This window comes from Ureibacillus chungkukjangi (assembly GCF_003217295.1).
GTDB classification, from domain to species: Bacteria; Bacillota; Bacilli; order Bacillales_A; family Planococcaceae; genus Ureibacillus; species Ureibacillus chungkukjangi.
Genome location: NZ_QJTJ01000006.1, coordinates 93,537 through 151,108 on the forward strand (window position 1 = coordinate 93,537; position 57,572 = coordinate 151,108).

A 57,572-nucleotide genomic window follows, 5' to 3' on the forward strand; every position below is an offset into this window, starting at 1 on the left:
ATTTCGGGCACTAAGGAAGGAGTTGAAAAAGCATCTGTAGCAGCTAAAGAAGCAGGGGCAAAACGCGCCATTCCTTTAGTAGTAAGTGGCCCATTCCATTCTGAGCTAATGCGTGAGGCAGCAGAAAAACTGCAAGAGGTAATTGATGCGATTGAGATTCAAGCTCCACATACACCGATTATCAGTAATGTTGGTGCAGAGCTTTTAGAGGATCCAGCAGCAATTCGAAACGAAATGATTGAACAAGTATATAGCCCAGTTTTATGGGAAGACGATGTTCGTAAATTGTTAGAGCTTGGTGTAACTACCTTTATCGAATGTGGGCCAGGAAAAGTACTTTCAGGGCTTGTAAAAAAAGTCGACCGTTCTGTCAAAACATATTGTGTGCATGATGAAGCGACACTTGAGGAAGTCATCGAAGCGATTGGAGTGAGCCAAATTGGGTAAATTAGACGGAAAAACAGCGATCGTTACAGGAGCATCTCGCGGAATTGGACGAGCAATTGCACTACAGATTGCTAGTGAGGGTGCTAATGTTGTCGTGAATTTTAGTGGAAGTGAGCAAAAAGCTAGTGAAGTAGTTAAAGAGATTCAAAATCTTGGCTCACAAGCAATTGCTGTACAAGCTAATATATCAGATAATAATTCTGTTCAAGAGCTAATGAATGCAACGATGGAACAATTTGGAGCAATTGATATTTTGGTTAATAATGCTGGAATCACTCGCGACAATCTTTTAATGCGTATGAAGGAAGATGAGTGGGATGATGTCATCAACACCAATTTAAAAGGTGTGTTCCTATGTACAAAAGCAGTTACTCGTCAAATGATGAAGCAGCGTGCAGGGCGTATTATTAATATTTCTTCTATTGTTGGAGTAATGGGCAATGCAGGCCAGGCGAATTATGTAGCAGCAAAGGCTGGAGTGATTGGTTTAACAAAAACAACGGCTCGTGAGCTTGCTTCTCGTAATATTTTAGTTAATGCTATTGCACCAGGTTTTATCACGACTGAAATGACAGATACTTTACCAGAGGATGTAAAGAGCTCGATGCTAAACCAAATTCCTCTTGCAAAACTTGGTAATCCAGAGGATGTCGCTAAGGCTGTAGTATTCCTAGCTTCAGATGACGCAAGCTATATGACAGGTCAGACCCTTCATATAGACGGCGGAATGTATATGTAATATTGATGGTATTTGACAATGAATCTATTATTAAACTATGTTTGTAAATATTAATGGAATAATATTATTGTTCTTAGTTTGGCAAATATAGTTTTCTATAATACTTTTTTGAGGGGAGGTGAACGATTTGGCTACAGTATTAGAACGTGTTACAAAAGTTGTCGTTGACCGATTAGGTGTTGACGAAAGCGAAGTAAAAGTAGAAGCTTCTTTCCGTGAGGATTTAGGCGCAGACTCATTAGACGTTGTTGAGTTAGTAATGGAACTTGAAGATGAGTTTGATATGGAAATTTCAGACGAGGATGCTGAAAAAATCGCAACTGTTGGCGACGCTATCAGTTACATTGAAACTAAAGTAAGCTAATCGATATATATCGATAAAAGAGGTGCAGTTTAAGCGAAAAGCGAAAACTTTGTGCCTCTTTTTATATTAGTTTGCAGTATAATTAAAGAAAAGTTGAATTTCTAACGGTTTACAAGGTAAACTATACGTTAGAATCTATTAGGAAGGCCGATTGTTCATGACAATAAGAAAAAAAGGTAATAATCAAAAAGCTGGTGTATTACCTGAAAAAGTAAGACATCAATTTGAATTTCTGCAAGAGGAGTTAAATATTTATTTTCGAAATAAAAGTTTACTTTACCAAGCTTTTACGCATTCATCTTATGTGAATGAGCATCGTAGAAAATTATTTACCGACAATGAAAGACTAGAGTTTTTGGGAGACGCTGTACTAGAGCTTTCTGTATCTAAATACCTTTTTGAAAAGTATCCGCATATGAGTGAAGGAGAGCTAACAAAGCTTCGTGCTTCAATTGTTTGTGAGCCATCTCTTGTTATTTTTGCCAATGAATTAAACTTTGGTAAATATGTATTATTAGGAAAAGGTGAGGAACTAACAGGTGGTCGTGAGCGTCCCGCACTATTAGCAGACGTATTTGAATCATTTATAGGTTCACTTTATTTAGACCAAGATTTAGAAAATGTTGTTGAATTTTTAGAACGAATTGTATTCCCAAAAGTAGAAGTCGGTGCTTTTTCGCATGTGATGGATTTCAAAAGTCAGCTACAAGAAATGGTTCAACAATCAAACAATGGTACATTGCATTATGAAATTGTCGATGAAAAAGGACCGGCACATAATCGTACATTCGTTTCCCGCGTTTTATTAAATGACAAGGAACTAGGAATTGGACGAGGAAAATCAAAGAAAGAGGCTGAGCAACAAGCCGCGCAAAATGCGATGGTGACATTGAATCAGTCTAGCATTAAGGAGGATTAGTATGTTCCTTAAACGACTTGAAGTAATTGGCTTTAAATCGTTTGCTGATCGTATTGGTATTGATTTCGTTCCTGGTGTAACAGCAGTAGTTGGCCCAAATGGTAGTGGGAAGAGTAATGTAACGGATTCGATACGATGGGTTTTAGGGGAACAATCCGCGAAATCACTACGTGGGTCCAAGATGGAAGATGTAATTTTTGCTGGAAGTGATTCAAGAAAACCGCTAAATTTTGCTGAGGTAACACTTGTACTCGATAACGAGGATCAGCAAGCACCAATACCTTTTACTGAAATTAGCGTAACGAGACGTGTGTATCGTTCAGGTGATAGCGAATATTTGCTGAATAACCAGCAATGTCGCCTGAAGGATATTACGGACTTGTTTATGGATTCTGGGTTAGGAAAAGAAGCATTCTCGATTATCTCACAAGGACGCGTAGACGAAATTTTAAATAGCCGACCAGATGATCGAAGAACGATTTTTGAAGAAGCAGCCGGTGTTTTGAAGTATAAAAACCGCAAGAAAAAAGCTGAGCATAAACTAGTTGAAACAGATGAGAACCTACATCGAGTTTTAGATATTCTACATGAACTAGATAGTCGCCTTGAGCCACTGCAAATCCAAGCATCCAGTGCAAAGGATTATGTACGTATGACAGATGAGCTTAAGGAATCTGACATTGCCCTAACGGTGAACGATTTAATGTTCCATGCAGAGACTCTAGAAAGCATCAATGTAGAATATCAGCAATTAAAATCTACAGAGCAAGAGCATGCAGCAGAAATTTCAAAGGATGAGGCAAAGCTAGACGCAATCCGTTTGAAATTAAAAGAAATCGATGCTGTATTGGATACTGCTCAGGAGCAACTAGTGGAAGCAAGCTCTGAAGTTGAGCGTTGGGAAGGTCGTAAAGCCCTTATGAAGGAAAAGCGCTCCAACGCAGAAAAGCAGTTACATCAATTACAGCAATCACTACTATTTGCACAAGAGGAAGAACATTCTCTTACAATTAGTGAGGAAGAGAAAAAAGCACAATTTACTGTCAAACAAAAGGAAGTTCAAAAGTTAAAGCTAGAAATTAAGCAACTAGAACTCACTTTAAACTCTTCTGCCTCTGAAATTGAAAAAGAAATTGACCAATCAAAAGATTTATATATCGATTTGTTAAATGAAGAAGCAACTATCAAAAATGAACTAAAGCATATTGAGCAGCAGCTGACGCAACAGCTAGAATCAGCAGAACGTATGAATGACCGTTCTACTGAAATGGTGAAAAAGCTGGAGGAAATCACTTCAGTGAAAATGGAGCTAGAAGCCGAGCTTGCAAAGGTCGATGCGCAGCTGACGCAAAAGCTTGAACAGCATGAGCTTGTTCAAATGAAGCTCAACAAAACTGCAACATCCTTTGAAGAGAAGCAGAAAATGCTTTATCAAGCTTACCAGCACCAGCAACAACTTAAGAGCCGTAAAGAAACATTGGCTGAGCTGGAAGCTGATTTTTCTGGTTTCTTCCAGGGGGTAAAAGAAATTCTTTTAGCTCGTGAACGTGGCGAGCTCTCAGGGATTGAAGGAGCCGTTGCAGAGTTAATTCAAGTGGAGGGGCAGTACTCAAAAGCGATTGAAACAGCTTTAGGTGCCGCATCCCAGCATATTGTAACGAACACAGAAACAGACGCTCAAAAAGCGATTGGCTGGCTTAAAGCAAAACGAGCAGGACGAGCTACTTTCTTACCGAAAACGGTAATGAAGTCTCGAAAGCTTTCCATTTCTCAATTTGGATCAGCAGCCGACCATCCGGCTTTTATAAGTCTTGCAGTTGATTTAGTTGATTTCGATGAGTCAAATCGAACAATCGCTGAAAACTTACTAGGAAATGTTCTTGTTGCTTCAAATCTTGAAGGAGCAAGCCAAATTGCAAGAAGCAGTGGGTTTAGATATCGCGTTGTAACAATCGATGGCGATATTGTAAATGCCGGTGGTTCTTTAACTGGTGGTGCATCCAAGCAGCAATCCTCTTTATTTTCTCGTAAGGCTGAGCTTGATCAGCTAACAGGTAATCTTGAAAAAATGGAGAATTCCATTGTCCAGGCTGAAAAATCGGTTGCTGCTGAGAAGGAAGAAGTGGCTACTTTACGTGAAAAGCTTGAAGTACTAAAGCTAGAAGGGGAAGTGCTTCGTAAAGAGGAAATGACCCTGCGTGCACAGTTACTTGAAATTGGTATGGAAGAGAAAAACTTAAAAGCAACGGTCAATGTTACATCGAGCGAGCAAACTTCCATGACATCAAGAAAAACTACATTACTTGAGCAAAAAGAAGAAGCTACAAAACGTTTAGTGCAGCTAAAGCAGGAGCTTGAAGAGATTAATGAAAAAGTAGCTCAGCTAAGCGAATTAAAAACGAAAAGCGAAAGTGAAAAGGATTCTTTAAGAGAGTCCTCAGCTCAAAAGCGATCAGAGCTTGCAGTAGTGCAAGAACAGGTTAGCCAGCTGCAAATTGCAACGGCTGAGCTTGCTTTACAGCGTTCTAAAGCCCAGCAGCAGGTTACTTCTCTTTCACAGGAGATTAACTGGCTTCAAAGTGAGGATAATAACGGTCCTACCGATGAAGAAATTGAAATGACTGTTATAGAGTGGACAGCGAAAAAAGAAGCTCTAACTGCTAAAATACAGACCAACCGTAATTTGCGCTCTTCTCAGCAGCAAGCTTTAACGCAATTAGAAGTGCAGCTAAAGGAATTGCAGCGAATCCATAAAGGCTTTTTAGAAAGCTTACGAACTGTGGAGGTTAAGGCGAGCCGAATTGAATTCGAAATGAATCGTCTACATACAGTTCTTGAGGAGCAATACGAGCTTGAATTTGAAGAGGCGCGTGAACAAGCGATCGAAATCGAGGATGTTGACCAAGTTCGCCGTAAGGTAAAGCTGTTAAAACAATCGATTGAAGAGCTTGGACCTGTTAATCTAACAGCAATTGAAGAGTATGATAGAGTTTTAGAACGCCATACTTTCTTAACAGAGCAGCGTAATGACCTTCTAGAGGCTCAAGAGACCTTGCATGAAGCAATCCGTGAAATGGATGAAGAAATGTCGATACGTTTCAGAGAATCCTTCATGATGATTCAAACTCAGTTTAGACACGTATTCCGTGAATTATTTGGTGGTGGACAAGCTGATTTAGTCTTGTTGAACCCTGAGAATATTTTGGATACGGGAATTGAAATTGTCGCCCAGCCACCAGGTAAAAAACTTCAAAATTTAAGTCTTTTATCAGGTGGAGAAAGAGCTTTAACGGCAATTGCATTACTGTTTGCTATTTTAAATACTCGTCCAGTACCATTTGTTATTCTGGATGAGGTAGAAGCTGCATTGGATGAAGCAAATGTCCAACGCTATAGTGATTATTTAAAGAAATTAAGCAGTGAAACTCAATTCATCGTCATTACCCATCGTAAAGGTACGATGGAAGGTGCAGACGTACTATACGGTATCACGATGCAGGAATCTGGAGTATCTAAGCTGGTTTCAGTAAAACTTGAAGAAGAACCAGCACTTGTTAGATAGAATGTGATTATTATGGCTTATCGCTAATTAAGCATTGGCGATAAGCCCATTTTCTAATAGACATAAGGAGCGATAAGTGAATGAGCTTTTTTAAACGACTAAAAGAAAAGTTAACTGGCAGTACAGAAGAAGAAAAAGTCCAACAAGAACAGGCTGAAAACCTTGAGTCTGAGTCGGTGGAAATCGATGAAGTCGACGGTTTAGAAGTTGAACAAGAAGAGCCTGTTGTTATTACTAACGAGGTAATTGAACAGGTAATCGAAGAAATTGTAGAAGTTGAAGAGGCTGAAGCAGAAACAGCTGAAGAATCGGTTGTTGAGGATGAGAATCTACCTGCTGCTGTTGAAGAGGCAGTGGAAGATGAGAAAAAGCCATCAGCATGGTCAATTACTCAAAAATTCAAAAATGGTTTAGCGAAAACGCGTGATTCCTTCACATCAAAAGTGAATGATCTTGTAGCACGTTATCGTAAAGTGGATGAAGACTTCTTTGAAGAATTAGAAGAGCTTTTACTTCAAGCCGATGTTGGCTTCGAAACAGTAATGGAGCTTATGGACAAATTACGCTTCGAAGTACAACGCCAAAACATCAAGGATACAGAAGGCATTCAATCCATTATCTCTGAAAAGCTTGTTGAGATTTACGAAGCAGGCGAGGATAATATTACCGAGTTAAATATCCAGCCAGCAGGCGAGCTAACAGTCATCTTATTCGTTGGTGTAAACGGCGTTGGTAAAACAACAACAATCGGTAAACTAGCTCACCGTTTATCACAAGAAGGAAAATCAGTTGTACTTGCGGCAGGGGATACATTCCGCGCAGGAGCAATTGACCAGCTACAAGTTTGGGGAGACCGTGTTGGTTGTGAGGTTATCAAGCAATCAGAAGGCTCAGATCCAGCAGCTGTTATCTATGACGCCATTGCTGCAGCGAAAAAACGCGGCGCAGACGTATTGATCTGTGATACAGCTGGTCGTCTACAAAACAAAGTAAACCTAATGAAAGAGCTAGAAAAAGTGCACCGCGTAATCTCACGTGAAATTCCAGATGCACCACATGAAGTATTACTAGCCCTTGACGCAACAACGGGCCAAAACGCTCTTATTCAAGCCCAAACATTCAAAGAAGCAACAAATGTAACAGGTATCGTGTTAACAAAACTAGACGGAACGGCAAAAGGCGGTATCGTCCTAGCCATCCGCAACAAACTGCACATCCCAGTAAAATTCGTTGGACTTGGCGAAAAAATGGATGACCTACAACCATTCGACGCAGAACGCTACGTCTACGGCCTATTCGCAGAAGGCTTAGAAAAAGAATTAGAAAAAATCGAAGACTAACCAAGCCAGAAAACTATTTCAGTATCCTGCCACACGCGGGTGCTGGAGTAGTTTTTTGTTTTGGGGTGGTTTTAAAAGTGCCGTGTGTGAAAAGCGTACGGATTTTGTTCGTGAAACGTATTGGGAGCACAGGTGATTTTGGAAGCGAGTTTCACAGGGGGGGATGAAACGCGTTGCGAGCAAGGTAGGTGTTTGAAACGAGTTTCATGGAGTGAATGAAACGTATTGTGAGCAAGGAAAATGATTGGAATGAGTTTCATAGGGGGAATGAAACGTATTGCGAAGAAGGAAAACGATTGAAACGAGCTTCAAAGGGGGAATGAAACGCATTACGAGTAAGCTAAACGATTGGAATGAGTTTCATAGGGGGAATGAAACGCGTTGCGAGCAAGGTAGGTGTTTGAAACGAGTTTCATGGAGTGAATGAAACGTATTGTGAGCAAGGAAAATGATTGGAATGAGTTTCATAGGGGGAATGAAACGTATTGCGAAGAAGGAAAACGATTGAAACGAGCTTCATAGTGGGAATGAAACATATTGAGAGCAAGGTAAATGTTTGAAACGAGTTTCATGGAGTGAATGAAACGTATTGAGAGCAAGGAAAACGATTGGAATGAGTTTCATAGGGTGGATAAAATGCATTGAGAGCAAGGTAAGTGTTTGAAACGAGTTTTCATGGAGTGAATGAAACGTATTGCGAGTAAGGTAAGTGTTTGAAACGAGTTTCATGGAGTGAATGAAACGTATTGAGAGCAAGGAAAACGATTGAAATGAGTTTCATAAGGTGGATGAAACGCATTACGAGCAAGGAAAACGAATGAAACGAGCTTCATAGTGGGAATGAACCGTATTGCGAAGAAGGAAAACGAATGAAACGAGCTTCATAAGGTGGATGAAACGCATTACGAGCAAGGTAAACAATCCAAATGCGGTTCATCGAACAAATGAATCGCATCGTGAACAAGGAGACCGTTTGAAACGAGTTTCATAGGGAAGATGAACTGCATCCCGAAGCAAAAAGGTAAACGCGATGCAGTTCATAAGAGGAATGAACGGCATGCCGAAGCAAAAAGGTAAACGCGATGCAGTTCATAAGAGGAATGAACTGCATCCCGAAGCAAAAAGGTAAACGCGATGCAGTTCATAAGAGAAATGACCAGCATCCCGAACCAAAATTATAAACAAGCTGCCGAATAAACCAATCCCCAATCTCCATCCCCCAACCATCCCCAACCACAAAATCCCCCTACTTAACCTACCAATTGTTTAGTATAATTTAATTGTATACAAATGGAATGTTTTGAAAGAAGGGTTACAAATGGATCGTCCAAAATTGTGGACTAAGAATTTCCTTATGATATGTGGCGTTAATTTTTTCACGCATCTTGTATTTTATAGTTTGCTTGCGACTGTTACGCAGTATGTCATTGGACACTTTGGAAAAAGTCAGAGTGATGCTGGGCTCGCTGTTGGGATTTATGTAATTATGGCGGTTGTAGCGCGGCTTTTTGCTGGGAAAATCGTTGATATGATGGGGCGTAAGAAAATACTTATTATCTCTACAGTGCTTTTCTTCTTGGCTGTTTTAGCCTATCAGCTTGCAACGACCTTTACTTTATTTATGATTGTTCGGGCAATTCACGGGCTTACCTTTGGATTTTTAATGACTGCTACTAATGCGATTATGGCAGATGTTGTACCCGATGAACGTAGGGGAGAAGGAACAGGCTATTATGCTACCGCAATGAATATCGCGATGGCGACAGGACCGTTTATTGGCCTATTTATGCTAAGTATCACAACTTTCGATATGTTTATATGGGTATTGGTTTTCGCGGCTTTCTGTAATCTGCTTGGAATCTTCTTAAAAGTTCCAGCGCCAAAAAGGGAAACACAGCATACTCAAAAGCTTACCTTTTCAATCAGTGATATGTTTGAAAAACAGGCATTACCGATTGCCATCTGTATGTTTTCGTTAGCTTTAGGCTATTCGAGCTTATTATCATTTTTAGCGTCTTATACGGACGAAATCGGGCATGGGGAAGTAGCTACATACTTTTTTGTTGTTTACGCTGTTGCGTTAGTACTCACGCGACCTATTACAGGTAGGCTATTTGATCGCTTAGGGGAAAATAAATTAACCTATCCGATGCTTGTTTTATTAGTTATTGGCTATTTTGTCTTAAGTCAAGCGAGCAGTGGGTGGATGATTTTGTTAGCTAGTGCTTTAATCGGAATCGGCTATGGGACAGTGCAATCCAATTATTTAGCGATCGCCATTAAAGAAGCGTTAAAAAATAGGAAGGCTACTGCCACATCAACATTTTTCATCCTGATGGACTTAGCAATTGGAATTGGCCCGTATCTATATGGGGTTTTATTGGCTTATATGAGCTATCAATCGATGTATAGCTGGACGGTCGTGTGGTTTGTTGTTGCTATAGCAATATATTATTTCTTGCATGGTAAAAAAGCGAGAACAAGACAAGCAAATGCAGAGAAAATAGGTTGATTTTAGGCATATTAAAACTTGAAAATGTGGACAAGGAAATTTCCTTGACACACCTTTTGAAAACGTATATGATACAGTAGACAAAATATGATTGGAGAGATATTTAATGCTACTTGAAAAAACAACACGCATGAACTTTCTCTTCGACTTTTATCAAGCATTATTAACTGATAAACAAAGAAGTTATATGGAACTTTACTACCTAGATGACCATTCACTGGGGGAAATTGCAGAGAGCTATAAAGTTTCACGCCAAGCTGTATATGACAACATTCGTCGTACAGAGGCAATGCTTGAAGAATATGAAGATAAATTACGTTTATTTGAAAAATTTGGTCTACGTCAAGAAATTCTTGAACTGTTAACTAAGTCAATCAAGGACGAAGCTTCTACTATAGAATACCGTCTTGAATTGGTGAAACGATTAAAAGAAACGGATTAGGAGGCTAATACATGGCATTTGAAGGGTTAGCGGAACGACTCCAAGGAACAATCCAAAAGATAAAAGGTAAAGGGTTAGTTACCGAACAAGACGTTAAAGCGATGATGCGAGAGGTTCGTCTTGCATTAATCGAAGCAGACGTTAACTTAAAGGTTGTTAAAGAGTTTGTCAAAAAAGTTAGCGAACGAGCTGTTGGTTCAGAAGTGATGAAAAGCTTAACTCCTGGTCAACAAGTTATTAAAATCGTTCAGGATGAGCTGACATTATTAATGGGTGGGGAACAAAGCCCTATTAAATTTAATACGAAGCCGCCAACTGTCATTATGATGGTCGGGCTGCAGGGTGCTGGTAAAACAACTACTACTGGTAAATTAGCGAATGTATTACGTAAAAAATATAATCGTAAGCCTTTATTAGTTGCTGCCGATATTTATCGTCCAGCCGCTATTCAACAGCTTGAAACATTAGGAAAGCAGCTGTCTATTCCTGTCTTTGCTCTAGGAACAGAAGTATCTCCAGTTGAGATTGCTCGTCAAGCATTAGAGCATGCAAAAGAAGAGCATCATGATGTGGTTATTATCGATACTGCAGGTCGACTGCATATTGATGAAACACTAATGGATGAGCTAAAAAATATTAAAGCACTTAAAGAACCAGACGAAGTATTTTTAGTTGTCGATGCTATGACTGGTCAGGATGCTGTTAATGTTGCTCAAAGCTTTAACGAAACAATCGGTATTACGGGCGTTGTCTTAACAAAATTAGATGGCGATACTCGTGGTGGTGCTGCACTATCTATCCGTGCTGTTACAGAAAAACCGATTAAATTCGTCGGTATGGGTGAAAAAATGGATGCTCTTGAGACATTCCACCCTGAACGTATGGCGTCTCGTATTTTAGGGATGGGTGACGTTCTTTCGTTAATCGAAAAAGCGCAAGCAAATGTAGATATGGAGAAGGCAAAAGAGCTTGAAGAAAAATTTATGTCTCAAAGCTTTACTCTTGATGACTTTGTGGAGCAGCTTCAAGCTGTTAAGAAAATGGGGCCGCTTGAGGATATGCTTAAGATGCTGCCAGGTGCCAACAAAATCAAAGGCCTTGATAATGTGAAGGTCGATGAAAAGCATATGGGGCGTGTGGAAGCGATTATATATTCCATGACTAAGGCAGAAAAAAACCATCCAGAAATCATGAATGCAAGCCGTAAAAAGCGTATTGCACAAGGATCTGGTACATCTGTGCAGGAAGTCAACAGATTGCTTAAGCAATTTGAGGATATGAAGAAAATGATGAAGCAAATGACAGGTATGACTCAAGGTAAAGGAAAGAAAAAAATGAAGCTACCTGGCCTGGATTCATTGTTTAAATAAAAAAAGTTTGCTAAAATATTAGGTGTTAAGAAAAAACACTTTACAAACCAAAATAAACTTGATAATATACTATCTTGTGTGAAACTTATTCGGAGGTGCAATAAATAATGGCAGTTAAAATTCGCTTAAAACGTATGGGAGCTAACAAATCTCCTTTCTATCGTATCGTAGTTGCTGATTCTCGTTCTCCACGTGACGGACGTCAAATCGAAACAGTTGGTACTTATAACCCACTTACTTCACCAGCAACAGTTAACATCGATGAAGAGAAAGCTCTTAAATGGTTAGCTGATGGTGCAAAACCATCTGATACTGTACGTAACCTGTTCTCAGAACAAGGTATCATGGAGAAATTCCACAACCAAAAATTCAGTAAATAATTCTAGAGGTGACACGCGATGCAGAAGCTGATTGAAACAATCGTAAAACCGTTAGTCGATTATCCAGAAGAAGTTCGTGTCGAAACGGACGAGAATTCAAGTCGAGTTGTTTATAAACTTTTTGTTCATCCAGAAGATCGAGGAAAAGTAATAGGCAAGCAAGGTCGCGTTGCAAAGGCAATTCGTACAATTGTTTATTCAGCTGCTGGCAGTCATCACAAGAAAAAGACTTACGTCGACATATTAGACTGAAAAGTGGAGCGCGTTTGTTCAACCGCGACAAGCACTGGAGACTGCTGAAGGGCATGCTTGCATGCACAGAAGAAGTCGAAGTGACCTCGAGCGGTTAACGTGCGAAACTAGACAATAAAGCGGAAAACGGTAGTAAATGCCGTTCAAAGCTTACATAAAAGAAGGGAGCTAAATGCTATCCCTTCTTTTTTATTAACTTTTTTAGTATGATAATGTCGATATAAGCAATTGATATTTAACTTAAGGTGGGCTTAATTAATGGAATGGTATAATGTAGGTAGAATCGTTAATACACACGGAATTCGCGGAGAGGTACGCGTCCTTTCCACAACAGACTTTGAAGACGTACGATTTGCGATTGGAAACAAATTAGCGGTTTTCAAAAAAGATGATAAAAAACCAATTTGGGTAACGATAGAAAGTGCCCGTCGACATAAAAACTTTATTTTATTAACCTTTGAAGGCTACAATAACATCAATTTTGTGGAGCCTTTTAAAGAAGGTCTATTAAAAGTGTCAAAGGACCAATTAGATGAGGATGTACTTGAAGAGAACGAATACTACTACTTCGAAATAATTGGCTGTGAGGTCTTTTCTGAAGAAGGCGAGCAAATTGGAACGATTACGGAGATTCTTGAAACTGGTGCTAATGATGTATGGGAAGTGAAGAATGCTAACGGTAAAAAACACTATATCCCTTATATTGAGGATGTAGTAAAAGAAATCGACATAGAAGAAAAGAAAATCGTTATTCACGTGCTGGAAGGTTTATTGTAATGAATATTCATGTCCTAAGTTTATTTCCAGATATGTTTACCGGTGTATTCGGTTCATCGATTTTGAAAAAGGCACAGGAAAAAAATGCTGTTTCATTGGCGGTGTCTGATATCCGGGATTTTAGTACAAATAAGCATAAACAAGTAGATGATTATCCTTATGGTGGTGGTGCAGGTATGGTGTTAAAGCCAGAGCCGATGTTCCAGGCCGTAGAATCTATTACAGAGGGACGAAAACCTCGAATTATTCTTATGTGTCCTCAGGGTGAGCGCTTTACTCAAAAAAAAGCAGAGGAGCTTGCTAAGGAAGATGAGCTTGTGTTCTTATGTGGGCATTATGAAGGCTACGATGAACGGATTCGTACAAATCTTGTGACCGATGAAATCTCTATCGGGGACTTTGTATTAACTGGTGGGGAATTGCCTGCTATGACTGTAATCGATGCTGTTGTACGTCTTTTGCCTGGTGTGTTAGGACAAGAAGACTCTCATATTCAGGATTCGTTTTCAACAGGGCTATTAGAGCATCCACACTATACTCGTCCTGCTGAATTTAGAGGAATGAAAGTGCCTGATGTATTGTTATCAGGGAACCATGCTAATATCGATAAATGGCGTGAACAGGAGTCCTTAAAACGCACATTTGAAAGACGTCCGGACCTTCTGGATGAAATGGAGCTAACACCACAGCAAAAAGCCTTTGTCGAAAGCTTGAAGTCCAAGTAGCAGCATAGGTTTATTGTGGAAGCTATTAATTCTTTTTTAAAACTAATTGGTGTATCAAAATAAGTCGAATTAGAATCTATATAATACTTGCAAACAATAAAAAGAATATGGTATTATTCAAGTTGTGCTTCTATATGAAGTGCTGAATTACGGTGTTCCGCTGAGTCCATTTAGAGGACTGTAAGAGCATCTGTCTAAGGAGAGAAAATAAATGTCAAACATTATTACAGAAATTACAAAAGAACAGCTTCGTTCTGATCTACCATCTTTCCGTCCTGGTGACACTGTTCGCCTACACGTTAAAGTTGTAGAGGGTACTCGTGAGCGTATCCAATTATTCGAAGGTGTAGTTATTAAACGTCGTGGTGGCGGAATTAGCGAAACTTTCACAGTTCGTAAAATTTCTTACGGTGTTGGTGTTGAACGTGCATTCCCTGTTCACACTCCAAAAATCACTAAATTAGAAGTTATCCGTCGTGGTAAAGTACGTCGTGCTAAACTTTACTACCTACGTAACCTACGTGGTAAAGCTGCTCGTATTAAAGAAATCCGATAATAACTTTTTGAGAGGGGGCTTGTTTTCAAGCTCTCTTTCTTTTTGGTAAAAAAGAAATGGAAACAATAGGCTTCTTATCTAATAAATGCAACAAAAGATATAGCTCCATATTGGAGAAGATATTCATGAGTTTTCAAACTTGTATACATAATTCATTTACAATAAAATGATGTTAGATAGGGAGGAATCTTCCGTGGAGAATACAAAAAAAGAAAAAAACGAACTTTGGGAATGGATTAAAGCGCTTGTAATTGCATTTGTTATTGCTGTGCTCATTCGCTACATATTATTTACACCAATCGTGGTGGATGGAGATTCGATGATGCCAACCTTAAAAGATGGCGACCGAATGATAGTAAACAAAATTGGCTATACAATCGGCAAACCGGATCGCTTTGATATCGTAGTATTCCATGCTCCAGAGGGCAAAGATTACATTAAACGTGTGATAGGTCTTCCTGGTGATACAATCGAATATAAGGACGACCAGCTCTATATAAATGGCAAGGCTTATGATGAGCCATATTTAGATGAGTATAAATCACAAATAACAGAGGGCACTCTAACACAAGACTTCACTTTACAAGAAATTGACCCAACGCTTGACGTCATTCCAGAAGGGTATGTCTTTGTAATGGGAGATAACCGACGCTATAGTAAAGATAGTCGTCATATTGGCATCGTTAGTCAGGATGAGCTTATTGGAAATACAAGCATTATCTTCTGGCCAATCGGTGATATTACAATTGTAAAATAATATTGAATGAGTGAAGGGGGTTCTTTTGCAATCTCCTTTTCTTTTTGGAATCAAGACATAGCACATAAAAATTTTTGGACATAATAATTTTAGGAATACATATAAGGAGGAATACAACATGACTATACAATGGTTTCCGGGACATATGGCGAAAGCGCGACGTGAAGTTTCAGAAAAACTCAAACTAGTAGATATCATTTTTGAGCTTATCGATGCGCGTTTGCCCCTTTCTTCAAGAAATCCAATGATTGACCAGGTGATCAATCAAAAACCGCGTCTATTAATTTTAAATAAAGCAGATATGGCCGATGAGACTGAAACAAATAGATGGGTGCAATATTTTGCAAAGCAAGGACACACAGCAGTAGCCATAAACTCTTTAGAAGGAAAAGGACTGCAAAAGGTAACAAAAGCGGCACAAGAAATTTTAGCTGAAAAATGGGATCGAATGAGAGCGAAAGGTATGAAGCCGCGTGCGATTCGTGCCATGATTGTAGGAATTCCAAACGTAGGGAAATCCACTTTGATCAACCGATTAGCGAAGAAAAATATCGCAAAAACAGGGAATATGCCTGGGGTAACAAAGTCTCAGCAATGGATTAAAGTAGGAAAAGATATCGAGCTACTAGATACACCAGGAATTCTTTGGCCAAAGTTCGAGGACCAAGAAGTCGGTTTGAAATTAGCTTTAACAGGTGCCATTAAGGACACAATCATTAACATGGAGGACCTTGCAGTTTACGGACTGAAGTTCCTTTCTATCCACTACCCATATCGTATGGAAGAACGCTACGGATTAACAGCAATTCACGATGAACTAATAGATACTTTTGACCATATCGGTAAACACAGAAAAGTTTTCGGACCTGGTGGAGAAATCGACTACGATCAAGTGGCTCTAATCATCGTTCGTGATATCCGTAACCAGCACTTCGGCAAAATTACATTCGATATTGTCGCTGAACAATTAGAAAAAGAAGCTTTGGCGGAGGAGTAGTCGCTGGAGTAACTCAATAGTAGTCTTTGAACGCACTTCGTACTTTGTATGAAGTGCGTTTTAATTATTAAAGTGAGAGGTGAAAAAATAGCTCGTGCTTTTAGTAAAATTTGCGCGGTTAGATTGGTTTGGACGTAATGAGTGGGGGAGTCGCACGTTATCGGGTGAAAGTCGCACGTAACGAGATGGAAGTCGCACGAAACGAGATGAAAGTCGCACGTAAAACGATGAAACTCGCACGTAAAGAGAGAAGTCGCACGAAACGGGGTGGAAGTCGCACGTAACGAGATGAAAGTCGCACGTAAAACGATGAAACTCGCACGTAAAGAGAGAAGTCGCACGTAATCGGGTGAAACTCGCACGTAATCAGGGAAAAGTCGCACGTAAATCAACCAAACTCGCACGTAACCAGACCAAACCCGCACGTAACCCCACATCTCCATCCCCACCCCAAAAACCCCAGCAAAAAAAGCAAAGAAAAAACGGTATCGTTTCTCCTTCGCCCTTCACGTTACTTAAACTTATGCTGGCATATCCGTTGGAGTTGGTGCAGCATAGCCTTCTTTATATTTGGAATCAATGGCATCTCTAATTTCCTTTAATGATTTCCCTTGTTGAGCCATTTGCACGGATTCTACAGCAATTTCTAGGCAAACAAGGCAGCGTGTTCCGTGATCATCCCAAACTACGGAACCATCCTCGCGCGTCTCTGCTATGAAGCAATTTAAGTTACTGCGATGTCCTACTGAATCCCCGCACCCACAATAGCAAGGCATCCATTCTAAAATATCTGTAGCTTTACCGGCAACCTGATAGACTAGACGAATATCCTCATGCTGACCGTCTAAAAAGCTTGGTAAAATATCAGCTGATGCAGTCATTTCTTGAATGTCGCCAGAAGCATGATCGTGGGAATCGTGGCTATCACTCGCTTGGCTTGTACCCGTATCATCACCATGATCTCCACTAGCCTCATGCTCTTCTTTTGTATGTTCATCTTTTGCAGCATTCCCGCATGCGGACAATATAAGGAGTATGCTAGCAAAAAGAGGGAAAAGTTTTTTCATAAGTTCTCCTCCAATCAGTTCAAGTTAATTATAGACTGAAATTTACCAGATGGACAAGGAACTGTGTTAATTTGATAGTAGAGAAAATCTAATTGGAAGTTTCGAATAGTTTCTTCTAAATTGAGGAAAAATGCCGATATATATAAAGAGATAAAATAGGGAAGTGTCATACATATGGTAAAAACAATAAAAGAAATTACAATCGCTTTAAACGAAGCGCAAAAATACGAAGCCTGGATGAAGGAAATCGAAGCCGATGAACGTGCAGGAGTTATAAAGGCTTGGAAGCAATGGAATAATCGTATGGAAAAAGAAAAGAAAATGCTAGAAGAGCATGAAAGTAAGGTTAATTTCGACAAAAGCTTTTTAGCCTCACCAGAACATCATGTAGCCGGTATTGATGAAGCAGGGCGTGGTCCTTTAGCTGGTCCTGTTGTTACAGCTGCCGTGATTCTGCCAAAAAACTGTGAAAAATTTATAGGCATCAATGATTCGAAGCAGTTAACAAAAAAAGCAAGAGAAGAATTTGCAGCCATCATTAAAGAGCACGCCTTGGCCTATGCCATTCATTTTCAGAGTGCAGCAGTAATTGATGAGCTTAATATCTATGAAGCGACAAAGCAATCCATGAAAAAAAGCGTTGAAGGATTAGAGATTTGCCCAGACTTTTGTATTGTGGATGCTATGACATTGCCGATTGATATCTCTCAAAGCTCGATTATCAAAGGTGATGCTAAAAGCTTAAGCATTGCTGCAGCATCCATTCTAGCGAAAAATGCGCGAGATGAATATATGGAACAGCTTCACGAAAAATACCCAGTCTATGGCTTTGACCAAAACGCTGGATATGGCACTAAGCAGCATTTGGAAGCGCTCGAAGCATATGGCTTTATGGAAGAACACCGAAAAAGCTTTGAACCGATTAAATCAATGGTTGAAGTAAAGGAGCGGGTATTAATATGACATCCACATCTTTTAATCCAATACAAATACAGCAAACAACAATTGAACAAAATCAACCCCTATCCCTAAAACAGGGACAAGTATTCCATGGGACCATCAAAAAACTATACCCAGATCAAATGGCTGAAATACAGGTTGGACAAAACAAATTGTATGCAAAGCTTGAAACCCCTTTAAAAGCAGGAGATTCGCATTTTTTTCAAGTAACGAACATGAATCCTCAAGCAGAGTTAAAAGTGGTTACAGGGCCAATGCAGCAATCTCAAACAACAGCTCAGCAGTTAAATCAGCTATTAGACACCATGAATCTGCCAAAAACACAAGAAATGCAGCAAGTGCTTTCCCATTTTGTGAAAAATCAGCTACCTCTTTCGAAGGAAACGCTCTTACAGGCTGAAAATTGGCTGAAGAATTTGCCAGAATCCATTACAAAGCAGGAAGCATTGCAGGCTATTCAAAAAATGGCGGAGCTAAAGCTTCCATTCACAAACGAAATATTTAAAGGTTTAATATTTGGTTCCAAAAGTAATGGGATGACTTCTGCTCTTGCCAATTTGTCGACATTATTAGCTCAGGATACAAGTATTGAACCTGCCATAAAATCAACTATTCAGCAGCAACTTCAACTGATTTCTAAGCCCCTTGCAGAAGAAACAGGTGGCAACCTACTTTCAAAGGCTGTGCAAAATTTGTTTAACACAGAAACAAGTGCTTCCCAAAAATCACAGGTGCTCAACCTCTTAAAAAATGCAGATATAGTCCCAAAGAATGCAACGGCAGAGAATTGGCTATCTCAAGGCTTAAAGCAGCATCAAAACCTGGCAAATGAATCGATTAAACCATCTGCGAGTCAGCTGATTCAAACGGTGATGACTTCAAAACCGGCAGATTCGCAACAAATCATCCAGCAGGTACAAACATGGATTAATGATCAGACAAACTTATCAGAGCAGCAAAAAACACAATTACAGCAGCTCGTAAATCGCTATGAAGCATTACCAAAAAACGCTTCAACACTACTCGAGATGTTCACAAAGCAACTCCATGAGCAGCTCGTCAAAGCGTTTGCAGCCCAATCGAGTGAGACTTCTACTACAACACCTAGGGACCAATTACTTTCCCTGCTGAAGCCTGAAGCTACTTATCCCCAAGCTACTCAGTCTACTTTGTTAAATTTAGTGAGAACAGCAGGAGAATCAACTGTAGCAACCGTCCAAAATATGCAGCTGCAAGCAGATGCAGAAGTATTGTCAGCAATGGATGGGAAAATGATGGAACAAGCGATTAAAACAGTCCTAAAGGGCTTGGGCATGAGCTACGAGGCGTCCTTAAATAGTAAAATGTCCGATATGCAAGAACTGGCCCAATCGTTAAAGCCGCAGCTCTTATCTCTTATACATGATTCTCAAATTTCCTCAAATGTCAGAGAAGCAACGGACAATATTCTATCAAGGTTAAATGGGATGCAGTTAACTTCAGGAGAAAACGGTCATCAGCATCAATTAGTCATGCAAATTCCGTTGCAGTTTTTAGGTAAAAAAACAGAGGCAACTCTTCAATGGAATGGCCGAATGAAGGAAAATGGCAAAATTGATGCCAACTACGCGCGGGTTTTATTTTACTTAAATATGGAGGCTCTAGAAGAAACAATGGTGGATATGCAGGTTCAAAATCGCATCATTACCATTCATTTATATAATAATCAGCCACAGCTTGAGAATTTAGCCGAGCCCTTGAAAGCTGTATTAAAAAAGGGATTATCAGATAAAGACTATCAGCTATCCGGATTATTTGTGAAGCCTTTTGAAAAAACTACTGCTCCTCAAACTGTCACGATGAAAAAAGGTGATGAATCGAAATTGAATAGTGGAGTGGATATTCGAATATGAACGATAAAAAGTATGTCAGAAAAGAAGCAATCGCACTAACCTACAATCCAGAGAATAATAATAGCCCGACTGTAATCGCAAAGGGAAAAGGGAAAATCGCTGATAATATCCTAGAAAAAGCAGCGCAAAATGATATACCAGTATATGAGGACAAAAACCTTGTTGAACTGTTAGGGAACCTTGATTTAAACGAATCTATTCCTGAAGAATTGTATGAGGCAGTAGCAGAAGTATTTGCTTTTATTTATCGATTGGATCGCAATTATCAAACAAAAACAAAATAAATCTTCAAGAAACTATAGACGAAAATACAAAAGATAGATAATATTGTAATAAAATATTCTATTTTTATACAAATGATACAAGGATAGACATTGTCAGAATGTTTGTATAGAATGGATTATGTTAAGAAAATAATTTCCACAAAGGTTGATTGGAGGATGTATCATGAATATCCATGAGTATCAAGGGAAAGAAATCCTAAGAAAATATGGAGTAAGTGTTCCAAATGGGAAGGTTGCGTTTTCACCGGAGGAAGCTGTAAAGGTTGCAAAGGAACTTGGTTCAAATGTAATCGTTGTCAAAGCTCAAATCCATGCGGGTGGACGTGGTAAAGCTGGGGGTGTAAAAATCGCGAAGAATTTGGAGGAAGTCCGAACTTACGCGAAGGAGTTATTAGGAAAAATCTTAGTAACTCATCAAACTGGTCCTGAAGGTAAAGAGGTTAAACGTCTTTACATTGAAGAGGGGTCAGACATTAAAAAAGAATATTATTTGAGCTTTGTTTTAGATAGAGCAACTTCTCGAGTTACTTTAATGGGCTCTGAGGAAGGCGGCATGGATATTGAGGAAGTAGCAGAGCACTCTCCAGAGAAAATCTTTAAAGAAGTAATCGATCCTGTTTCAGGACTGCTTCCATTCCAGGCACGTCGCATGGCTTTTAGTATGAATATTCCGGCAAAGCTTGTAAACAAAGCAGCAAAACTAATGCTAGGTTTATATGAAGCCTTTGTTACTAAGGATGCTTCTATTTTAGAGATCAACCCACTTGTAGTAACAGGTAGTGAAGAGGTTGTCGCTCTAGATGCGAAATTTAATTTCGATGGAAATGGCTTATATCGTCATAAAGATATCGTTGAACTAAGAGATTATGATGAAGAGGATCCAAAAGAAATCGAAGCTTCTAAATACGATCTTAGCTATATCTCATTAGATGGCAACATTGGCTGTATGGTTAATGGGGCAGGTCTTGCTATGGCCACAATGGATACAATCAGCTATTACGGCGGAAAACCGGCTAACTTCCTGGATGTTGGGGGCGGCGCTACAGCAGAGAAAGTAACAGAAGCATTTAAAATTATCCTATCAGATCCAAATGTTAAAGGAATCTTCGTTAATATCTTCGGAGGCATCATGAAATGTGATGTCATTGCAGAGGGAGTAATTACTGCTGCGAAGGAAGTAGGGTTAAAAGTTCCTTTAGTTGTACGTTTAGAGGGGACAAACGTAGGACTTGGTAAAGAACTATTGAATGCATCTGGTTTAAATATTGTAGCGGCCGACTCAATGGCAGATGGCGCTGAAAAAATTGTAGAGCTTGTAGGTTAAGGAGGCTAATGACAATTCATGAGTGTATATATTAATGCGGATACAAAGGTAATTGTTCAAGGAATCACAGGGGAAACTGCACTTTTCCATACAAAGCAAATGCTGGAATACGGCACGAAAATTGTAGCAGGTGTTACACCAGGAAAAGGTGGACAAGTTATTGAAGGCGTGCCTGTATTTAATACTGTAGAGGATGCAGTAAAGGTAACAGGTGCTAATGTTTCAGTTATTTACGTACCAGCACCATTTGCAGCTGATGCAATTATGGAGGCAGTGGACGCTGACTTAGATTTAACAATTTGTATTACAGAGCATATCCCGGTATTAGATATGGTAAAAGTAAAGCGTTATATGGAAGGCAAGAAAACGCGTTTAGTTGGACCAAACTGCCCGGGTGTGATTAGTGCAGATGAATGTAAAATTGGAATTATGCCAGGATACATTCATACAAAAGGTCATGTAGGCGTTGTATCTCGTTCTGGTACGTTAACATATGAAGCAGTTCACCAGTTAACACAAGCAGGAATTGGTCAAACAACTGCTGTTGGTATTGGTGGAGACCCTGTAAATGGAACAAACTTCATCGATGTACTACAAGAATTCAACAATGATCCAGAAACTTATGCAGTTGTGATGATTGGTGAAATCGGTGGTACAGCAGAAGAAGAAGCTGCTGAATGGATTAAAGCGAATATGACAAAGCCTGTTGTTGGATTTATCGGTGGACAAACAGCACCTCCAGGTAAGCGTATGGGGCATGCTGGTGCAATTATTTCCGGCGGTAAAGGAACAGCAAAAGACAAAATTAAAGCTATGAATGATGCTGGAATTGAGGTTGCGCCTACTCCATCTGTAATAGGTGAGACATTAATTAAGGTTATCAAAGAAAAAGGTCTATACGAACAATGTAAAACTCATTAAAATAGAGGGTGGGGCGTGTTATAACGCTCCACCCTTCCCTAATTTGCGGTCACTTTTTATAAAAAACGAAGAAATTTCTTCTATTATAATAAGGAGTGATATATTGAACAATTTACATGAAATCCTCTCTTTTCATTACGTTTATCCACTTCCCTTAAACAAATTTCAAATTCTGATGAAATCTATCGAATCTACGCGCAATATAATAGAAACTTCTCCCTTGGTATTAGCTAAAATTCTTTCGATTTCGACAAATCACGCACGAACTATTTTAAAGAATTATCAGCAGGTATTAGATATAAATTTAGTAGATGTATATCATTCTTCCTCTATCAAGGCCATTACGTTTAATAGTGAATTTTATCCTGAAAGCTTACACGATTTGTTAGACCCTCCAACAGTTCTTTATGCCAAAGGGGATATTTCTTTACTCACTCAGCCTAAAAAAATTGCCATTATTGGATCAAGAAAAGCAACAAATTACTCTAGTCTAGCGTTGGAATATATTATACCGCCACTTGTTGAACAAAATATTGTTATAGTAAGCGGTCTTGCAATGGGAGCAGATAGCTTGGCGCATCGGGCTACGATTCAGTATGGAGGCAAAACCATTGCAGTTTTAGGACATGGCTTTTCCCATCTTTACCCGCCAGAAAATAAGGCCCTTGCTTGCGAAATAGGGGAGAATCATTTACTTTTAACAGAATATCCTCCATATGTTGGGGTCCAGAAATGGCATTTTCCAATGAGAAATCGTATTATTAGCGGTATCAGCAATGCCCTCGTTGTAACAGAGGCTTCTCTAAAAAGTGGGACACTCATCACAACCGAGCATGCTTTAGAACACGGAAAAGATATTTTTGTAGTTCCTGGACCTATTTTAAAAGAACAGTCAAAAGGAACAAATAGTCTACTGCGAGAAGGGGCTATTCCAATTTGGGACGGGTATCAAATCATAGAGGAATTAAAATTGTTTTGAAGGTAAATATTGAAAAAAAGTTGCATTCTTATAAAAACTGTTATACATTTTGCAACAGATACATTTTTTAGGGATACTTACCAAAGTATGTCTATACAAAAATAAACAATTAACCTCTACAAGGGGGAAGAATATAGATGGCAGATTATTTAGTGATAGTAGAATCACCAGCAAAAGCGAAAACAATTGAAAGATACCTAGGGAAGAAATATAAAGTCAAAGCTTCCATTGGTCATGTTCGAGACCTACCAAAAAGTCAAACAGGTATTGATACTGAAAATAACTATGAACCAAAATACATTACCATTCGTGGGAAGGGTCCTGTATTGCAGGATCTAAAATCAGCTGCTAAAAAAGCAAAAAAAATCTATCTCGCAGCCGATCCCGATCGCGAAGGAGAAGCAATAGCCTGGCATTTAGCCCAAGCATTAAATATTGAAATAACTTCCGATTGTCGTGTGGTATTTAATGAAATTACAAAGGATGCTATTTTAGAATCCTTCAAAAGTCCACGTCCCATCAATATGGATTTAGTGGATGCACAACAAGCAAGACGTATTTTGGACAGGCTTGTAGGGTATAACATTAGCCCAATCCTTTGGAAAAAAGTAAAAAAAGGATTATCCGCAGGACGAGTTCAATCCATTGCACTAAGATTTATCATTGATCGTGAAGAAGAGATTAAAAACTTTGTTCCTGAAGAGTACTGGTCGATTGAAGCCATTTTTGAAAAAGGGAAAAAGCAATTTGACTCTTATTACTATGGCAATGGTGAAGAAAAAGTAAAGCTTACAAACGAAGAGCAAGTGAAGACGGTTTTAAGTGGCCTAAAAGGTGATGCGTTCCGTGTTGCCAATGTGGTGAAAAAGGAACGTAAACGTAATGCGGCACCATCATTTACAACCTCCTCTCTTCAGCAAGAGGCTGCACGAAAATTAAATTTCCGTGCTAAGAAAACAATGATGCTGGCTCAACAGCTTTATGAAGGTATTGATATCGGGAAAAAAGAAGGTACTGTCGGGTTAATTACATATATGCGTACTGACTCTACTCGAATTTCGGACACTGCTAAAGCTGAAGCGGTAAATTATATCAATGAAAAATATGGTAAAGAATATGTTGTTGGAGAAGCAAAGCAAGCTAAAAAGGCTGCCAATGCTCAAGATGCCCATGAAGCAATCCGCCCAACAAGTACAATGCGTACGCCAGAGGAGCTAAAGGCAGTATTAAGCCGTGATCAGCTTCGACTATATCGACTAATTTGGGAGCGTTTTATCGCAAGTCAAATGGCTCCTGCGGTTTTAGATACAGTAACAGTAGATTTAGTGAATGGCAATGTTCAATTCCGTGCAAATGGGTCTCATGTAAAGTTCCCAGGTTTTATGAAGCTTTATATTGAAGGAACTGATGACCAAACAGAGGAAACAACAAAGCTGCTTCCAGAGATGGAAGTTGGAGATACGGTGAAGTCGTTAGAGATTGAACCGAAGCAACACTTCACACAACCGCCTCCACGCTTCACAGAAGCACGTCTAGTGAAGGAGCTTGAGGAAAGAGGCATTGGACGCCCTTCTACGTATGCACCGACTCTGGATGTCATTCAAAGACGAGGCTATGTTCAATTAGACGCAAAACGATTTGTACCGACAGAGCTTGGGGAAATCGTCCATCAAGCAACATTGGAGTTTTTCCCGGAAATTATCAACATTGAGTTTACAGCACAAATGGAGCATGATTTAGATGCTATCGAGGAAGGCGCACGAAGATGGGTAGAAGTCATTGATGCTTTCTACAAAGATTTTGAACCTCGAGTAAAGTACGCTGACGATGCAATGGAGAAAATTGAAATCAAGGATGAACCAGCTGGGGAAGATTGCGAGAAATGTGGATCTCCAATGGTTTACAAACTAGGTAGATACGGAAAATTCATGGCTTGCTCGAATTTCCCTGATTGCCGTAATACTAAAGCCATCATGAAACCGATTGGCGTAAAATGTCCAAGCTGTGACACAGGCGAAATTGTGGAACGAAAAAGTAAAACAAAGCGTTTATTCTATGGATGTAACACATATCCAGAGTGCGACTTTGTTTCATGGGATAAGCCAATCAACAGACCTTGTCCAAAATGTAGCTCATTATTAGTTGAGAAGAAGATTAAAAAAGGTACTCAAATTCAATGTACTAAATGTGATTATGAAGAAGCGCCGACACAATAAGAGGCTTACCTGTTTACAATGAGCTTTCTCTTATACTCGGGAGATTCTATTAAGAAAAAATACTTTGCTATGTAGAGACGTAGATACTGACTGAAGCATAATTCTAAATTTTATGAATTCTCACACAATATAATTGCAAAATGCCTTTATAAATTGTTATAATTTATGAGGCATTTTCTTTTTGTCCAAAAATAATAACCAATTCAGTAAAAATAAGTAAGCGTTATACAGGTTTATAGTTAAAATGATGCTTGTTCACAAATATTTTACAAATTTTATTTACTAAATACTTGATATCTTTCCAAGATAGGTTTAGTGTCATAATGTATGTTTTCAAAAGGTGATAGAAAATTTTACAGCCACAAAAATAGTGAATAAAATTATGGTCCATTTATAAACACAATCATTTTTTTATGTAGCGCCTTATTTCATGTGAATTCGTTGGAGGTGTTTTGCTATTGTTTCTAACATTTGCAGAAAGCCTAGATAAGTTTCTCAAATATATTCAACTCGAAAAAAACTTCTCAGTACATACTGTTAGGGAATATGAGTTTGATTTAAATGATTTTCTTAACTTTTTAAAATCAGAAGGAATTTCTAATTTAGAAGAAGTTGAATATATCCATGCGCGGATATATGTAACTAAGCATTACGATGAACAGAAGGCAAGAAATTCGATCTCTAGAAAGATTTCTTCGATACGTTCCTTTTTTAAATACTTAAATCGGGAATTTAATTTAGATGATTCGTCATTCCGTTCACTTTATCATCCGAAAAAGGAAAAGCGATTGCCTAACTTTTTCTATGAAGAAGAGCTTTCACAGTTATTCGAAAGAAATATTGGCGCTGATGACAAATCTGTGCGCAATATGGCTTTACTTGAATTATTGTACGCCACAGGTATCCGTGTAAGTGAGTGTACAGAAATCGATATGCAAGATATTGATTTTCACTATTCAATTATTCGAGTAATGGGAAAGGGTAGAAAAGAAAGGATTATCCCCTTTGGTCAGTATGCACACGAGGCTTTAAGTATCTATCTTGAAACGGTTCGTCCAAAGCTTATGAAAAATCAAAATCACAAAAAGCTTTTTGTGAATATGCGCGGAGGAGAACTTACTCCTCGAGGTGTACGTTATATACTTGACGACATGATAAAGAATGCATCAATGCATACGAAAATTTACCCTCATATGTTGAGACATTCATTTGCCACACATTTGTTAAATCAGGGAGCAGATTTAAGAACAGTTCAAGAACTACTAGGTCACGCAAGTTTGTCATCAACACAAGTCTACACACATGTTACGAAAGAACATCTTCGAAATACTTATATGAATACTCATCCACGAGCTTGATTTTAGGAGGAATGAAAATGGAACAATTCCATGCAACTACCATATTTGCTATTCATCACAACGGAAAGTGTGCGATGGCAGGAGATGGGCAGGTTACATTAGGAAATTCAGTTGTCATGAAGCATACCGCTAGAAAGGTCAGACGTCTATTCAATGGTAAAGTATTAGCTGGATTTGCAGGTTCAGTAGCTGACGCGTTCACGTTATTTGAAATGTTCGAATCGAAGCTGAATGAATATGGTGGGAATTTACAACGAGCAGCAGTCGAGGTTGCAAAGCAGTGGCGAGGAGATAAAATGCTACGCCAGCTAGAAGCTCTTCTTTTAGTAATGGATCAATCGACACTTTTACTTGTATCTGGTACTGGTGAAGTAATTGAACCTGATGATGGTATATTAGCAATTGGTTCGGGCGGTAATTATGCACTATCTGCAGGGAGAGCGTTAAAACAATACTCTGGAGATCACCTAACAGCTAGTGAAATAGCAAAAGCTGCTCTTACAATAGCTGCTGATATTTGTGTTTATACAAACCATAATATTGTAGTGGAGGCGCTTGAAGAATGACAAAACAAAATTTAACGCCAAGACAAATTACAGAACAGTTAAATCGACACATAGTGGGACAAAATAATGCGAAGAGAGCTGTTGCGATTGCTCTTCGTAACAGATATCGCCGCTCACTTCTAAGTGAAGATTTGCAAAATGAAATTATTCCAAAAAATATTTTAATGATTGGTCCAACTGGTGTTGGTAAAACAGAAATTGCACGCCGTATTGCCAAACTAACGAATGCACCTTTCATTAAAGTAGAAGCAACTAAATTCACGGAAGTTGGTTATGTTGGTCGAGACGTTGAATCGATGGTACGTGATTTAGTTGAAAGCTCGAAAAGATTAGTTACAGACGAAATGACGGAAGCTGTAAAAGATGTTGCAGAGCAAAATGCAAATGAGAAATTAGTAAAATTACTGGTTCCATCAAAAGTGAAATCGAAAATGGCTCAAAACCCATTAGAAATGCTTTTTGGTCAAAAAAATGAGACAACTGATGAGGATTCAACTCATGAAGAAACAGAGGTTCGTTCAAAACGTTCGCAAGTTTCGCAAGATTTGAAATCGGGTAAACTTGAGGAAGAATGGGTAACTGTTGAGGTAACTGAACAAAATACACCATTTTTAGATATGATGCCAGGTATGGGAATGGATATGGGTGCTTCTGGAATGCAGGACATGCTTTCTAGTCTTATGCCGAAGAAAACCAAAAAGCGTAAGATGAAGGTGAAGGATGCACGTCGAGTACTAATCATCGAAGAAGCGAATAAGCTAATCGATTCTGATGAGGTAGCCGCCGAAGCAATTCGTCGTGCAGAGCAATCAGGGATTATCTTTATAGATGAAATTGATAAAATCGCTAGTCGAGGAGGCGCATCTTCCGCAGATGTGTCACGTGAAGGCGTGCAGCGTGATATCTTACCGATTGTCGAAGGATCAACAGTTACGACAAAATATGGTCCTGTTAAAACAGATTTCATGCTGTTTATTGCAGCAGGTGCCTTCCATATGTCAAAACCAAGCGATCTTATTCCTGAATTGCAAGGTCGATTCCCGATTCGTGTCGAATTAGATAAGCTTACAAAAGATGACTTTGTTCGAATTCTGAAAGAACCAGATCAATCGCTCATTTTGCAATATAAAGCATTGTTAGAAACAGAAGGTGTAACAATTGAGTTTACAGATGATGCAATTGACAGGATTGCTGAGATTGCAACAGAAGTAAATCAAGAAACTGATAATATTGGTGCTAGAAGACTTCATACTATTTTGGAGCGACTTTTAGAGGAATTATCATTTGAAGCATCTGAAATTACACCTGCACATATCGAAATTACACCAGCATATGTCGACAAAAAACTCGAAAAAATTTCAAAAAACAAAGATTTGTCACAATTTATCTTATAAATCGAGCATTATTAGTTACAATAAATTGTAGAAACCTTTAGAATATTAAGTGAATTATTATAAGCACCCCTTAGGAGGAAATTTTCAAAATGAATTTATTAGCAAAAACACGTAAGATTAACTCGATGCTTCAAGCATCAGCTGGAAAACCTGTAAACTTTAAAGAAATGGCAGACACTCTTGGTGATATTATAGATAGCAACGTATTTATCGTAAGTCGTAAAGGGAAATTGCTAGGTATTTCAATTCACCAACAAATTGAAAATGCTCGTATTCAAAAAATGGTTGAAGATCGTCAATTCCCGGAAGACTATGCACAGCACCTTTTCGATATCTCTGAAACGTCACCAAATATTGATATCAACAGCGAGCATACAGTGTTCCCTACGGAAAACCGTGATCTTTTCAAAAACGGCTTAACAACAATTGTTCCAATCATCGGTGGTGGTGAGCGTTTAGGTACATTAATCTTAGGTCGTATCACTGCAAGCTTTGAAGATGACGATTTAATCTTAGCTGAATATGGTGCAACAGTAGTTGGTATGGAAATTTTACGTGAAAAATCAGAAGAAATTGAAGAAGAAGCACGTAGTAAAGCAGTCGTACAAATGGCTATCAATTCATTATCATATAGTGAATTAGAAGCTATCGAGCATATCTTTGAAGAACTAGATGGTAACGAAGGTTTACTAGTAGCTTCTAAAATTGCGGATCGCGTTGGAATTGCTCGTTCAGTAATCGTAAATGCTTTGCGTAAATTAGAATCAGCTGGTGTGATTGAATCTAGATCTTTAGGTATGAAAGGGACTTATATTAAAGTATTAAATGATAAGTTCTTAACTGCATTAGCTGAAATTAAGATGAAATAATTACGAAACAATAGTAAAGGCTCTGTCACATTTAAATGGCAGAGCCTTATTTTTATGTCTAAAATAATATACATATTTTACTGGGTGCAATTTACTAGTTAATAATAGATAATAGATTAGCTGACCAAGATGCTTAGATTTTTACTGGTTTACACTGTCGAAATAATGGAAATTATGGAGAATTGTGAATCGAAATAAGTCTAAAAAGCGCAAAAATAGTGCAGATTAACTATTAAAAAACAGCAATTGGCAATAGACACTTTGTAGTATTATACTTTAAAATTAAGTTATTGAATTGAAATATAATGTAATATAAAAATAGATTTTGAGGTGAATGGTTTGAATTTATTCGGAGGAACAATCAGCAGCCTAGAAAAAGGTCTGAATTATGCTTCGTTAAAGAATAAAACAATCGCTCAGAACATAGCGAATGTGGATACTCCTAATTATAAGGCGAAAAATGTCAATTTTGAGCAAATGTTGTCGGATGCTAAAGAAGCTTCTACTATATCTGCAAAAAGAACTGATGCAAGACACTATGATTTTCAAATACAACAATCAACTCCAGGTGTTTACAGCTATGATAACTTCAACTATCGCAGTAATGGGAATGGTGTTGATATGGATGCTGAGCAAGCAAGCCTAGCAGAAAATACAATTTACTATAATGCGTTAGTAGAACGAGTTTCTAGTAAGTTCAACACTCTTAACACAGTTATTAAAGGAGGTAGATAGATATGTCTATATTTACTAGCATGAATACAACTGCCTCAGCTTTAACAGCTCAACGCTTGCGAATGGATGTTGTTTCGTCAAATATCGCAAATGTCGACACGACTCGCGCTAAACAGGTGAATGGTGAATGGGAGCCTTATCGCCGTAAATCTGTAACGTTATCTGAAGAAAATGGACAATTCTCTAGTTTCCTAAACCAAGCTATGGGGAAAAAGGAAAATGCGGGGAATGGTGTGAAGGTGACAAAAATCAACGATGATACACAAACACCTTTCAAATTAGTTTACAATCCGACACATCCAGATGCGAACGAGGATGGTTATGTTGAAATGCCAAACGTCGATCTTCTAACTGAGATGGTCGATCTAGTTTCCGCTACACGTTCTTATGAAGCAAATGTAACTGTATTTAACGCTAGTAAATCTATGCTAACGAAAGCATTAGAAATAGGAAAATAATAGACGTGGAAAGGATGAGTTAATTTGGCAATAAATCCAGTATCATTATCTGTTGCAAATACGCAAATAATAGATGAAACAAATAAAATAAAACCAGCTGCTACACCGTTTGAGGCACAGCAATCTTTTGCTAGTACATTAAAAGATGCTATTGCTTCTGTTAATACTCAACAAGTTCAATCAGATGTAATGACGCAAAAGTTAATCAATGGTGAAGATGTTGATTTACATGAAGTAATGATCACCGCTCAAAAGGCGAGTGTAACTTTAAATGCTACGATGGAAGTTCGCAACAAGGCAATTGAGGCATACCAAGAAATTATGCGAATGTCTATTTAACTTCATTTAGCAACTCTTTATCTGCACCGTTTAACTTACGTTATGTAAAATTATTATGCGCAAATGTAAGTCGAATAAAGGTGTATTCATAAAAATCGGGGGATAGCTAATGAATGAACGTTTTACAAGAGTGAAAAGCGACTCGACTCAATTTTGGAAGAGTCGAACTAAAAATCAAAAAGTTGCAATTGTTGGGACATTGATAGGTGTAATTGCACTTGCAGCTATACTTACATACTTCTCAACAAGAACAAAAATGGTACCTCTCTTTACTGAATTATCAGCTACTGAAGCAGGAGAAATCGCTGAGGTTTTAACTGCACAGGGTGTAAAATATGAAATCGCTCCAGGTGGAACGAATATTTTAGTGCCTGAAGAGCAGGTCGATTCATTAACGGTATCACTAGCTGCACAAGGATATCCTGAATCAGGAGAGATTAACAACTCCTTCTTCACTTCAAATGCGGGATTTGGTATGACAGATAATGAATTTAACGTAATTAAGCTTGCTGCTACACAAACAGAATTAGCAAACTTGATCAGAAAAATTGATGGTGTGAAAAATGCCAATGTAATGATCAATATGCCTGAACAAGGTGTATTTGTTAATGACACAGGACAAGAGGCAAGTGCATCCATCGTATTGGATACTGAGCCCGGTCATCAATTTTCAAATGAACAAATTTCCACTTTATATAATCTAGTTTCCAAAAGTATTCCAAACCTTAGTCCAGAAAATATTGTAATCACGAACCAATACTCAGAGTATTTCGATTTAGAATCTGCATCCTCTGGGTCTAATTCAATTGATTCTGTTGATGGTCAAATGCAAGTGAAGAAAACTATTGAACGTGATTTACAAAGACAAGTTCAACAAATGCTTGGCACTCTAATGGGGAATGATAAGGTAGTTGTTTCAGTAACAACAGATATCGATTTCAAACAAGAGAACCGTCAAGAGAATCTAGTTCAGCCTGTAGACGAGGAAAACATGGAAGGACTTGAAATTAGTGCTCAACGAATCACTGAATCCTATTCTGGTGTAGATGCTGCTGCTGGAACACCTGAAGCAGGTGCAGGTACAGATAACTTTGTCGATTATAGTTCAGTAGGAAGCGGTGATGGCGACTACGAAAGAGTCGAAGAAACGATTAACAAAGACGTAAATCGTATCACAAGAGATATTCAAGAAAGTCCATATAAACTGCGTGACATCGGAATCCAGGTAATGGTAGAACCACCAACTCCGACAGATCCTGCTACACTTTCTGAGGATGTAGTAAATGATATCGAGCAAATCCTTACAACTATTGTTCGTACGTCGATTGATAAGGAAGCTGCCGGGGAGCTAACAAACGAACAAATCAATGACAAAGTAGTTGTTTCAGTTCAGCCATTCTATGGTAATGACGCTGCAACAGGTGAAGAAACACCAATCATTCCATGGTGGATTTGGGTAGTCGGTGGAATCCTAGTTGCTGTAATCTTATTACTTGTATTCTTTATCGTTCGTTCTAGAAGACGTAAAGAAGCAGAAGAAGATTACTCAATTATCGAAGAACAAGAAGAGCTAATAGTTAGTGACATAAATCAAGAAAAAGAAACTGAAGGAACAATACGTCGTAAACAGCTTGAAAAAATGGCGAAGGAAAAACCAGAAGACTTTGCAAAGTTGTTACGCAGTTGGATTACCGAAGATTAATGGGGGTGTTCGAACATGTCCAAAAAGGAGAAAGAATTGTCAGGAAAGCAAAAGGCTGCTTTGCTGTTAATTTCTTTAGGGCCAGAAGTTTCTGCTTCTGTATATAAGCATTTAAACGAAGAGGAAATCGAACGTCTTACGTTAGAAATCTCAAGTGTCAAAAAAGTAGAACCCGGTATTAAGGAAGATATCATTGAAGAATTCCACCATATCGCGCTTGCACAGGATTATATTTCGCAGGGTGGTATTGGATACGCAAAAACGGTATTAGAAAAAGCATTGGGGCAAGATCAAGCACAAGCAATTATTAACCGTTTAACATCATCTCTACAGGTACGCCCGTTTGACTTTGCTAGAAAAGCTGACCCTGGACAAATCTTTAACTTTATACAAAATGAACATCCTCAAACAATTGCACTTATTTTATCTTATTTAGATCCTGGACAAGCTGGTGTCATTTTGTCGTCTTTACCACAGGAAGTTCAGGCTGATATAGCAAAACGTATTGCCATGATGGATTCTACTTCTCCTGAAGTAATCAGTGAAATTGAATCCATCCTAGAACGTAAATTATCATCCACTGTTACACAGGATTACACAGAAACTGGTGGCGTGGACGCAGTTGTTGATGTATTAAATGGAGTAGACCGTCAAACAGAAAAAACAATTCTCGATGCGCTAGAGATTCAAGATCCAGAGCTAGCTGAAGAAATTAAAAAGAGAATGTTTGTATTCGAAGATATTGTTACATTGGATAATCGCTCGATTCAACGTGTTATTCGTGACTGTGAAAACGAAGACTTACTATTATCCATGAAGGTAAGCAGTGAGGAAGTTAAGGATATTCTATTCCGCAACATGTCACAGCGTATGGCTGACACATTTAAAGAAGAAATGGAAATTATGGGACCTGTTCGACTGCGCGATGTTGAAGAAGCCCAATCAAGAATTGTGGGTGTGATTCGCCGCCTAGAGGATGCAGGAGAAATCATCATAGCTCGTGGTGGAGGAGATGACGTAATTGTCTAGAATCATCCGCTCAAACAATGCAATTCAAAAAAAACAAGAACAAGTAAAAATCCAGGTGCGTAATTTGTTCAAGGTTGATTTTGAAGGAGAAGGTAATTTTCAAGAACCAACCTTAACGATGGAGGAAATTAATGCGGAAAGAGACCAGATTTTATCCATTGCCAAAATGGAAATTGAAGCTCAAAAGCAAGAATTTGAACGATATCGACAGGAACAAATAGAAAATATTGATCAGCTCAGAAAAATGTGGGAAGAAGAAAAACTTGTTTTAGAGCAAAATGCTTACGATCAAGGCTTCCAGCAAGGCTATGAAGAGGGTATGAAAAAAGCTCAAGTCGATATGCAGGAAGCATATTCTCTTGCAAACAAAATCATTGATGATTCTCGTTCAATGGCACAAAGCTATATCGAAGAGCAGGAGCGAGTTATTTTAGAGCTTGCAATATCAGCCTCTGAACGTATTATTGGCACTTCTTTAGATAGAGATGATGAGGTTTTCTTATCAATCATTAAAAGAGGTGTAAAAGAAGCTAGAGAAATGAAAGAAGTTAAAATCTATGTTTCACCAAGATACCATCAGCTTGTTTCACAGCATCGCGAGGAGCTAGTTGAAATGTTCCCAACAGATGTTCCATTACTAGTTTTTGTTGATGAAGAATTGAACGAAACCGAGTGTTATATAGAAACTAACCATGGTCGAATCGTTGTATCAGTAGATGAACAGTTAAGTGAACTACGTATAAAGCTAAATGAAATTTTAGACAGTAAGGAATGATAGGATGAAAGCGGCTCAATTAATAGATACAATTCCAGCTATTGAAACGTTCAAGAAATTCGGTAAAGTTAATCGAGTTGTCGGTCTGATGATTGAGTCTCAAGGTCCTGAAAGTTCAATCGGTGATGTGTGTAAAATTCATGTACAATCACCGAAAAATGGTCACCAAATAATTTTAGCAGAAGTGGTAGGATTTAATAATGAATTTGTTGTTCTAATGCCGTATACTTCAATTCGTGAGATATCAATTGGATGTCTTGTAGAAGGGACAGGAAAACCACTTGAAGTAAAAGTTGGTCCTGAGCTTATCGGAAAAGTACTAGATTCGATGGGTAATCCTTTTGATGGTTCAGCTCTTCCCAAAGGATTAGCAACTGTTCAAACTGAACAGGAGCCTCCTAATCCTTTAAAGAGACCACCTATTGAAGATCAGCTTGAGGTTGGGGTAAAAGCAATTGATGGAATGCTCACTGTTGGTAATGGTCAGCGGGTTGGGATTTTTGCTGGCTCGGGTGTTGGAAAAAGTACATTGCTTGGAATGATAGCTCGAAATACCAAGGCTGATTTAAACGTTATTGCTTTAATAGGAGAGCGTGGACGTGAAGTACTAGAATTCATCAAAAGAGATTTAGGTGAAGAAGGCTTGAAGCGCTCGATTGTAGTAGCAGCTACAGGCGATCAGCCAGCACTAATGCGTATTAAAGGAGCTTTTACAGCAACTGCAATTGCCGAGTACTTTAGAGATCGAGGAATGAATGTCATGTTAATGATGGATTCAGTTACTCGTGTTGCGATGGCCCAACGTGAAATCGGTCTTGCAACAGGTGAACCACCAGCTCAAAAAGGGTATACGCCATCTGTGTTTTCGATTCTACCGAAGCTACTAGAACGAACAGGTACAAATCAACATGGCTCCATAACTGCATTCTATACAGTATTAGTAGATGGTGATGATATGAATGAGCCTATCGCTGATACTGTTCGAGGAATACTTGATGGACATATAGTTTTAGACCGTACATTAGCAAACAAAGGACAATATCCAGCTATCAATGTTCTCAAAAGTGTAAGCCGCTTGATGAATCATATATCTCTACCAGAACACGTCAAGGCAGCTGAAAGACTTCGAGAACTATATTATACGTATGCAAAATCTGAGGATTTAATAAATATCGGTGCTTATAAACGAGGTACCTCAAGAGAAATAGATGAAGCAATTCAATATGAACCACTGATTACTAACTTTTTAAAACAAGGCTATAAAGATAAAGTATCGCTAGAAAGTACTGTAGAAGAAATTATCGCATTATCAAATGGTGGAGGTAGGTAATGGTTCAATATACATATCGTTTTGAGAAGATATTGACGATCCGTGAGCAAGAGAAGCAACAAACAGAGGCAAGCTATAAAGAGGCGGTACGTGCCTTTGAGGAAGTAGCTACTAAACTATACGATCTTTTAAAGAAAAAGGAAGATTTAATTACCTATCAAAATGATCGTTTAGCTGTTGGCTCGTCTATTGATCAAATTCACCATTTTGCTACTTTTATAGATACTTTAGAGCGCTCAATTGCAGAGGTTCAGCAAAAAGTGGTTCAGGCTCGTGCGAAGATGACTTGGCATGAACAAAAGTTATTAGAGAAAAATCTAGAAATACGTAAGTTTGAAAAAATGAAAGAAAAAGATTTTGCAACCTTCAAGAATGAGCAGGATAGAGAAGAAATGCTTTATCTAGATGAGCTCTCAACACTTATGTACTCAAAAAAAGAATTTAGGTGATTTCATGGCAAAGAGTAAAACTAAAAAAGTAAATACAGCAACGCATGAAGATAACTCACCAGGTATTTTTCAAAAGCTCATCTTTTGGTTCATTATCCCGTTATTATTTGTTGTTGCGATTCTATTAGTAGTAGCTACCTTTACTAACTTTAATGTTTTTGAGAAAGCAGCAGAGCTTACGAATCTAAAGGATACTACAGAGGAAGCAACAGCAGGCAATGATACGGAGCAATATAATGAGAAAATCGTAGGCTTAGAAGCAGAAGTGAAAGAAAAAGAAGCTGAAATTGAAAAGCTGCAAGGAGATTTAGAGAAGGCGAAGGCTGAAAATCAAGAAGGTCTTATAGTACAAGAGCAGCTACAATACGAGATTGATAAGCTTCAGCGTGATCAAACAGAAGCGAAGAAAGAATATGAGGATATCTTAAAATCCTTTGAACAAATGTCTGCAAAATCAGCTGCACCAATCTTAGTTGAAATGAGCGATGATGAGGCAGTGAAAATTTTAGCCAATATGACGCCAGATGTTTTATCGGAAATATTAGCTAAAATGAGTCCAGCAGATGCGGCTCGTTACACTGAACTATTATCGAAATAGACCTTAAGGAGGTGAAAATGTGAATATCGGAATCATGCAATTATCAAATATTAGCATCAGCTCTAAACCAACTGCTAAAAGCCAAGGATCAGCTACTTCAACTCAAACAGCTGAGAAGACAAATAGCTTTGGCGATGTTTTTAACAAAGTGATTAATGCTTCCTCTAAAACTGAACAGACAACTGTAAAGGAAAGTAAGATTGAATCTGTAGATGTGGAAAAGCTAGATGACCTATTAAACTCTCAATCTATTGAAGAAGTACTAGATTTACTGGGCATTCCACAGGATGAAGGGCTACTAATGCTTCAGGACGGTCAAGCAGTTGCAACAGAGGAGCTCATGAATTTAGATAGCCTATTAGCAGTGTTAGGAATTGAACAGGCGCAATTAGTAGAAACTATCAAGCAGCTTACAGGTAGCGAAATGGAAGGCTCACAGGATTTATGGCAGCTTATTAACGAAGTGTTAGGGCAAGATACAGAAATCGTACAACAGCTAATAACTGCTTTACAGGGTGAACAAAAGGTGACCCCAAAGCAAGCAGAGGAGCTATTACAGTTTTTAAAACTAGCTCAAGTAAGTGGGAAGAATACAGACTTGTTTAGTGGACAAGCTGCTACTTTGGATCAGTTAAATAACATGCTAAAAAATGTTGCAGCACAAGCTAGTACACAGATTACACAAACTACTGAAAATAAAGTATCTTTACAGGGCTTTGAGCTGGTAGTTCAAAAAATAGTTAAAACAACTACTGAAACTGTAGAAAAAACAGAAACAGCCGATACTAATAAAGCAACAGTGGTTCCAACAACTAGTGTGACAAACGCAACAAAAACCATAACGATTACGCTTCCAACAGAAAAGGGCGCGCAATCGGAAGCACTTGCTAAAGAAATGCAAAACTTGCTTAATAGAAGTCAAATTTCTAGCACACCTGGTATGACGAAGCTTCTACTCAAGTTATATCCAGAAAATCTAGGGTCAATTCGAATTGAGATTATGCAGCAGGATGGCGTTCTATCTGCTCGATTGCTGACAACAACAGCAATGGGGAAAGAACTACTAGATAGTCAATTGAACCAGCTGAAAAATGCATTTGCAAATGCGAATATCCAAATGGATCGCATTGATATAGCACAAAGTCTTCAGGAAACCGACCGTAACAAGGAACAAAATCAATTTGGTCAGCAGTTTAAGCAACAGTCAAAGCAACAAGAGCATGAGCAGGATGACCACGAAGAGGAATCAGAAAAACTATCCTTTAGTGATTATCTAATAAACGAGGAGGTGTAGAGAATGGCAACTGCAGGTATTACTAATGATTATTACTTAGCTTCAACTAAAGGGCCAAAGATTAGTACAACGGGTGATAATTCTACTTTAGGTAAAGATGCATTCTTGAACATCCTAATTACTCAATTACAAAATCAGGATCCAACAAAGCCGATGGACGATAAAGAATTTATATCTCAAATGGCTCAATTCTCTTCTTTGGAGCAAATGCAAAATATGACGACATCCATGCAGAACTTACTAGTTTCGCAGAATGAAACTCAACTAATGGGGTATACATCATTTATCGGAAAAGAAGTGAAATGGAACGAAGTAACATCTGAATTTGACGATAAAGGAAACTATATTGTTAATGAAGGTACTGGGGTAATTAATGAACTGAAATTTAAAGATGGTGAGCCTGTTTTCATTCTAGCTGATGGAAAAGAGATTACAGCAGGAAATATCTCATCACTTTTAAATAATAGCTCAAAAACAAACGAAACTACTGAAAATCCATTAGTAGCAGCTAGTCAGTTAATCGGGCAAATGGCGCAATACCAATTAAACGGTGAACAGCTAACTGCAAAAATAGAGTCAGTTTCAACAAATGGTAGTTTAATAGAATATATTTTAACGAACGGTACACGTTTGCAAAAGGATCAATTTAATTTATTAAGTGAATAGGTTGGTGACAATGATGAATCGATTTTCTATTCAGCACTTGCCATTACAACCAACTGTACAGACTCAAAAGAAATCGACAGCAATCACTCAAGGAAATCCAACTTTTGTCGATCATTTACATGAGGTAAGCAGCAAAAAGCTTAAAATCAGTAAACATGCAAATGATAGAATACTAGAAAGAAAAATTTCAATTTCAGACCAAGAGTGGCAGCAAGTGTCGGACAAGGTATATGAGGCACGTTCAAAGGGCGTAAATCAACCACTAGTCTTGATGGATCAAGCGGCATTAATCGTAAGTGCTAAAAATGAAACGGTTATAACAGCGATGGAACGCTCAGAAACAAAGAATCAGTTATTTACAAATATCGATGGAACAATCGTCTTATAAAGGCAGGACCAGTATGAAGTAACAAAAAGCTTCAGATAGGATGCCTTCCGTGTTGCCGAATGACAGACGTAGCACACCAAAACAAAAAACAAACAAAAATAACGGATAAATCGAGAGGAGAACATAACAATGTTACGTTCAATGTATTCAGGTATTTCTGGTTTAAAAAACTTCCAAACTAAGCTTGATGTAATCGGGAATAATATTTCAAATGTAAATACTTACGGATTCAAAAAGGGTCGTGTAGTATTCAAGGATTTAATCTCACAAACAACTGCTGGTGCTTCTGGTGTAACTGATACACGCGGGGGAGTTAACGCTAAACAAGTTGGGTTAGGCTCACAAATTGCTGCAATTGATACAATTCATGGTACTGGGGCACTTCAAACAACATCTCGCACATTAGATTTAGCTATCTCTGGCGATGGATTCTTTATGGTTGGTGATAACACTGGCGCAGCAGCCACTTCTACTGTCAATGAAGTAGATAACGTGAGATATACAAGAGCAGGAAACTTCTATATGGATGCTGAAGGCTATATTGTTGACGGTGAAGGTAAATATTTAGCTGGTGAAAAGTCAAGAACTGGTACTGCTCCAAATATTCAAGTTGTTACAGAGAGAATACAGGTCCCAACTGATGCTCAATCTATGAGTATTGGACAAGATGGTACTGTAAGCTATGTAGATTCAACTGGAGATTTACAAACAGCAGGTAAGCTTGTATTAGCGAAGTTTCCTAATACAGGAGGCTTAGAAAAAACTGGTTCTAACTATTACCAACCATCATCTAACTCTGGTGACCCATTATTTGGTACAGCGACTGAATCAGGTATCGGCTCAGTTCAATCTGGATTCCTAGAAATGTCAAACGTTGACCTTTCTGAAGAATTTACAGACATGATCGTTACACAACGTGGTTTCCAAGCAAACTCTCGTATCATTACAACTTCAGACGAAATCCTGCAAGAGCTTGTTAACTTAAAACGATAATCTAGATAAAAATAATTCATTTGACGGATAAGTTAGCGTAAAACTTTCTTATCCGTATAATTGCAACTAAGGCTCAACGCAAAAAGGTAAGGCGATTACCCAAGTTTTCTAATAAGGGAGGGTCGGGTCGGCTTCACAGGACACGAGTCCCGGCCCAATTATAATGATCCAATTAACAAGATTAAATGGAAAAACTTTTTCATTAAATGCATTATACATAGAATCAGTTGAGTCATTTCCGGACACAACAATTACATTAACAAATAGTAGAAAATATATTGTCGTTGAAAGTGAAGAAGTGGTAGTAAGTAAAATAGCAAAATTTTATCAAAGTATTCAAGTATTATCCAACCCGCATATCCGAGGTGATGACGATGAAAAACAATAAATTATTAACTGTAATGCTGATTATTTTAGTAACTATTACATTAATAGGGGTTGTAGTTTTTGTTTTATTAACACAATTTAATAAACAAACAACAACAGCTTCAGAAGAGCCGACAATTGATGAGATTGTAGAATCTTCTGTTGATGTAACAGAAATCACAACAAATTTAGCTGATAATCGAATTATTATGCTTTCACTAAAAATTCAAACTGATAGTAAAGAAGCTGCTGCTGAATTAACAAAGCGTGATTTCCAAGCAAAGAATCTTATCATTACACAGCTGTCTGAAATGACAGAGGCCGATTTAAAAGGTAAGGATGGTAAAGCAACTTTTGAATCTACTTTAAAATCACAACTAAATGAACTGATGCAAGAGGGAGAAGTTAAGGAAGTTTACATTACCTCCTACATCATACAGTAACCCAAATGTGAAACATCTTGAAATGGAGGTGGGCAAATGGCAGGAGATGTATTATCCCAATCCGAAATTGATGCGCTACTTTCTGCAATATCAACCGGTGAAATGTCAGCGGATGAAATGAAAAAAGAAGATGAAACGAAAAAAGTTAAGATTTATGACTTTAAACGAGCTCTTCGTTTTTCAAAAGATCAAATCCGAAGTTTGACCCGTATACACGAAAACTTTGCAAGGCTATTAACAACATTCTTCTCAGCACAATTGAGAACCTATGTACAAATTACAGTAGCCTCTGTCGACCAAATACCTTTTGAAGAATTTGTTCGGTCAATTCCTAACATGACATTAATAAATGTGTTTGAAGTACCGCCGCTAGATGGTAATATCTTAATGGAGATCAATCCAAATATCGCGTACTCCATGCTAGATCGTTTAATGGGCGGAAGTGGTTCAAGCTATAGTAATGTAGCTAATTTAACTGAAATTGAACAAAAAATAATGACTAGTTTATTTGAGCGTTCCTTTGATAACCTACGAGAAGCTTGGGATACAATTGCTGAAATTGACCCAATCTTAGTAGAACTAGAAGTGAATCCGCAATTTTTACAAATGATTTCACCAAATGAAACGGTAATCGTTATTTCGTTAAATACAATTATTGGCGATACAACTGGAATGATTAATATTTGTATTCCACATGTTGTGCTAGAGCCGATTATTCAAAATTTATCAGTTCAATATTGGATGCAATCTAATACAAAAGAAGCTTCACCAGAACAGGCACAAATGTTAGAAAGACGAGTAAAGCAAGCAGAATTACCTTTGATTGCCGAACTTGGTACAACTAATATTACAATTGAAGATTTTCTTTATATGAGCTTTGGTGATGTCATTCAATTAGACCAAAATATTGAAGAACCACTTGTTTTAAAAGTAGGTAGTATACCGAAATTTACTGCACAGCCAGGAAAACGAAATAAAAAAATGGCAATCCAAATTATCGCACCATTAGAAGGAGGAGACGAAGATGAGTGATGGTATGCTCTCCCAAGAAGAAATTGAAGCGTTATTAAGGGGTGAATCGTTAGACGATAAGATTAACGATTTAGCATCTGAATCTTCTACAGAAAACGAACCACTACGTGTTGAAGACTATTTAGATCCTATGGAGCAAGATGCTCTGGGTGAAGTAGGAAATATCTCGTTTGGTAGCTCAGCAACAGCTCTTTCTACACTTTTAGGACAGAAAGTAGATATTACAACACCAGTCGTTTCAATTCTTAATAGAAATTTTTTAGAAGAAGAATTTCCACACCCTTATGTAGCCGTACAAGTGGAATATACGACAGGCTTATCTGGAGCAAACCTTTTAGTTATTAAACAAGAGGATGCTGCAATTATTGCAGACTTAATGCTTGGTGGAGATGGTTTAAACCCAAGTATTGATTTAAGTGAAATCCAGCTTAGTGCAGTTCAAGAAGCGATGAACCAAATGATGGGCTCAGCTGCTACTTCAATGTCAACTGTATTTAACAAAAAAGTAGATATTTCACCACCATCAATTGATTTAATGAATATCTCACAAAATGAGGGAACTGATCAAATTCCTGAAGATGACCTATTAGTGAAGGTATCATTCCGACTTAAAATTGGGTCATTAATCGACTCAAACTTAATGCAATTATTCCCACTTCAATTTGGGAAAAAACTTGTTAAGTCACTACTTGGTGAAGACGATTCTGCAGGAGAAGCCCAAGTACAGCAGCCAACGCAGCCTGTTGCACCTGCACCACTAGCACAACAACCGGTACAACAGCAAATGCAACAGCCGCCAGTACAGCAACAGCCTACTTATCAGCAGCCACCTGTTTACCAACAACAAGCTGCTACAACTTACCAAGAACCACCAACAAGCTATGCGATGCCTACATATCAACAACCGCAGCAGCCTGTGAATGTTCAACAAGCACAATTTGCATCCTTTGGAAACGCACCAATTTCACAGGATGAGGCACGCAACTTAAATATGCTGCTTGATATCCCATTACAAGTGACGGTTGAACTTGGACGTACAAAGCATTCGGTTAAAGAAATATTACAATTAGCATCAGGTTCAATTATTGAGCTGGACAAGCTAGCTGGTGAACCAGTGGATATTTTGGTGAATAGCCGTTTGATAGCAAAAGGAGAAGTAGTCGTAATCGATGAAAACTTCGGTGTACGTATTACGGACATTATGAGTCAGGCAGAACGATTAAACAATTTGAAATAGGATTATTTGGAGGGAATTTACATGTCTAAAAGGATTTTAATAGTAGACGATGCAGCATTCATGCGCATGATGATTAAGGATATTCTAACTAAAAACGGTTATGAGGTAGTTGGAGAAGCAGCAGATGGACTTCAAGCTGTAGAAAAATTTAACGAGCTTAATCCGGATTTAGTAACAATGGATATTACGATGCCTGAAATGGATGGAATCGCGGCTCTTAAAGCCATTAAATCATCACACCCAAATGCTACAGTAATTATGTGTTCTGCAATGGGACAACAAGCAATGGTAATCGACGCTATCCAGGCTGGAGCAAAAGACTTTATCGTAAAACCATTCCAAGCTGATCGTGTAATCGAAGCAATTCAAAAAGCATTAGGTTGATAAAATGAAAAGAAAAGGTTTTGCAATAGCGCGTGTTCTTTTTGCGATCATGATAGCATTAGCTTTTCTAGCACCAATGAATTTTGCATCTGCAGCAAAAGGTAGCCAATCGGTTACTGAATGCTGGCAAAATCCTGAAGCAGAAGGTTGTGAAGACTCAAACCCTGCTGCCGAAGATGAGAATTCTACTTCGGCAAACGTGGGTCTGGGTCTTTGGGATTACATGAAAATGTTATTCTCCCTTGTCTTTGTACTTGCACTTTTAATCTTTGTTCTTAAATTTCTCAACAAAAAAAGTGCAAGCTATCAACAAAACAGTGTCGTGCAAAATATCGGCGGCATTTCTGTTGGGGCACAAAAATCAGTTCAATTGCTTCATATTGGCGATAAATTATATATTGTCGGTGTTGGAGACGATGTACAACTCATTAAAGAAATTGATAATCCAGAAGAAATTGAGCGATTATTAGAAATTTATAATGAGAAGCAATCATTTGTAGATAGCACGACACCATATATTTTAGACCTAGTTAAAAAGCTAAGAGGCAAAAATACAGAAGAACAAACAGAAGAAAAAAAGTCAAATCAAAACTTTGGTGAAATGTTCAATAAACGACTTACAGAGCTTACAAAGACACGTAAAAGCGAATTGGATAAATGGAAGGAAAAGGAGAGGGATAAGTAATGGAAGATTTTATGTCCTTCTTTTCTGAAAACGATCCGACCAATGTTTCGACTTCTGTTAAGTTACTTCTATTATTAACTGTACTATCATTAGCACCAAGTATTTTAATCTTGATGACATCCTTTGCACGAATTATGATTGTGCTTTCCTTTACAAGAACCGCGTTGGCAACCAATACCTCTCCACCAAATCAAGTGCTAATTGGATTAGCATTGTTTTTGACGTTCTTCATAATGGCCCCAACCTTCCAACAGGTAAACGAACAAGCACTTCAGCCGTTATTTAATGAAGAAATAGGTCTGGAAGAGGCGTACGAAAAAGCTGCCCTCCCTTTTAAAGAGTTTATGGCACAGCATACACGGCAAAAGGATTTAATGCTTTTCTTAGATTACAACCAAGCCGAAAGACCAGCTTCAGTGGAAGATATTCCACTAACCATGCTCGTACCGGCATTTGCCTTAAGTGAAATAAAAACAGCCTTTCAAATAGGATTTATGATTTTCATACCATTCTTAGTGATTGATATGATTGTAGCCAGCGTCCTGATGTCTATGGGGATGATGATGCTACCGCCAGTTATGATTTCACTGCCTTTTAAAATCTTATTATTCATACTAGTAGACGGATGGTATTTAGTAATTAAATCTTTACTTCAAAGTTTTTAGGGGATGATATAAATGACGCAGGAAATGGTCATTGCAATTGCAGAGAGAGCGATATGGATTGTCCTCCTAGTTTCAGGACCGTTGCTTCTAATTGCACTTGTCGTTGGTTTGATTGTAAGTATTTTTCAAGCAACAACCTCCATACAAGAGCAAACACTGGCATTCGTACCAAAAATAGTTGCAGTTTTAGTAGCGATTGTCTTTTTTGGGCCATGGATGATAGAGCAATTGACTACTTATGTGACTGACATTTTAAATAATTTGACACGGTATATAGGGTGAGCTAATGACAGAAATCATTCCTGAAATCTCCGTCTTATTATTAATTATCGTCAGAGTTTCTGCTTTTTTTGTATCAGTCCCTTTTTTTTCTTACAGTAGAATCCCTCCTCAGGTGAGGATCGGATTAGCCGTTATTTTTTCTTGGATGATTTATTACACATTTAGTGATGTACAAGCGATTCCAATGGACGGAGATTACATATTACTTGTTTTAAAAGAAGCAATCATTGGGGTACTGATTGGTCTTGTTGCCTATATAATGATGACGGCTGTTCAAATTGCAGGGGGCTTTATCGATTTTGAAATGGGTTTTGCCATGGCTAATGTAATTGACCCACAAACCGGAACACAAACTCCTTTAATGGGGCAATTTTTTAATTTCCTTATCCTGTTTGTTTTAATTTCCATAAACGGTCATCATTTGATTTTAGATGGGATTTACTATAGCTATCAATTTTTACCCATGAATCAAATTTTCCCTGATTTTACGAATGACAATATCATCGAGTTTGTTATTAGAACGGTCGGCTCTGTATTCACGGTAGCATTTCAAATGGCAGCCCCGGTTGTTGCCACATTATTCTTAGTAACGATGGCTTTGGGGATTACGGCAAAAACAGTACCTCAGCTCAACATATTTGTTATTGGGTTTCCCATAAAGATTGCAGTAGGTTTCCTGGTTTTAATTATTTCAATGGGTGTAATGATTGAAGTAATGGAAAAAGTAATAGAAATGATGATACTTTCAATGCGAGATTTCATGCGTTTGTTAGGTGGTGTATAAAGCTTGAAGCTATTAATGACGTTAGATCTGCAATTTTTTGCAGGGGATAAGACGGAAAAAGCAACACCGAAAAAGAGACAGGATGCCAGAAAAAAAGGACAGGTTTTAAAAAGTCAGGATGTAACAGCTGCCATCAGCTTGTTATTGCTTTTTATGTTTTTATATTTTACTGGTCCTATGATGATTGAAGGGTTTTTTAGCTTTTTACATCAGTTCTTTGAGAGAAATATCTTAATTGAGACAATAACAGCTGATACAGTCATGCAAGTATATACGGATTCATTAAAAGAAATGGCACTTATTATTTTACCGTTCATGGCTGTTGCAGTAGTTGCTGGTGTAGCTGCAAACTTCATGCAATTCGGCTTTCTTTTTACAATGGAGCCCATGAAATTAGATTTAAAAAAGATGGATCCTATTAAAGGTATTAAGAAAATAATCTCTGTACGAGCAATTGTAAACTTAATCAAATCTCTATTGAAAATATCATTTATAGGGACTGTGACTGTTGTTATTATTTGGATGAACCTAGAGGAAGTATTATCGTTATCATTCCAAAGCCCTTGGGATACATTAACTACAGTGGCTAAACTAACAGGCATTATGGGGATAGCCGCTTCTTTAACACTTGTCGTTATATCATTAATAGATTACATATATGAAAAATATGAGTACGAAAAACAATTGAAAATGTCAAAGCAAGACATTAAAGATGAATACAAAAATGCTGAAGGTGACCCGAAGATCAAATCGAAAATTAAGCAGCGTCAAAGGGAAATGGCTATGCGAAGAATGATGCAGGAAATTCCAAATGCAGATGTAGTCATTACTAACCCAACCCACTATGCAATCGCCTTAAAATATGACGATCAAAATATGGAGGCTCCTAAGGTTATTGCAAAAGGAACAGACTATATTGCTCAGAAGATTAAATTGATTGCAAAGGAAAATGACGTTGTAATGGTAGAAAATCGTCCACTAGCTCGGGCGATGTACGACCAAGTAGAAATCGATCAGCAGGTACCAGAAGAATTTTTTAAAGCGATAGCAGAAATACTAGCGTATGTATATCGTATAAAGCGTAAAATTTAGACCATAGTAGGAGGGAAAAACATGAAGATTCGTGACATAGGTGTTTTAGCTGCAGTAATTATGATTGTAGCTATGCTCATTATCCCTCTGCCGACATGGTTATTAAGCTTTTTAATCATTATCAATATTACATTGTCATTATTAGTATTATTAGTGGCCATGAATATGAAGGAAGCATTAGATTTTGCCATCTTTCCCTCAGTTATTTTGTTATTAACATTATTCCGTTTGGGTTTAAGTATATCTACTACCCGAGCAATCCTTGCACAAGGGGATGCTGGGGATGTTGTTGAAACGTTTGGTCAATTCGTAACTGGTGGGAATATTTTAGTCGGTTTAGTAATTTTCATGTTATTAGTTATTATTAACTTTATCGTAATTACAAAAGGTTCTGAACGTGTAGCTGAAGTAGCAGCACGTTTTACTTTAGATGCAATGCCTGGGAAACAAATGAGTATCGATGCAGATTTGAATGCAGGGATGATTTCTGACAAAGAAGCAAGAGAACGCCGTGACAAAGTATCGAGGGAGTCCGATTTCTATGGAGCGATGGACGGGGCAACAAAATTCGTTAAAGGTGATGCGATTGCCTCGATTATCATGGTTTTTATTAACTTACTTTTCGGTATAATTATCGGGATGCTTCAGCTTGGCTATGAAATGGCAGATGCGGCTACACATTTCTCTACTTTAACTGTAGGGGATGGATTAGTTGCACAGATTCCTGCGCTATTAATATCGACAGCAACAGGGATTGTTGTTACCAGAGCTGCTTCTGAAGGAAGTCTAGGAGCAGATATTTCAAACCAATTATTTGCTCAATCGAAGTTACTTTATATTGCTGGTGGCTCAATTCTTCTATTAGGTTTATTCACGCCACTACCAGAATGGATTACGATGCCAATCGCTGCAGTCTTAATCGGTGGTGCATACATGATTAATAGCAGGGAAAAGAAAACAGAGGATCCAGAAGAGTTACTTGAAATCGAAGAAGAAGTGGCAGCTGATACGATGAAAAGTCCAGAAAATGTTGTCAATCTGTTAAATGTAGATCCGATTGAATTTGAATTTGGATATGGTCTGATTCCTTTAGTTGATGCAAGTCAGGGCGGGGATTTACTAGATCGGGTTGTAATGATTCGAAGACAATTGGCACTGGAGCTTGGAGTTGTTATTCCAGTTGTTCGTATTCGGGATAATATTCAGCTACAGCCAAATGAGTATCGTATTAAAGTAAAGGGTAATGAAATGGCAAGAGGCGAATTACTTCTGGATCATTATCTATCGATGAGCCCAGGAGATGACGATTCGATTGAAGGAATTGATACAATCGAGCCTTCCTTTGGTTTACCTGCAAAATGGATTACAGAGAAGGTAAAAGAGGACGCGGAAATGCTTGGTTATACCGTAGTAGATCCACCTAGCGTAGTTTCCACTCACTTAACTGAAATTATCCGTGCGAATGCTCATGAATTACTAGGTCGTCAGGAAACAAAACAACTGATCGACCACCTACGAGAAAATTACCCAATTTTAGTGGAGGAATTAACGCCAACACCTTTATCAATTGGAGAAATTCAGAAGGTATTAGCAAAATTATTAAGAGAAAATGTATCTATCCGTAATTTACCTATTATTTTTGAAACATTAGCGGATTATGCCAAATTGACAAGCGATACAGATGTTTTGACTGAATACGTTCGTCAAGGCTTAGCAAGACAAATTACATCGCAATATGTTGCTGGTGGAACAAGCTTAAAAGTTATCACGATTCCGGGGAAAATAGAGAAGCTAGTTGCCGATAGCATTCAGCAAACAGATCACGGCAACTATTTAGCAATGGATCCTCAGGATTCTCAAAATGTATTAGAGGCAATTGCAAGGGAAGTAGAGAAGGTATCCTTTATGGAGCAATCTCCAATCATTCTATGTTCACCAGGGATACGAATGTATTTAAGACAGCTGACTGAACGTTACTTCTCACAAATCCCGATATTGTCCTATAACGAATTAGATTCTAATGTTGAAATTCAAAGTGTTGGAGTGGTGAATGTAGAATGAAAATGAAAAAATATACAGCACCATCTATTCCAGAAGCCATGAAATTAGTACGAGCGGAATTAGGTGAAGATGCAGTTATCATCAATTCTAAAGTTGTCGTTACAAAAAAGCTGTTCGGTCTGATAAAACAAAAGAATTTTGAAGTACTTGCTGGAGTGGACCAGGTGGAGACAAAAATAATGTCTCCACGTCTTCCGGATTTACAAACAAATACAAACCAATATCAGGAACCTGAGGAACAGCCGAAGTTACATATTGATGATACATTATCGAAAGAGTTGAAAAATGAAATAGCAGACTTGAAGTTGATGATGAAATCGATGCAAAAGCATACAATTCAATCCGAATTGCCAGAGAATTTCTTGCCTTATATTGACTTCTTGAAACGTCAAGAACTTAGTGAAGAGCTCATCACGGCAATAAGTGATGAGCTTTTTGTGCATCAAAAACGAAAAGGTACACTATTAATGAGAGAAGACATGAAGGAAATTACGAAAGAAGTACTCCGTAAAATGCTTTTTGACCTTCCAATGGGTGGACTTTCTTATGAGAAAAAGTATATTAATGTTTTTGGACCAACAGGAGTTGGGAAAACAACAACAATTGCCAAAATGGCAGCAAGAGCAGTATTAGAGAAAAAGAAAAAAATCGGATTTATCACGACAGATACGTATCGAATAGCGGCCATTGAACAGTTAAAAACCTATGCGAATCTTCTGCAAGCTCCAGTTGAAATCGTCTATAATGCCAATGATTATAAGAAAGCGATTGAAAATTTTGCTCATCTTGATTTAATCTTTATCGATACTGCGGGCCGAAACTATAAAGAAGCAAAATATGTAGATGACCTTATGCAAATGATTAACTTCGATGAGGAAGCAGAATCGTATTTGGTATTAGCTTTAACAGCTAAAGAAAGTGATATGGAAGCAATAATCCAACAATTTAGTGAAATACCAATAGGTAAATATATCTTTACTAAGATAGATGAAACAAATTCTATTGGCACGATGTATAATTTAATGATTAAATATAATAAAGGACTTGCTTACTATACGAATGGACAAGAAGTACCAGAAGATATAGAAGTAGCCGAATTAGAAAAAGTACTTGAATTGTTCTTTCAAGGAGAATTTTAATGAGAGACCAAGCTGAAAACTTACGAATGAAGATGCTGGAGAGTCAAGGTGTGCTAGGCCGATCAATTGCAATTGTGAGTGGAAAAGGTGGCGTAGGAAAAAGTAATTTCTCTACAAACTTTGCCATTAATCTCTCAAAATTAGGTAAGAAAGTCGTCGTTTTAGATATGGATATTGGTATGGGGAATGTTAACATACTGATAGGTAAAACTGCTCAGTACAATTTAAAGCATTATTTGTTTGGTGAAGCAACTTTAGAACAAGTGATGTATGAGGGTCCACATGAATTAAAATATATTTCAGGTGGGTCAGGCATGTCGTCTGTAATGGAATGGTCAAAGGATATGGTGGAGGCATTATTCTCTGCATTTGAGCAATTACAAAAGTCCTTTGACTATATACTTTTCGATATGGGAGCTGGTGCAACAAATTGGTCCCTAGATTTGATCAACTCAATTGATGAAATTATTGTGATTACCACTGAAGAACCAACGGCCATAACAGATGCTTACTCTATGATGAAGTATATCCATGTAAGAGATCCGGAAAAAACAGTTTACTTATTATGTAATCGAGCTTATTCCAAAGAAGAAGGCCAAGAAACCCTAAACCGTTTGGATAGCACGATGAAGCAGTTCCTTAAAAAAGAAGTCATTATTCTGGGTTCATTACCAGAAGATCCTGTAGTACGAAAATCAGTACGTGAACAAGTACCATTTTCTATTGCATACCCAGAGAGTCATATTTCGAAAACATTAAAAGAGATGGTTCAGCAATTTGTAGACCGTAATCAGGTTGAGGTTCATGGATATAATAAGAAAAATACGTTTTTATCAAAATTACGCGGCATTTTTTCGAAGGGGAGTGATTAATTGGAATTCTCAGGAAAAAGCAAGCTTTTAGTTGTGGATGACTCTGCTTTTATGAGAAAGCTAATTAGTGACTTTTTCATAGACCATCCGAAAGTAGAGGTTGTTGGAACTGCACGTAATGGTAAAGATGCGATAAAGAAAATTCTGAGCTTAAAACCTGATGTTGTAACAATGGACGTTGAGATGCCAGAGCTAAATGGTCTGGATGCATTAAAGGAAATTATGAACATCTCTCCAGTGCCAGTCATTATGCTGTCCAGTACGACCCTTCAAGGAGCCGAAAACGCACTAATCGCGATGGAAAACGGTGCAGTTGATTTTGTAGCTAAGCCAAGTGGGAACATTTCACTGGATTTACACAAAATCAAGGAAGAATTAGTACATAAAGTGGAGTATGCAGCACATGTCTCAGTTAAAAAGCTGAAAAATACAAAGCAAATTGATGTGCCTAGTCAAAATAAATTACCAGTGGAGAGACCTTTAAGTAAAAGTCAAACTCCACAAGTCACACAATCTGACGATATAAAAAAGAATGCATGGAATAAAGTGAGTAAAAAAATCGTATTAATCGGAACTTCAACTGGGGGGCCACGAGCTTTACAAGAGGTTATTACAAAGATACCTGCCTCCATTAAAGCACCAATTTTAATCGTACAGCATATGCCCGCTGGTTTTACAAAATCTCTAGCAGACCGGTTAAACCAACTGAGCCAAGTTAAGGTAAAGGAAGCGGAGCATGGTGACCTATTACAAAACGGTGTTGCATATGTAGCTCCAGGTGGTAGTCACCTAAAGCTTGAGAAAAAAGGAGTATCCTTTGAGATTATTTTAGATCCAAATGAGCCTCCTAGATCAGGGCATCGTCCAAGTGTAGATGTTATGTTCGAAAGTGTAAGTAAAATCACTGAATTCGATAAGGTCGCTGTCATCATGACAGGTATGGGATCGGATGGTTCAAAAGGTCTTATTGAACTAAAGCAAAAAGGAAATGTAATGGCGATTGCAGAGTCAGAAAAAACGTGCATTGTATATGGAATGCCCAAAGCAGCCGTAGAAACAAAGCATGTCAATGAGGTTGTAGATGTTGACAATATCGCTGCAGCTATTATGAAATATTTGCCCTAAAAAGGAGTGTTTTCTAAGTGGAACTTAATCAATATATAGAAATGTTCATCGAAGAAAGTAAAGAACATTTACAAGCATGTAGCGACAATTTGTTAGAGCTTGAAAAAAATCCAAATGACTTAGCAATAGTAAATGAAATATTCCGTTCAGCTCATACATTGAAAGGTATGTCTGCAACAATGGGGTATGAGGATCTTGCTGATTTAACTCACAAAATGGAAAATGTACTTGATGCGATTCGTAACGAAAAGATTCAAGTTAATGCTGAAATTTTAGATGTAGTTTTTGAATCCGTAGACCACTTAGAAGAAATGGTTATGAACATTGCTGATGGTGGCGATGGGAAAAAGGATGTTTCAGCAACCGTTGAAAAGCTAAAGCGCATTGAATCAGGTGAAGCGATTCAGCAGGCTGCAACGACAGCAACAACAGCTGCAGCAGAGGTTGCAGCTTCTTCGGCTGTATTAGATAGTGCACTTCAATTACATTATGATGATTTTGAAAAAACAGTAATACTACAATCAACAGAGCAAGGCTTCAATGCTTTTGAAATCGCTGTAACGCTAACTGACAGCTGTCTTTTAAAGGCTGCTCGTGTGTATATGGTATTTGACATTTTAGAGAAAAATGGAGATGTCGTAAAATCCTCTCCAACAGTAGACAAGCTTGAAGAAGAACAATTTGACCAAGACTTTAAAGTAGCTTTAATTACTCAAACAGATGCTGACGAACTACGTAGCAAAATCATGAAGGTTTCTGAGGTTGAAAAGGTTTCAATTACTCAGATCTCTAATGATTTATTTGTTCAGTCTGCAGTTGTAGCAACAGAAGAGTTTGTAGAATCTGTAACAGAGGAAACTGCACTTGTTCCAAAAGCAGAAGTGAAAAAAGAAGAGGCTCAAAAATCGACTTCAGCAAAGCATGCTGCAAGTAAAACAATACGTGTAAGTATCGAGCGTTTAGATATTTTAATGAATCTTTTTGAAGAATTAGTAATCGATAGAGGACGTCTTCAGTCTATCGCAACTGAAGTTAATCACTCAGAGCTCAATGAAACAGTTGAACGAATGAGCCGTACAATGGGTGACCTTCAAAATATCGTCTTAACAATGCGTATGATTCCGATTGAAACAGTATTTAACCGATTCCCTAAAATGGTTCGTACATTATCTCGTGATCTTAACAAAAAGATCAACCTAGAGGTTATTGGTGCTGAAACGGAATTAGATCGTACAGTTATCGACGAAATTGGAGACCCATTAGTTCACTTAATTCGTAATTCAGTTGACCATGGTATCGAAAGCCCTGAAATTCGCCGTGCAAATGGTAAGCCTGAAGAAGGTAACGTTACATTACGTGCATATCACAGCGGGAACTATGTATTTATCGAAATTGAGGATGACGGTGCCGGCATCAATCGTGAAAGAGTTCTGAAGAAAGCCATTTCTAAAGGAATTGTAACGAAAGAATCTGCACTTTCTATGTCCGACAAGCAAATTAACGAATTAATCCTGGCTTCTGGATTCTCAACAGCTGAGGTTATTTCAGATATTTCTGGACGTGGGGTAGGTCTTGATGTTGTAAAAACAACAATCGAATCTCTAGGCGGAAATATTTCAATTGAATCAACAGAAGGTGCTGGATCGATCTTCTCAATTCAGCTTCCATTAACACTATCGATCATTTCTGTAATGTTGGTTGAAATTGAACAAGAAACTTATGCTATACCGTTATCTTCCATCATTGAAACATCCATTATTAAAAATAGCGATATTCTCAATGCACATAATCAAAAAGTAATCGATTTCCGAGGAAAAGTAGTTCCACTTATCTTCTTAGATGAAATCTTTGATGTACCAAGAACTGATAACAATGCGGATGAATATCATTCAGTTGTTATTGTTCGTAAAGGAGACAAGCTTGCCGGCTTAGTAGTGGATACATTCATCGGTCAGCAAGAAATCGTATTGAAATCATTAGGTGATTACCTATTGAATATCTTTGCAATTTCAGGTGCTACGATTTTAGGAAACGGTAAAGTTGCTTTAATTGTGGATTGTAATGCGTTAATGAAGTAATGAATTGAAATGAAAGAGGTGTAGTTTATGACTGCTGTAGACCAAGAGTACTTAAAGGTGATTGTTTTCCAACTTGCGGATAAAGAGTATGCCATTCCAGTAGCGAATGTACAGGGAATCGAAAAGCTGATGCATATTACTCGTGTTCCGAAAACGCGCGAATTCATTAAAGGTGTTATTAATTTGCGCGGAGTCGTAACACCAATAATCGATTTACGCGAACGCTTTGGTATCCCAGTATCCAATCATGAAGAAACAACAAGAATTATTATTATCACACTTGAAGAAATGGAAGTCGGCTTTATCGTTGACTCTGCTAATGATGTTATCGATATCCCGGCTGATGCCATTGAAGCACAGCCAGAGGTAGTAGGTTCAAATGAAGAAGAATTTATATCTGGTGTGTCGAAATTAGAAAACCGTTTATTGATCTTATTACATCTAGACAAAGTGTTAAATCCATAAATAAGAGCTGGCTAATATGTTATAGACTGGGGATTTTGCGTGATGAATGAAATTCAAAAAATAACATCATTGCATTTAGATATCCTAAAAGAGATTGGAAATATAGGTGCTGCCCATGCTGCGACAGCACTTTCCAGTTTACTCGCTAGGAAAATTGATATGCAAGTTCCGAAGGTGGAAATGGTGTCATTTGAAGAGATGATGGAGCTGGCTGGGGGAGCTGAAACCGTAGTTGTTGGAATTTTCCTTCGAATCGAAGGTGATTCTGAAGGAAGCATGTTCTTCATTTTACCAATCGAACAAGCAGACAGATTTATTCAAAGTTTAATCAATGATGACCAATTTAGCTTTAGTGATGGCAAACTAACAGAGCTAGGTGTTTCGGCAATGCAGGAATTAGGGAATATTCTTTCTGGATCTTACCTTTCTGCATTATCAGATTTTACAGGCATGAAACTATATCCAACAGTTCCTGGTTTAAGTGTTGATATGTTTGGCGCGATTATCAGTACCGGGCTAATCGAAATTTCAGAGGTAAGTGATCAAGTCATTGTCATCAATACATCCATTTTTGAAGAAGGTTTTGATAATCGTAATGAAGTTCACGGGCATTTCTTCTTACTCCCAGATCCTGATTCATTCACTAGTATTTTTAAGGCGCTAGGAGTTTCGTAAAATGATCCAATCGCGTACTGGTCAAGTTATCAAGGTTGGAATTGCTCAATTAGATATAGTTAAAATGCCAGACACAATTCGTACATCAGGCTTAGGTTCATGTGTAGGGGTTGTGTTATATGATGAAACAAAAAACATTGCAGGATTAGTTCACATCATGTTACCCGATTCAAGTTTAGCGAGAACGGAAACCATCAATGAAGCAAAATTTGCCAATACAGGCATTAAGGCACTCATTGATAAGCTGAAATTAGCTGGAAGCCAACCATCCCGATTAAAAGCCAAAATCGCTGGTGGTGCACAAATGTTCAAATTTACATCTGACAAAGATTCCATGCGCATCGGGCCACGGAATGTAGAAGCAGTAAAAAATGAACTCAGAAAAAACAATATCCCAATTATCGCTGAAGATACGGGCGGCAATAGTGGAAGAACGATTGAATTCAATCCTGACACTTGTCTATTAAATATAAGAACAGTAAATCAGGGAGTGAGCGAAATATAATGTATGGATCAATGTTTTACAACTTTTGGGCAGCCATCATTGGTTTTTCAATTTATTTCTTCAGTACGCTCTCAGGTACTTCGCTGCCATTCAATAATATACTTGGCTCCTTGATAGCGGCTGCAGTAGCATTTGTCGGCATGTTCGCCTTCCGATTTCTGCTCGGCTATATATTATACATGCCAGGCGATGAACTATTCAAAGGCTTAGACAAAGAAAACGAACGAATGCGTGAGCAATTGGCAAACAATGAAAGCGACACGGCCGATTCGGGAGTAAACAACTCAACTATGGAATTCAAGGACCAAAGCTCCGAAGAAATAGCAAAAGTCGTCCAATCCATGCTACAAGAGGAAGAATCTGTTAAGAGCTAGGTATTGACGGGAAGAAGTATCGGGGAAGTGTGATTGGGTCTTGAGCAGAAGCTTAAGATTCGAGATAACGTTTAGGGTTATTGAGGATTGAATGCGGCCGAAAATTTTGTAACACCAAAGAACCAATTTTCCTTAAGTTACTAAATACTGATACTCCAGCGAACGTATTACCACGTTTTCAAGCACAGCCCAAAGATTGAACCTTCAGGAGGATATTGTGATGTCCTCAAGGAAGCAATTCAGAATATTCAATGCCGAAAATGATAAAACTTTAAGAGTCGAGATAACGGCTCTTTTTTTTATTATGGTAGGAGGAATAATGCGACAGTAGTGGCGGAAGTTAGTGGTGAAAAGTAGCAAAGAGACGGTTAATGCGACGATTGAGCCGGATGTAAGGAGCAAAACGTCGTAAAGTGAGTGACAATGCGACAATCGAGCCGGATGTGAGGAGCGAAACGTCGTAAAGCGAGCGACAATGCGACGATCGAGAGTCAAGTCCTAGTTATTGTGTAAATTCAATACAGATGTTTTCAACTATATTTTGTGGGCATGTAAACCAACCCCCACTACATTTTTCATCCTT

The 57,572-nt window shown here is 38.1% G+C and carries 60 protein-coding genes (1 of these 60 only partly in view); 59 read left to right on the plus strand and 1 reads right to left on the minus strand.

Annotation, left to right across the window (positions count from 1 at the left end):
- The 16 genes from fabD to ylqF form a co-directional block, all read left to right on the plus strand.
- Positions 1-447, plus strand: partial view of an ACP S-malonyltransferase gene (gene fabD / locus BJ095_RS06855; RefSeq protein WP_107933948.1) — the 3' portion only. 504 nt of this gene lie to the left of the window's left edge; the window shows 447 of its 951 coding nt (coding positions 505-951); its start codon lies off the left edge, out of view; its stop codon occupies positions 445-447.
- A complete protein-coding gene (gene fabG, locus BJ095_RS06860) occupies positions 440-1,186 on the plus strand; it encodes a 3-oxoacyl-[acyl-carrier-protein] reductase (RefSeq protein WP_107933950.1) in 747 nt (248 codons plus the stop codon). The genes fabD and fabG overlap by 8 nt, the downstream gene beginning before the upstream one ends.
- A 127-nt stretch (positions 1,187-1,313) precedes the next feature.
- The gene (acpP, locus tag BJ095_RS06865) at positions 1,314-1,550 is read left to right on the plus strand and encodes an acyl carrier protein (protein WP_107933952.1); all 237 of its coding nucleotides are present in this window, start codon (positions 1,314-1,316) and stop codon (positions 1,548-1,550) included.
- A gap of 157 nt (positions 1,551-1,707) precedes the next feature.
- Complete coding sequence (gene rnc / locus BJ095_RS06870; RefSeq protein WP_107933954.1) at positions 1,708-2,469, plus strand: ribonuclease III; 762 nt, start codon at positions 1,708-1,710, stop codon at positions 2,467-2,469.
- A gap of 1 nt (position 2,470) precedes the next feature.
- Positions 2,471-6,031: a chromosome segregation protein SMC gene (gene smc / locus BJ095_RS06875; protein ID WP_107933956.1), complete on the plus strand. Its 3,561-nt coding sequence runs from the start codon at positions 2,471-2,473 to the stop codon at positions 6,029-6,031.
- An 80-nt stretch (positions 6,032-6,111) separates the two neighbouring features.
- Positions 6,112-7,371, plus strand: a complete 1,260-nt coding sequence (gene ftsY, locus BJ095_RS06880) for a signal recognition particle-docking protein FtsY (protein WP_107933957.1) — start codon at positions 6,112-6,114, stop codon at positions 7,369-7,371.
- Between the two features lie 1,318 nt (positions 7,372-8,689).
- Complete coding sequence (locus BJ095_RS06885) at positions 8,690-9,883, plus strand: MFS transporter (RefSeq protein WP_107933959.1); 1,194 nt, start codon at positions 8,690-8,692, stop codon at positions 9,881-9,883.
- Between the two features lie 106 nt (positions 9,884-9,989).
- Positions 9,990-10,325, plus strand: a complete 336-nt coding sequence (locus BJ095_RS06890) for a putative DNA-binding protein (protein ID WP_107933961.1) — start codon at positions 9,990-9,992, stop codon at positions 10,323-10,325.
- An 11-nt stretch (positions 10,326-10,336) separates the two neighbouring features.
- On the plus strand, positions 10,337-11,695 hold the full coding sequence (gene ffh / locus BJ095_RS06895; protein WP_107933963.1) for a signal recognition particle protein: 1,359 nt from the start codon (positions 10,337-10,339) through the stop codon (positions 11,693-11,695).
- A gap of 107 nt (positions 11,696-11,802) precedes the next feature.
- Positions 11,803-12,075, plus strand: a complete 273-nt coding sequence (rpsP, locus tag BJ095_RS06900; RefSeq protein WP_036202915.1) for a 30S ribosomal protein S16 — start codon at positions 11,803-11,805, stop codon at positions 12,073-12,075.
- Positions 12,076-12,093: 18 nt separating this feature from the next.
- Entirely contained in the window at positions 12,094-12,327 is a 234-nt protein-coding gene (locus tag BJ095_RS06905) for a KH domain-containing protein (protein WP_107933964.1), read from the plus strand.
- 258 nt (positions 12,328-12,585) lie between these two features.
- A complete protein-coding gene (gene rimM, locus BJ095_RS06910) occupies positions 12,586-13,104 on the plus strand; it encodes a ribosome maturation factor RimM (protein ID WP_107933966.1) in 519 nt (172 codons plus the stop codon).
- On the plus strand, positions 13,104-13,829 hold the full coding sequence (trmD, locus tag BJ095_RS06915) for a tRNA (guanosine(37)-N1)-methyltransferase TrmD (RefSeq protein ID WP_107933968.1): 726 nt from the start codon (positions 13,104-13,106) through the stop codon (positions 13,827-13,829). Before rimM ends, trmD begins: the two co-directional genes overlap by 1 nt.
- 211 nt (positions 13,830-14,040) lie before the next feature.
- Entirely contained in the window at positions 14,041-14,385 is a 345-nt protein-coding gene (gene rplS / locus BJ095_RS06920) for a 50S ribosomal protein L19 (RefSeq protein WP_107933970.1), read from the plus strand.
- Positions 14,386-14,578: 193 nt separating this feature from the next.
- Positions 14,579-15,142, plus strand: coding sequence for a signal peptidase I (lepB, locus tag BJ095_RS06925; protein ID WP_107933971.1), 564 nt, complete (start codon positions 14,579-14,581; stop codon positions 15,140-15,142).
- A gap of 118 nt (positions 15,143-15,260) precedes the next feature.
- Positions 15,261-16,139 carry a ribosome biogenesis GTPase YlqF gene (gene ylqF / locus BJ095_RS06930; protein WP_107933973.1) on the plus strand — a complete coding sequence of 293 codons (879 nt, stop codon included), beginning with the start codon at positions 15,261-15,263 and terminating at the stop codon, positions 16,137-16,139.
- 521 nt (positions 16,140-16,660) lie between these two features.
- Here ylqF and BJ095_RS06935 read toward each other — a convergent pair.
- Positions 16,661-17,206 carry a PCYCGC motif-containing (lipo)protein gene (locus BJ095_RS06935; protein ID WP_107933974.1) on the minus strand — a complete coding sequence of 182 codons (546 nt, stop codon included), beginning with the start codon at positions 17,204-17,206 and terminating at the stop codon, positions 16,661-16,663.
- Between the two features lie 174 nt (positions 17,207-17,380).
- Between BJ095_RS06935 and BJ095_RS06940 the strand changes: the two genes are divergently transcribed.
- The 43 genes from BJ095_RS06940 to BJ095_RS07150 all read left to right on the plus strand — a co-directional run bounded on the left by BJ095_RS06940 (position 17,381) and on the right by BJ095_RS07150 (position 56,989).
- The gene (locus BJ095_RS06940; protein WP_107933976.1) at positions 17,381-18,169 is read left to right on the plus strand and encodes a ribonuclease HII; all 789 of its coding nucleotides are present in this window, start codon (positions 17,381-17,383) and stop codon (positions 18,167-18,169) included.
- Positions 18,166-20,058 (plus strand): hypothetical protein, encoded by a 1,893-nt coding sequence (locus BJ095_RS06945; protein WP_107933978.1) that lies wholly within the window; start codon positions 18,166-18,168, stop codon positions 20,056-20,058. Before BJ095_RS06940 ends, BJ095_RS06945 begins: the two co-directional genes overlap by 4 nt.
- Positions 20,055-20,342, plus strand: coding sequence for an EscU/YscU/HrcU family type III secretion system export apparatus switch protein (locus BJ095_RS06950; protein WP_107933979.1), 288 nt, complete (start codon positions 20,055-20,057; stop codon positions 20,340-20,342). Before BJ095_RS06945 ends, BJ095_RS06950 begins: the two co-directional genes overlap by 4 nt.
- Positions 20,343-20,505: 163 nt before the next feature.
- Positions 20,506-21,666 (plus strand): ADP-forming succinate--CoA ligase subunit beta, encoded by a 1,161-nt coding sequence (gene sucC, locus BJ095_RS06955; RefSeq protein ID WP_107933981.1) that lies wholly within the window; start codon positions 20,506-20,508, stop codon positions 21,664-21,666.
- An 18-nt stretch (positions 21,667-21,684) separates the two neighbouring features.
- Complete coding sequence (sucD, locus tag BJ095_RS06960; RefSeq protein WP_107933983.1) at positions 21,685-22,587, plus strand: succinate--CoA ligase subunit alpha; 903 nt, start codon at positions 21,685-21,687, stop codon at positions 22,585-22,587.
- A 220-nt stretch (positions 22,588-22,807) separates the two neighbouring features.
- Positions 22,808-23,566: a DNA-processing protein DprA gene (dprA, locus tag BJ095_RS06965; RefSeq protein WP_235867597.1), complete on the plus strand. Its 759-nt coding sequence runs from the start codon at positions 22,808-22,810 to the stop codon at positions 23,564-23,566.
- Between the two features lie 137 nt (positions 23,567-23,703).
- Positions 23,704-25,782 carry a type I DNA topoisomerase gene (gene topA / locus BJ095_RS06970; RefSeq protein ID WP_107933985.1) on the plus strand — a complete coding sequence of 693 codons (2,079 nt, stop codon included), beginning with the start codon at positions 23,704-23,706 and terminating at the stop codon, positions 25,780-25,782.
- A 458-nt stretch (positions 25,783-26,240) separates the two neighbouring features.
- Positions 26,241-27,140 carry a tyrosine recombinase XerC gene (gene xerC / locus BJ095_RS06975; RefSeq protein WP_107933986.1) on the plus strand — a complete coding sequence of 300 codons (900 nt, stop codon included), beginning with the start codon at positions 26,241-26,243 and terminating at the stop codon, positions 27,138-27,140.
- 17 nt (positions 27,141-27,157) lie between these two features.
- Positions 27,158-27,706 carry an ATP-dependent protease subunit HslV gene (gene hslV, locus BJ095_RS06980; RefSeq protein WP_107933988.1) on the plus strand — a complete coding sequence of 183 codons (549 nt, stop codon included), beginning with the start codon at positions 27,158-27,160 and terminating at the stop codon, positions 27,704-27,706.
- Positions 27,703-29,100: an ATP-dependent protease ATPase subunit HslU gene (gene hslU, locus BJ095_RS06985; RefSeq protein WP_107933989.1), complete on the plus strand. Its 1,398-nt coding sequence runs from the start codon at positions 27,703-27,705 to the stop codon at positions 29,098-29,100. Before hslV ends, hslU begins: the two co-directional genes overlap by 4 nt.
- A gap of 89 nt (positions 29,101-29,189) precedes the next feature.
- On the plus strand, positions 29,190-29,969 hold the full coding sequence (codY, locus tag BJ095_RS06990) for a GTP-sensing pleiotropic transcriptional regulator CodY (protein ID WP_110561292.1): 780 nt from the start codon (positions 29,190-29,192) through the stop codon (positions 29,967-29,969).
- Positions 29,970-30,308: 339 nt separating this feature from the next.
- Positions 30,309-30,704: a flagellar basal body rod protein FlgB gene (gene flgB, locus BJ095_RS06995; protein WP_107933993.1), complete on the plus strand. Its 396-nt coding sequence runs from the start codon at positions 30,309-30,311 to the stop codon at positions 30,702-30,704.
- 2 nt (positions 30,705-30,706) lie between these two features.
- Positions 30,707-31,162, plus strand: coding sequence for a flagellar basal body rod protein FlgC (gene flgC, locus BJ095_RS07000; protein WP_107933995.1), 456 nt, complete (start codon positions 30,707-30,709; stop codon positions 31,160-31,162).
- Between the two features lie 24 nt (positions 31,163-31,186).
- The gene (gene fliE, locus BJ095_RS07005; protein WP_107933996.1) at positions 31,187-31,501 is read left to right on the plus strand and encodes a flagellar hook-basal body complex protein FliE; all 315 of its coding nucleotides are present in this window, start codon (positions 31,187-31,189) and stop codon (positions 31,499-31,501) included.
- A 109-nt stretch (positions 31,502-31,610) separates the two neighbouring features.
- Positions 31,611-33,203 carry a flagellar basal-body MS-ring/collar protein FliF gene (gene fliF / locus BJ095_RS07010; protein WP_107933999.1) on the plus strand — a complete coding sequence of 531 codons (1,593 nt, stop codon included), beginning with the start codon at positions 31,611-31,613 and terminating at the stop codon, positions 33,201-33,203.
- A gap of 15 nt (positions 33,204-33,218) precedes the next feature.
- Positions 33,219-34,232, plus strand: a complete 1,014-nt coding sequence (fliG, locus tag BJ095_RS07015; protein WP_107934001.1) for a flagellar motor switch protein FliG — start codon at positions 33,219-33,221, stop codon at positions 34,230-34,232.
- Positions 34,225-35,007 carry a flagellar assembly protein FliH gene (fliH, locus tag BJ095_RS07020; RefSeq protein ID WP_107934003.1) on the plus strand — a complete coding sequence of 261 codons (783 nt, stop codon included), beginning with the start codon at positions 34,225-34,227 and terminating at the stop codon, positions 35,005-35,007. Before fliG ends, fliH begins: the two co-directional genes overlap by 8 nt.
- 4 nt (positions 35,008-35,011) lie before the next feature.
- Positions 35,012-36,337 carry a flagellar protein export ATPase FliI gene (gene fliI, locus BJ095_RS07025; protein WP_107934004.1) on the plus strand — a complete coding sequence of 442 codons (1,326 nt, stop codon included), beginning with the start codon at positions 35,012-35,014 and terminating at the stop codon, positions 36,335-36,337.
- A complete protein-coding gene (gene fliJ, locus BJ095_RS07030) occupies positions 36,337-36,786 on the plus strand; it encodes a flagellar export protein FliJ (protein WP_107934006.1) in 450 nt (149 codons plus the stop codon). Before fliI ends, fliJ begins: the two co-directional genes overlap by 1 nt.
- A gap of 4 nt (positions 36,787-36,790) precedes the next feature.
- Complete coding sequence (locus tag BJ095_RS07035) at positions 36,791-37,384, plus strand: MotE family protein (RefSeq protein ID WP_107934008.1); 594 nt, start codon at positions 36,791-36,793, stop codon at positions 37,382-37,384.
- Between the two features lie 19 nt (positions 37,385-37,403).
- Positions 37,404-38,678 carry a flagellar hook-length control protein FliK gene (locus BJ095_RS07040; RefSeq protein WP_107934010.1) on the plus strand — a complete coding sequence of 425 codons (1,275 nt, stop codon included), beginning with the start codon at positions 37,404-37,406 and terminating at the stop codon, positions 38,676-38,678.
- 3 nt (positions 38,679-38,681) lie between these two features.
- Positions 38,682-39,344, plus strand: coding sequence for a flagellar hook assembly protein FlgD (gene flgD, locus BJ095_RS07045; RefSeq protein ID WP_107934012.1), 663 nt, complete (start codon positions 38,682-38,684; stop codon positions 39,342-39,344).
- 13 nt (positions 39,345-39,357) lie between these two features.
- Positions 39,358-39,732, plus strand: coding sequence for a TIGR02530 family flagellar biosynthesis protein (locus BJ095_RS07050; RefSeq protein WP_107934061.1), 375 nt, complete (start codon positions 39,358-39,360; stop codon positions 39,730-39,732).
- Between the two features lie 129 nt (positions 39,733-39,861).
- Positions 39,862-40,725: a flagellar basal body rod protein FlgG gene (gene flgG, locus BJ095_RS07055; RefSeq protein ID WP_107934014.1), complete on the plus strand. Its 864-nt coding sequence runs from the start codon at positions 39,862-39,864 to the stop codon at positions 40,723-40,725.
- Positions 40,726-40,888: 163 nt separating this feature from the next.
- On the plus strand, positions 40,889-41,113 hold the full coding sequence (locus BJ095_RS07060) for a flagellar FlbD family protein (protein ID WP_107934016.1): 225 nt from the start codon (positions 40,889-40,891) through the stop codon (positions 41,111-41,113).
- A complete protein-coding gene (gene fliL / locus BJ095_RS07065; protein ID WP_107934018.1) occupies positions 41,100-41,534 on the plus strand; it encodes a flagellar basal body-associated protein FliL in 435 nt (144 codons plus the stop codon). Before BJ095_RS07060 ends, fliL begins: the two co-directional genes overlap by 14 nt.
- Before the next feature lie 36 nt (positions 41,535-41,570).
- On the plus strand, positions 41,571-42,566 hold the full coding sequence (gene fliM, locus BJ095_RS07070) for a flagellar motor switch protein FliM (RefSeq protein WP_107934020.1): 996 nt from the start codon (positions 41,571-41,573) through the stop codon (positions 42,564-42,566).
- Positions 42,559-43,803 carry a flagellar motor switch phosphatase FliY gene (gene fliY / locus BJ095_RS07075; RefSeq protein ID WP_107934022.1) on the plus strand — a complete coding sequence of 415 codons (1,245 nt, stop codon included), beginning with the start codon at positions 42,559-42,561 and terminating at the stop codon, positions 43,801-43,803. Before fliM ends, fliY begins: the two co-directional genes overlap by 8 nt.
- A gap of 21 nt (positions 43,804-43,824) precedes the next feature.
- The gene (locus BJ095_RS07080; RefSeq protein WP_107934024.1) at positions 43,825-44,187 is read left to right on the plus strand and encodes a response regulator; all 363 of its coding nucleotides are present in this window, start codon (positions 43,825-43,827) and stop codon (positions 44,185-44,187) included.
- A gap of 4 nt (positions 44,188-44,191) precedes the next feature.
- Positions 44,192-44,872, plus strand: coding sequence for a flagellar biosynthetic protein FliO (locus tag BJ095_RS07085; RefSeq protein WP_107934026.1), 681 nt, complete (start codon positions 44,192-44,194; stop codon positions 44,870-44,872).
- Entirely contained in the window at positions 44,872-45,537 is a 666-nt protein-coding gene (gene fliP / locus BJ095_RS07090; protein WP_107934028.1) for a flagellar type III secretion system pore protein FliP, read from the plus strand. Before BJ095_RS07085 ends, fliP begins: the two co-directional genes overlap by 1 nt.
- Positions 45,538-45,549: 12 nt before the next feature.
- Entirely contained in the window at positions 45,550-45,819 is a 270-nt protein-coding gene (gene fliQ / locus BJ095_RS07095; RefSeq protein WP_107934030.1) for a flagellar biosynthesis protein FliQ, read from the plus strand.
- Between the two features lie 4 nt (positions 45,820-45,823).
- Positions 45,824-46,603 carry a flagellar biosynthetic protein FliR gene (gene fliR, locus BJ095_RS07100; RefSeq protein WP_107934032.1) on the plus strand — a complete coding sequence of 260 codons (780 nt, stop codon included), beginning with the start codon at positions 45,824-45,826 and terminating at the stop codon, positions 46,601-46,603.
- Between the two features lie 3 nt (positions 46,604-46,606).
- Complete coding sequence (gene flhB, locus BJ095_RS07105) at positions 46,607-47,695, plus strand: flagellar biosynthesis protein FlhB (protein WP_107934034.1); 1,089 nt, start codon at positions 46,607-46,609, stop codon at positions 47,693-47,695.
- Positions 47,696-47,716: 21 nt separating this feature from the next.
- Positions 47,717-49,756: a flagellar biosynthesis protein FlhA gene (gene flhA / locus BJ095_RS07110; protein WP_107934036.1), complete on the plus strand. Its 2,040-nt coding sequence runs from the start codon at positions 47,717-47,719 to the stop codon at positions 49,754-49,756.
- On the plus strand, positions 49,753-50,895 hold the full coding sequence (gene flhF / locus BJ095_RS07115) for a flagellar biosynthesis protein FlhF (RefSeq protein WP_107934038.1): 1,143 nt from the start codon (positions 49,753-49,755) through the stop codon (positions 50,893-50,895). The genes flhA and flhF overlap by 4 nt, the downstream gene beginning before the upstream one ends.
- Positions 50,895-51,767 carry a MinD/ParA family protein gene (locus BJ095_RS07120; protein ID WP_107934039.1) on the plus strand — a complete coding sequence of 291 codons (873 nt, stop codon included), beginning with the start codon at positions 50,895-50,897 and terminating at the stop codon, positions 51,765-51,767. Before flhF ends, BJ095_RS07120 begins: the two co-directional genes overlap by 1 nt.
- Positions 51,768-52,892 (plus strand): protein-glutamate methylesterase/protein-glutamine glutaminase, encoded by a 1,125-nt coding sequence (locus tag BJ095_RS07125; RefSeq protein ID WP_107934041.1) that lies wholly within the window; start codon positions 51,768-51,770, stop codon positions 52,890-52,892.
- A 17-nt stretch (positions 52,893-52,909) separates the two neighbouring features.
- Complete coding sequence (locus BJ095_RS07130) at positions 52,910-54,970, plus strand: chemotaxis protein CheA (protein ID WP_107934043.1); 2,061 nt, start codon at positions 52,910-52,912, stop codon at positions 54,968-54,970.
- A gap of 27 nt (positions 54,971-54,997) precedes the next feature.
- Positions 54,998-55,435: a chemotaxis protein CheW gene (locus BJ095_RS07135; RefSeq protein WP_107934045.1), complete on the plus strand. Its 438-nt coding sequence runs from the start codon at positions 54,998-55,000 to the stop codon at positions 55,433-55,435.
- A 42-nt stretch (positions 55,436-55,477) separates the two neighbouring features.
- Complete coding sequence (locus BJ095_RS07140) at positions 55,478-56,110, plus strand: chemotaxis protein CheC (RefSeq protein WP_107934047.1); 633 nt, start codon at positions 55,478-55,480, stop codon at positions 56,108-56,110.
- 1 nt (position 56,111) lies between these two features.
- Positions 56,112-56,615, plus strand: a complete 504-nt coding sequence (locus BJ095_RS07145; RefSeq protein WP_107934049.1) for a chemotaxis protein CheD — start codon at positions 56,112-56,114, stop codon at positions 56,613-56,615.
- 11 nt (positions 56,616-56,626) lie between these two features.
- Positions 56,627-56,989 carry a hypothetical protein gene (locus BJ095_RS07150; RefSeq protein WP_146223202.1) on the plus strand — a complete coding sequence of 121 codons (363 nt, stop codon included), beginning with the start codon at positions 56,627-56,629 and terminating at the stop codon, positions 56,987-56,989.
- The last annotated feature ends 583 nt before the right edge of the window (positions 56,990-57,572 follow it).

What these genes read in the sequence shown, in the direction of transcription:
- rnc (WP_107933954.1), top strand. Translation starts at nt 1,708, where the DNA reads ATGACAATAAGAAAAAAAGGTAATAATCAAAAAGCTGGTGTATTACCT.
- smc (WP_107933956.1), top strand. Translation starts at nt 2,471, where the DNA reads ATGTTCCTTAAACGACTTGAAGTAATTGGCTTTAAATCGTTTGCTGAT.
- ftsY (WP_107933957.1), top strand. Translation starts at nt 6,112, where the DNA reads ATGAGCTTTTTTAAACGACTAAAAGAAAAGTTAACTGGCAGTACAGAA.
- BJ095_RS06885 (WP_107933959.1), top strand. Translation starts at nt 8,690, where the DNA reads ATGGATCGTCCAAAATTGTGGACTAAGAATTTCCTTATGATATGTGGC.
- BJ095_RS06890 (WP_107933961.1), top strand. Translation starts at nt 9,990, where the DNA reads ATGCTACTTGAAAAAACAACACGCATGAACTTTCTCTTCGACTTTTAT.
- ffh (WP_107933963.1), top strand. Translation starts at nt 10,337, where the DNA reads ATGGCATTTGAAGGGTTAGCGGAACGACTCCAAGGAACAATCCAAAAG.
- rpsP (WP_036202915.1), top strand. Translation starts at nt 11,803, where the DNA reads ATGGCAGTTAAAATTCGCTTAAAACGTATGGGAGCTAACAAATCTCCT.
- BJ095_RS06905 (WP_107933964.1), top strand. Translation starts at nt 12,094, where the DNA reads ATGCAGAAGCTGATTGAAACAATCGTAAAACCGTTAGTCGATTATCCA.
- rimM (WP_107933966.1), top strand. Translation starts at nt 12,586, where the DNA reads ATGGAATGGTATAATGTAGGTAGAATCGTTAATACACACGGAATTCGC.
- trmD (WP_107933968.1), top strand. Translation starts at nt 13,104, where the DNA reads ATGAATATTCATGTCCTAAGTTTATTTCCAGATATGTTTACCGGTGTA.
- rplS (WP_107933970.1), top strand. Translation starts at nt 14,041, where the DNA reads ATGTCAAACATTATTACAGAAATTACAAAAGAACAGCTTCGTTCTGAT.
- ylqF (WP_107933973.1), top strand. Translation starts at nt 15,261, where the DNA reads ATGACTATACAATGGTTTCCGGGACATATGGCGAAAGCGCGACGTGAA.
- BJ095_RS06935 (WP_107933974.1), bottom strand. Translation starts at nt 17,206, where the DNA reads ATGAAAAAACTTTTCCCTCTTTTTGCTAGCATACTCCTTATATTGTCC.
- BJ095_RS06940 (WP_107933976.1), top strand. Translation starts at nt 17,381, where the DNA reads ATGGTAAAAACAATAAAAGAAATTACAATCGCTTTAAACGAAGCGCAA.
- BJ095_RS06945 (WP_107933978.1), top strand. Translation starts at nt 18,166, where the DNA reads ATGACATCCACATCTTTTAATCCAATACAAATACAGCAAACAACAATT.
- BJ095_RS06950 (WP_107933979.1), top strand. Translation starts at nt 20,055, where the DNA reads ATGAACGATAAAAAGTATGTCAGAAAAGAAGCAATCGCACTAACCTAC.
- sucC (WP_107933981.1), top strand. Translation starts at nt 20,506, where the DNA reads ATGAATATCCATGAGTATCAAGGGAAAGAAATCCTAAGAAAATATGGA.
- sucD (WP_107933983.1), top strand. Translation starts at nt 21,685, where the DNA reads ATGAGTGTATATATTAATGCGGATACAAAGGTAATTGTTCAAGGAATC.
- topA (WP_107933985.1), top strand. Translation starts at nt 23,704, where the DNA reads ATGGCAGATTATTTAGTGATAGTAGAATCACCAGCAAAAGCGAAAACA.
- hslV (WP_107933988.1), top strand. Translation starts at nt 27,158, where the DNA reads ATGGAACAATTCCATGCAACTACCATATTTGCTATTCATCACAACGGA.
- hslU (WP_107933989.1), top strand. Translation starts at nt 27,703, where the DNA reads ATGACAAAACAAAATTTAACGCCAAGACAAATTACAGAACAGTTAAAT.
- codY (WP_110561292.1), top strand. Translation starts at nt 29,190, where the DNA reads ATGAATTTATTAGCAAAAACACGTAAGATTAACTCGATGCTTCAAGCA.
- flgC (WP_107933995.1), top strand. Translation starts at nt 30,707, where the DNA reads ATGTCTATATTTACTAGCATGAATACAACTGCCTCAGCTTTAACAGCT.
- fliF (WP_107933999.1), top strand. Translation starts at nt 31,611, where the DNA reads ATGAATGAACGTTTTACAAGAGTGAAAAGCGACTCGACTCAATTTTGG.
- fliG (WP_107934001.1), top strand. Translation starts at nt 33,219, where the DNA reads ATGTCCAAAAAGGAGAAAGAATTGTCAGGAAAGCAAAAGGCTGCTTTG.
- fliI (WP_107934004.1), top strand. Translation starts at nt 35,012, where the DNA reads ATGAAAGCGGCTCAATTAATAGATACAATTCCAGCTATTGAAACGTTC.
- fliJ (WP_107934006.1), top strand. Translation starts at nt 36,337, where the DNA reads ATGGTTCAATATACATATCGTTTTGAGAAGATATTGACGATCCGTGAG.
- BJ095_RS07035 (WP_107934008.1), top strand. Translation starts at nt 36,791, where the DNA reads ATGGCAAAGAGTAAAACTAAAAAAGTAAATACAGCAACGCATGAAGAT.
- flgD (WP_107934012.1), top strand. Translation starts at nt 38,682, where the DNA reads ATGGCAACTGCAGGTATTACTAATGATTATTACTTAGCTTCAACTAAA.
- BJ095_RS07050 (WP_107934061.1), top strand. Translation starts at nt 39,358, where the DNA reads ATGAATCGATTTTCTATTCAGCACTTGCCATTACAACCAACTGTACAG.
- flgG (WP_107934014.1), top strand. Translation starts at nt 39,862, where the DNA reads ATGTTACGTTCAATGTATTCAGGTATTTCTGGTTTAAAAAACTTCCAA.
- BJ095_RS07060 (WP_107934016.1), top strand. Translation starts at nt 40,889, where the DNA reads ATGATCCAATTAACAAGATTAAATGGAAAAACTTTTTCATTAAATGCA.
- fliL (WP_107934018.1), top strand. Translation starts at nt 41,100, where the DNA reads ATGAAAAACAATAAATTATTAACTGTAATGCTGATTATTTTAGTAACT.
- fliM (WP_107934020.1), top strand. Translation starts at nt 41,571, where the DNA reads ATGGCAGGAGATGTATTATCCCAATCCGAAATTGATGCGCTACTTTCT.
- fliY (WP_107934022.1), top strand. Translation starts at nt 42,559, where the DNA reads ATGAGTGATGGTATGCTCTCCCAAGAAGAAATTGAAGCGTTATTAAGG.
- BJ095_RS07080 (WP_107934024.1), top strand. Translation starts at nt 43,825, where the DNA reads ATGTCTAAAAGGATTTTAATAGTAGACGATGCAGCATTCATGCGCATG.
- BJ095_RS07085 (WP_107934026.1), top strand. Translation starts at nt 44,192, where the DNA reads ATGAAAAGAAAAGGTTTTGCAATAGCGCGTGTTCTTTTTGCGATCATG.
- fliP (WP_107934028.1), top strand. Translation starts at nt 44,872, where the DNA reads ATGGAAGATTTTATGTCCTTCTTTTCTGAAAACGATCCGACCAATGTT.
- fliQ (WP_107934030.1), top strand. Translation starts at nt 45,550, where the DNA reads ATGACGCAGGAAATGGTCATTGCAATTGCAGAGAGAGCGATATGGATT.
- fliR (WP_107934032.1), top strand. Translation starts at nt 45,824, where the DNA reads ATGACAGAAATCATTCCTGAAATCTCCGTCTTATTATTAATTATCGTC.
- flhA (WP_107934036.1), top strand. Translation starts at nt 47,717, where the DNA reads ATGAAGATTCGTGACATAGGTGTTTTAGCTGCAGTAATTATGATTGTA.
- flhF (WP_107934038.1), top strand. Translation starts at nt 49,753, where the DNA reads ATGAAAATGAAAAAATATACAGCACCATCTATTCCAGAAGCCATGAAA.
- BJ095_RS07120 (WP_107934039.1), top strand. Translation starts at nt 50,895, where the DNA reads ATGAGAGACCAAGCTGAAAACTTACGAATGAAGATGCTGGAGAGTCAA.
- BJ095_RS07135 (WP_107934045.1), top strand. Translation starts at nt 54,998, where the DNA reads ATGACTGCTGTAGACCAAGAGTACTTAAAGGTGATTGTTTTCCAACTT.
- BJ095_RS07140 (WP_107934047.1), top strand. Translation starts at nt 55,478, where the DNA reads ATGAATGAAATTCAAAAAATAACATCATTGCATTTAGATATCCTAAAA.
- BJ095_RS07145 (WP_107934049.1), top strand. Translation starts at nt 56,112, where the DNA reads ATGATCCAATCGCGTACTGGTCAAGTTATCAAGGTTGGAATTGCTCAA.
- BJ095_RS07150 (WP_146223202.1), top strand. Translation starts at nt 56,627, where the DNA reads ATGTTTTACAACTTTTGGGCAGCCATCATTGGTTTTTCAATTTATTTC.